This is a genomic window from Nocardia sp. NPDC056952 (genome assembly GCF_042674185.1).
Lineage (GTDB): Bacteria > Actinomycetota > Actinomycetes > Mycobacteriales > Mycobacteriaceae > Nocardia.
The window spans coordinates 1,373,925-1,430,013 of the sequence record NZ_JBHURA010000001.1; the positions used below are offsets into that span (position 1 = coordinate 1,373,925).

Sequence of the window (56,089 nt, forward strand, 5' to 3'; positions counted from 1 at the left end):
GCGGACTGGTTGGCCAAGGTGCCCGGGCGCACGCCACGACGACTCCTGGAACTGGCCGCCCTGACCTCGTGGACCGCCGACCTCGACCGGTTGTCGGTGCAGGCGATGATGACGTTGATCCGCCTGCAGGGCGGACTGCGGACCATGCTGTCGACCACCGGCGGCGCGCAGGAGGATCTGCTGGTCGAAGGTGTCGGCACCCTCATCGATCGCCTTGCCGACGACCTGAGCCCCCGTGTTCGTCTCGGGCACCGGGTCGCCTCGATCGTGGCGGGCGCCGACGGCGTCACCCTCGCCATGACCGAGGGGACGATCCACGCCACCAAAGTCGTGGTGACAGTTCCGCCACCGTTGCTGGACCGCATCAGCTTCCAGCCGTCCCTGCCGCCCGATCGGATCGCCGTTGCTACCCGCACCTACATGGGATCGGTATACAAAGCGATCGCGGTCTTCGACCGGCCGTTCTGGCGAGACCGCGGCACGAATGCGCAGATCATGGTCCTCGGTGCTCCCGGGATCGCGGTGTTCGACACCAGCCCGCCCGATGGTCCCGGCCACCTGTGCATGCTGGTAGCCGGCCCGCCCGCCCGCGCACTCGACCAGCTCGGCGCCGCCTCTCGGCGCGAAACCCTCCTCGGTCCCCTGATTTCCCAGCTCGGCACCGAGGTCCTCGAGCCGGTGAGCTGGCACGAGAAAGCCTGGCATCTCGACGACAACGTCGGCGGCGGCTACACCGCACTTCCCGAACCGGGCACCGATGCGCTCATGCCACTGCCGTTCACGCCGGTGGGCGACATCCATTGGGCCGGTACCGAAACCGCGGTCGATCACCCGGGCTACCTCGACGGTGCCATCGAATCCGGCACCCGCGTAGCCCACGAAGTCCTCGACGCCCTCGCGCAGCGAGACCAGCTCACGACGCGATAGTGAAGCCGACGGCAAGCACCTTCCGTGGCGAGACGACTGAGTGGCGAGTCGGGAACCCCTTCGCGCGCCGGGTCGGCATCACTGGCAGTCTCAGCCGAACGCGAACATCGTGGCGTGAGTGCGACATCGGCTGGCAGGGTGGGGCGCATGGAGAACTTGCGGGACGCTGAGCGGCGGTTGCAGGCCGCGCAACTTGCTGGGGATGTGCAGGCACTGGATCGTCTGCTGGATGACCGATTGATCTTCACCTTCGGCGCGGACGTCTACACCAAGGCCGATGACCTGGAGGTTCACCGCACCCGGACGCAGGTGGTGACAGCCTTGGTCGAGGAAGAGCTGAGCGTACTCACCGACGGGCGTGCCGGGGTGACCTGGTTTCTCGGGACCGTCGAGGGGACCGTCAACGGCGAGCCTTTCGGGGCCAGGATGCGTTACACGCGTTCCTGGTTGCACGACGATGTCTATGGCTGGCGGATCATCGCAGCACATGCCAGCACGACGGATTGATGGTCGGTGCGCTGTTCAGTTGACCAGAATCGGCGCCCCGTCGGACGGCACATTCGTGATATTGCGGACCCGGCCCCGCGTCGTCGCGGCCGCGGGCAGGGACAGGACGTGGCGGCGCAGGATCTCTTGGAGCACCGCCGCGCCCTCCATCAGCGCGAAACCCGCTCCGATGCACCGGCGCACCCCACCGCCGAACGGCAGCCAGGTATTCGGCGCCACGCTGCCGTCGAGGAAGCGGTCGGGCCGGAACACCGCGTCCGGGAAGGCCTCTGGCCGCTTGTGGGCGAGCAGGATCGAGGTCGCGACGACGGTGTCAGCGGGCAGGTCGTAGCCGCCGATCGTCATGTCGCGGGTGAGCTTTCGCACGACCCCTCCGATGACCCAGTGGTAGCGCAGTGCTTCCTTCATCACCGCTTCGAGGTAAACGGTGTCGCCGTCGAGCGCGGCCTGGCGGGCGAGGTCCTGCTGGGCGGGGTTGGCGGCCAGCTCGCGTAGCGCCCATGACAGTGCGGCCGAGGTCGTCTCGTGCCCGGCGGCGAGCAGGGTGACCAACTGATCGCGGAGTTCGTCTGGGGTGAGCGGGGTGTCGTTGCCGCTGCCCGCTGCCATCAGCCGCGACAGCACATCTGCGCCCGTGGCGTTGCTGCCGGTGCGGCGCTGCTCGATCTCGGCGTAGAGGTGGGCGTCCAGACTGGCCCGATCGTCGTGGAACCGCTTCCAGGGTCCGCGTTTTTGCAGGGCCGGGTAGCGGGAACCGAGCAGGGTGAGCGGTGCGATGTCGGTGATCCGGCGCATAGGTGGACCGAGTAGGTCGCGGCGGCGCGGATCGGCGACACCGAGCACTACCTCGCCGATGACATCGAGGGTGATCCCGGTCATCGCGTCCAGGCTGCGGACCGTCGACCCAGCCCGCCAGGTCTCCACGTGGGTGGCGGCGATCTGCTCGATCATCTTGCGATAACCGGTCATAGCGGGCCCGGTGAAGGCGGGCATCAGCAGGCGGCGGGCACGAGCGTGCTCGGCTTCGTCGGTGATGAGCACCGAGTGATCGCCGAGCAGCGGACGCAGGATGCCGTTGCTCTCGCCGGCGTGCAGGTCGGTGGGGGAGGCGGCGAAGATCTCGCGGACGTGTTCGGGGCGGGTGAACACGACCAGATGACGGGCGTAGGGCGGCACCAAGCGCAGAGTGAAGGTGTCGCCGTAACGGCGAGCGGTGGCGGTCATGAACCGCTCCCGCGCTTGCACATACCGGATCGTCTGCGCGATCGCGGGTAGTCGGGGGCCGGGCGGGTACATGGCGACGGTCCTCTCCTGGATACTTCACTCCACGGTAACCCCGGGCGGTGGCGCCGGTGACATGGACGGTGTGACGATCGCCGGAGTTGCAGCGTTGATGGCCGCGCATCCGACTCGGGAACGCCTGTGCGAGCTGCTGATGCCCTCTATCGATCCGGCCGTCAGTCGGATGCGCTGCACCAGTTCCACCGCACTAAAAAGCAGCGATGAATTGGGTGTGGTCCCCGGCGTCCGCTGCTCCGTTTTTACGAGGATATCTTGGCTCATGATTCGTCCCTTGAATCCGCTGAGTCCGCACTGCGCAGAACCGAATCAGGTAATGTGCGCTGATAATGTCCGGCCGGGTTGTGATACGAATTCTCGGCTCACTGATGAGCCATTTGCGGCGGCGAGCATCGGAGAACTTTTTGCAGGGGATTGCTGACGACCGCTGCCGGAATGGGAGATGATGTAGTGGTGAGTACCGAAAGCATGTCGGCGAACGTTCGCCCCAAGCGCCGCAACGGACCCCGACTACCGCCGGACGAGCGTAGAACGCAGCTGCTCGACGCCGCGCTCCGTGTTGTCGGGGATGCCGGGCTCGCGAACTTGACAATGCAGGCAGTCGCCAAGGAAGCCGGCGTGGCAAAACCTGTGCTCTATGCCATGTATCCCACAGCACCGGAGCTGGTGGCGCACCTGCTGCACCGGGAACATTCACGCGGAATGGGGCAGGTCTTCGCGGCTATGCCGCGTGACCTGCACGAATCTGACCCTGATCGCGAGTACGTCGCGGCGGTGATGGCCTTTCTCGAATCCGTCGCCGCGGCTCCGACCCGCTGGCGTCTGATCCTGCTGCACAGCGACGGTGCGCCGTCCGACTATCGCGAATTGCTCGGCGCTGCCCGCGACAAGCTCCTCGATCAGTGTGTCGAGCTGTTGGCCGCCGGTTTCGCTGTACGCGGCGGCCCGCATGAGGCCGACATCGAACTGATCGCGCACGTCATGCTCGGATTCACCGAAGTGCTGGGACGGATGGTGTTGTCGGATCCGCAACGCTTTCCGCCCGAAAGGTTGCGCCCCACCGTCCGATCCATGGTCCGGACCTTGCCCAACGAGCCGGGCGCCGCAACTGCTGGGATGGAGAGAACGGTGTTCGGCCCAGCTGGGCTGCATATCGACAGCTGACGGCACGATCCGCTCACCGCATACGGTGAGCGGATCGTGCCGGTCGTTTACCGGAGATCGATATCGGCAATAATCAACACAGGCCAGGCGATCACCTCGCCGATGGTGGAGAACAACCGGTCGAGCCCGTGCAATTCGCCCAAATGGCTGTCGTGGGTAATCAACCAGATCACACCGATCGCAAAATAGGGGACCCCACCGGCGATTGCCAGATACACCATCTGACGGATGCTGATCTGTCGTTCCATGAGCTTTGTCAACATTCTTGCTCTCTATTCTGTTCAGGCGATGTCGCCGAGGATCTGCTGCGACTCGATGAGCCCCTCGTCCGAAGGGGGTAAACCTTCGCCCAAAACGCGGTTGCGTTGTTTCTGGCGGAGTGCGTGATGGGCTTGCGAAGGGATGTCGTATCCATATTTTTTCTGTGCCTGCCGGGGTGTCGTCGTCACCGGGTCCTTCGGCACTACTCCGAGCAACACAGGCGCCGCTACCGGTACCGTGGTGGGGGAGATCAATTGCAGTAGTAGCAATTGCAGCCGGGTGTTCAAGCTGACCAACGTCATCGCCGCGCTCAGCCAGGGGATCACGAGGAGGTCCAGCGCCCGCCCGGTCGGCAACCCGGCCATTTCCCGCATCCAGCGCGGCATCGTGGCCAAAGTTCCGCGCCGAAGGAACGCCGCGACCAATTTGAACAGTGGTCGAAGCACGAGGGGCATCGGCGGCAGCATCACTTCGGCGTCGAGAAGATGATTCATCGCCTTCTTGGCGATATCGGATCCGATGAGTTGTGGCCGCATGCGTTCGAAGTACTGCGCGATACCCTCGCGGGTACGGGGAACATCGGCAGGGTCGCAGGTTTGGAGCTCGGCGGCGCGGGCGCATTCGTGCCAGTACTGCGATTCTTCGTCCGGGCTGAGTCGCCCGGGTCCGAACTTCTCGTAGGCGACCAGCAAGGAATGCCACGCGGTGAGGTGGATCCACAGCTGTGACTGCGGATCATTTGCGTCGTAGTACCCGCCGGTCACTGGATCGATTCCCACGGCCTTGGAATGGATCTTGACCAGGATGTCGGCCACACTCGCCGTCGACCGACTGTCGGCGAACATCACCATCGCGAAGTATCGCAACGTGCGGTCGTAGCGAGTGCGGGGCCGGCTGTAGATCGCACTCGTGGTGTCCACCGCCGCGATCAACGCGGGGTCGAGTTCCTCGATGACGACCGCACGCTGGAAACCGATGGTCAGCCCGGTCGGATAACTCCATACTCGCCACGCGACGGAATCGGGTCCGAAGAACCCGTAGTCCTCGGCGGGCGCCACCTCCGGTAGCGACAACCAGGTGCGTAATGCTGCCATGCGCTTCTCCCCAAAATATCTGCTGTCGGGTCGCTGTGACGATCCGTGTTGTTGATTACTACGCGTGCGTAGATATTGAGTAAGATATTAGCAGTGCCTATCCGGAACCGCTACGGCTATCGCGGTATTGCGGCCGGAATCCGAACGATAAAGAATGCCCGATGAATTGCGCGACCCACTATTCTCGGGGCGTGCTAGGAACGGACAGTGCGTACCGCGCGGGCGAGCAACCACACGCAGGTCGCGAGCCCTATCGCCGCACAGGTCAGTAAGAGCGCGGCAGTTGCGGCGTAGGCGGCCCAGACGGGCAGCAGCTGTTCGAGCCCGCGGACCAGAGCCGCCAGGGCGAATACTCCACCGAGAGTGGAGGTCACGGCCGCTATGGTCACAGCGAGCCCGGCCGCGACAGCGAGTCGCAGCCGTCCTGCGAGCGCGGTCGCGAGACGGGCGGCCCGGCGTCGGCCTCGGCGCGCGGCGGAGCTGTGCAGCGCGCCGACCAGCAGCGATTCGGAGTTGGTGTGGGGGAACGTAGTCTGGTCGGTCATCGGGCATCCTGCCGATCAGTGGGAAAGTGACGGGGTGCTGACCTCGCTGACCAGCCAGCGGTCGGCGTCCTTGCGCAGCGACATGCTCACCGAGAGTTGTCCGGGCGCCGGGGCGCCCTTGGTGCCGAGGCTGGTAATGGTCTGATTGATGACGGCCACCGCCCGTGCGGTGGTCTCGTCGGCTGACTCGATGGCGCAACTGACATTGCCGACGGTGGAGACCACCTGCCCCTGTGTGAGTACGTCGCGCAGATCCCTGCTGGTGGCGTCGAACTCGGTCTTCCATTCACCGGTGGCGCCCGCCAGCACCGCGGCGAAATAGGTGTCCAGATCCTTGGCGTCGTAGCGAGCCAGAGTCGGGGCGTAGGCGCACGCGGCCTGGTGCGCGGCGTCGCGCGCCTGCTCGCGGGACCGGATCCGGTGGTTGTCCACGGCGAGAAGGCTCGCAGTGACCACGGCGATGATGGTGATCACGACCGCCGCTGGAATCGTGATGCGGCGCAGTGGGAGTCGTGTCACCGCGATCGCAGATTCGACGGTTTCCGTCCTGGCGTCGTCGGAGTCGGCGTGCGGCGGTTCGAGTTCGGTGCTCATCGGTGTCTCCTGGGTGGGTTCGAGTTAGTTGGCGGGCAACGGAACTGAGAGCTCGTCGCCGGTGACGCCGGGCGGCGGACCTGATCCGTTGTCTGGACCCGCTGGGCGTGGTGCGTTGGCGGATCCGCGGATCTGAAGCTCCGGATGGCTGGTGACGCAGTAGTTGTAGAGGCGGTTGCGGCCGTCGGAGACCTGGGCGGGAGAAACCGGGATGGTCTCGTACTCGCAGGTGGGGCGTGGCCAGATGTCGGCCATGGTGTGGAAGGCGTTGTCGTGGGCGGGAATCCCGAGCGCGACCACGCCTGCGCGCAAGGCCGGAAACAGGGCTGACATAGCCGGAGTCCGCAAACGGGCCGCGCGGGTGATGGCGACGAAATTGGTCACCAGGTTCGTGAGCGGATCGCTGGTCTCGGTGAGCACTCCACCGAGGGTGGCCAGCCGACCCGGTCCGAGGTCGAGAAGTTCACGGACCTCGTGATCGGCAGCGTTCATCTGATCGAACAGCGCGCTCGACCCGCGCACGAGGGTGGTGAGGTCGGGTTGGGCGTGCGAGGTGGTGTCGGCGATGACCCGCAGATTGCGAATCAGCTCTGTGGTCTGCGGGAGCAGCCCGGTGAGTCCGGTCATCGCCTGGCTCAGACCGCTGATCACATTCCGCAGCACCTCGGGGCCGCCGGCGAGGGCACGGTCGAGTTCGTCGACGATCACGGTGAGCCGATCCGGGTTCATGCCGGCGATCAGTGCGCCGGTGTTGTCCAAGAACGAGTTGATCGTCACGGGCGTGCTCACCTGATCGGCGGGCACGGTCGCCCCGGCCGCGAGGTAGGGGCCCTCGTGGCCGGTCGGCCGAAAGTCCAGATACTGCTCGCCCGCGGCGGACAGGCGCCCCACCGCGATCGGCGTGCCGAGGGGGATTCTCGTGGAGCTGTCGATCTCGACGTCGGCGAGGATGCCCGTGCTGTCGAGCGTGATGGCGCGAACCTTGCCTACCCGCACGCCGCGCACGGTGACGTTGCTGTGCGGCAGCAACCCGCCGGAGCTGTTCAGCTGGACCTGCACCGTGTAGGTCGTGCGCAGTGGTCGTACTCCGACGACGTCGACGGCGATGTAGCCGGCTCCGATGACCAGCATCCCGACCATGCCGAGCATGGCCCCGAAGGTGCGGTGGCCGTACGCCCAGCGTGCCAGCCGGACGATGAGAGTGGCGGCGCGCCCGATCATCGGTGCCCTCCCTGGAGCCGGCCGAGGACCCTGGCCAGCACCTGGGCCAGACTGCCGATGAACGCGGTGCCATCTGTGCCGTCGGGCAATCTGCTGCCCTGCGCATCGGAGAGTGCACCGATATCCAGATACGAGATCCGCGCCGCGACTGCGAGACTCGAGCCCTCCATGGTCGCCCGAACCGTCGGGCTCAAGGTGTTGAGCCGATCCAGGGTGGTGCCCAGATTGTCGCCCATCCGAGTGAATCCGGTCATCAGGCCCTGCACGCTGTCGAAGAGGCTGAGAAACTCGGGACCGGTGGTCGATGTGAAGTCGCCGAGCGCTGCGGTCACTGTGGACACCTTGGTGGTGAGATCGGTGATGGAACGATTGTTTTCGGCGATCACCGCGATCAGATCAGGGAAGGTGTCGGCGGCCTGTCCGAGTTCGGCCTTGCGGGCGCGCAGCGTCGCGGTGAGTCCGTCGAGCCCGTGCAGGACCGAATCTATCTGCCCTGTCCGCTGATTCAATGCGCTGAGGGCCGCGGTGAGTTCGGTCAGCAGGTGCGACAGCTGCGGTCCTCGTCCGCCGACGATCGCGTTCAATTCCGAGGTGATGCGAGCGACTTGGTTCATCGCACCGCCGTCGAGCAGCATCGACATGGCCGTCATGAGTTCCTCCACCGAGGCACCGGCCGAGGTGTGTTCGCGGTCGATGACATCGCCGTCTGCGAGCAGCGGCGTGCCGGGACGGTGCTCGGGCAGAATGATCGCAACGTGAATGTCGCCCAACGGGGTCGGCTGTCGCAGTTCGGTTCGGGTGCCTCGGGGTAGCGAGATATCGCGGCTCACCTCCAGCTCGACATCGGCGAGGAAGTTCGTCGTATCGATACCGGTGACGACCCCGACATCGGTGCCGCCGATCTTGACTCGGGCTCGCTCGGGCAGGTTGAGCGCGTCGTCGAATACCGCGCGTAACCGGTAGGTCGGCCCGTCGACGCCGGGGCGGGGCAGCGGGACATTGTCGACGGTCACCGCGCACGAACTGATGCTGAGCGCGGTCAGTGCGGTGACGGTGAATTGGGTGGTCCGTTTCATTCGGTGAGTCCCAGCAGTGCGGCGGTCAGACCGAAGTCCGGACCGAAGTCCATCAGTTTTCCCGTCCGGCAGCCGTCGGCGCGCAATGCCAGCCGCGAACACAGCAACGACAGAGTTTCGTTGTCGAGCAACGATTTGTCGGTCAGCAGATGCAGTCGTAGGACCCGCTGGTCGGTGTTGACCGCGCGGGCAAAGTTGTCGCCCAGCAGCGGTGTCACGTCGACGATCTCGGTGAGGCCGCGTGCGTTGTCGCGCATCTGGCCGGTAATGGTGACCAGACGGTTCACCGCGTCGGTGAGTGGTGCACGGTTCTCGTCCAGCACCGTGGAGGTGTTGGCGATGAAGTCGTTCACCTGGGTGAGTACCGCGGCCAAGCCTGGGGCCTGTTCGCCGAGCAGGGTGACGAGCTCGGTCAGTCGCCCGCTGAAATCTCGGACGGTTCGGTCGTTTCCGGCGATCATCGTGGTGAGGTCGTTGAGTTCGATGATGGTGCGCGAGATCTGGTCACGATTGGCCAGCGACACCTCGAGCGTGGTGGAGAGCGCGGCGAGAGTCTCGCGAATTCGGTCGCCGTTGCCGTCGAGCATCGGGAACAGCACCCGGCTGGCCATCGGGCCGTTCGCGTTGTCGCCCTTCAACGCTTCACCGAGTTGTTCGAAATTGCGCAGGATGCGGTCGAGTTCGACAGGGGTTCTGGTGCGGGCCAGCGGAATGTGAGCGCCGTCGGTGAGGGTTGGCCCCTCTCCGGTGTAGGTGGGGGTCAATTCGACGTGGCGGTTGGTGATGAGCTGCGGGGAGACCAGTGCCGCCATCACGTCGGCCGGCAGTTCGATACCCGGCTCGATGGTCATCCTGACCTCGACGAACGCACCCTTGGGTTCGATGGCGTCGACCCGGCCGACCGGGACTCCGAGGACCGCGACGTCGTTGCCGACGAACAGGCCCGCAGCGCCTTCGAAGTCGGCGGAGAGGTGAATGGCATCGGGTCGCAGGGATACCGGGATCGAGGAGCATCCCGCGCCGATGCCGGTGATGATCACCAGTGCGAAACACTGGAGCAATCTGCGCATCATTTGCACCCTTCTACCGCGTTCGCCAGGCACAGCCAGTTGTCCGGGAACAGCCACGGCATATAGATGTCGCCGTAGGGCCCCTGCGCGAACGAGTTGTTGAATTGGCGCACGGCCACCGGCATCACCTGATACAAGGCGTCGAGGTGTTCGCGGTTCTTCTCGAGACCCTGCGACATCGTGTTCAGGTTCTGGATGAGCGGGCCCAGCCTGCCGCCGTCGTCGATGCCCATGTCCTGCAGGATCTTCGAGGCGGCCGCGATATTGTCGAGCAGTTCCCTGATCAAGTCGCGACGCTTGACGACGGCGTCGCCGATCGCTTCGCCCCTGGTCAGCAGGACCAGCACGCTGTTCTGGTTGTCGGAGATCAATCCCGACACCTGATCCATGCTGCCGAGCAGCTGGTCGACCTCGTCACGCCGGGACGCGATCACTCCGGCCAATGCGCCGACGCTGTCGAGCGCCTGGGCGGTGAGCTGCGGTGAATCACCGAGCTGAGTGCTGACCGCGTCCAGGCTCGCGCGCAGCGCGTTCGGATCGAGCCGTTCGAGGTGCTCGAAGGAATTGCGGTACTTCGGATCGTTGACGACCTTGGCGAGGTTGTAGGGAACAGTTGTGGCTGTCAACGGGATTCGGCCACCGGGCGGCTCGCCGTCGCTGCCGGGATCGAGTTCGACGTGCATCTTGCCGAGGATGGTCGACATCTTGATCGCCGCTTTCGCGTCGTGCCCCACGTTGAGGTCGGGCCGCACACTCATCGTGACCAGGACACGGTCCCGTTCGAGCCGCACCGAGGTGACTGTGCCGACTTCGATCCCGGCCACGTCCACACTGTTGCCGGTTCGCAGTCCTGCCGCCTGGGCGAACTCCGCGTGGATGGTGTCCTCGCCGAGATGTACTCGGGAAAGCACCCCCGATCCGACGACCAGCACCAGCACAGTGACACCTGCCGCGATGCCGAGGGCGAAGTTTCGGTTGCGGAACGCATCGCCCAGAGTCGTGCGGACAAGGGAGAACAGGAACTTGATCATCGGCAGACCTCCGAGTGCGCGTTGCCGCCGACCTGTGAGAACACGTCGCGGGGGAAGATCACGCCCCACAACGAGATGTCCAGGCTGCAGACATAGGTGTTGACGTAGGTGCCGTTGCCGCTGATCCTGGCCAGTCCGGAAAGAATCAGGGGCAGTTCGATCGCTGACCGGTCCAGGCGCTCCCCGTTCGACAGCAACAATTCGACCCCTTGGCCGGCCTGCTGTTGTGCCTGGGCCATTCCCGGCGCGACCTCGGCGATCAGGTCGGTGAGTTTCGTTGTGGACTCGGCGATCCCGGTGACGGCGCCCTGCAGCACCGCGCCCTGTTCGTACAGGCCGCTCACCAGGGCGCGGGACTGGGTGATCAGGGTCTCCAGCTCGCCGCTGCGATGAGCCAAGCTCGCGATGACGTCGCTGAGATTGCTGATCACCGCGCCCAGGATCTCGTCGCGTTCGGAGAAGGTCGTGGCCAGTGCGGCGGCCTGGGTGATCAAGGCCGACAGCGACACACCGTCGCCCTGGAGCGCCTGCACCAGGGTTTCCGACAGCGAATTCACCTCGTCGGGTTGGAGCAGGCTGAACAGCGGCTCGAACCCCGACAGCATCGTCGAGACATCGAACGATGATTCGGTGCGCTCGAGGGGAATCGAACCGCCGGCGGGCAGGGGTTCACCCACCGAGTCACCCAGCGCCAGTGCGACGTAGCGCTGACCGATCAGATTCTGATACCGGATCAGTGCTTTCGTGGTGGTGCTCAGGTGCTGCCGGGACTGCACAGACAGGGTCACTTCGGCGTGCCGCCGGTCGACCAGTTCGATCGCGTCGACCCGGCCCACCCGCACCCCGGCGATCCGCACGTCGTCTCCTGTGCGCAAGCCGAGTACATCGGTGAAGGTCGCACTGTAGCGGTGAGTGTCACCGGGAACTGAGCGTTGCAGGGTCGACCAGATCGTGTATGTCGCGATCAGGGCGAGCACGACAAAGACTGTGAGGCCGAAATAGACAGTGCGCGAGCGCATCTCAGTTGGCTCCTGTCCGAGCAGGCTCTGCGGTCACGGTTGCGCCGGTGAGTACGGCGCCGAGCAGCAGCAGCTGGGAGGTGTTCGGGCGGGTGCCCAGGAAGGCCGCCACCGCGGCCGGGCCGGTCAGCGCGGTCGGTCTTGCTGGGGGAACAGTCTGTTGCGGAGTGGAACGCGCGGGGAGGGTGATGCCGGGAATGACCAAGCCTGGTAGGGACAGCCCGGGAATATTCGGCAACGACGGAATACCGGGCAGGGCGGGCAGGCCAGGCAGGGTAGGTACGGGACTCGGGCCCGCGGCGGACAACCAGCCGGGTATCAGCTGCGTCGGATACGACTGTGGTGCGGGCGAATCCGGGACGCTGGCGGTGCCGCAGCGTGGACCGGCCTGGCTGCCGTAGTGCGGGCAGTCGGCCGCTGTGTACTGGCGGAACGGAGTGAACGAGACAGTGACATCCCATTGCATCTGTTTGCTGGACCCCCAATTGAACACGGTGGCAAGGCGACTCAGCGATTCGCCGAGCCCGATAACGGTGTCGCTCAGTGCGGAAGGATCTGCCGCGAGCGCACCGAATGTCTCGTCCAGTCCGACCACCAGCTCCTTTCCCGCATCCGGGTTCCGGGCGAAGAGGGCTTGGGTCGCGTCGGTGGCGGTTCCCGCCGAAGTCAGCAGTTCGATCACCTGGGCCCGGCGCTCGGTAATAGTGCGCGCCGTCTGTACTGATCTGCCCAGGGCGTCGGCCAGTTCGGGCGCCGATTGATTGACTGCCGCGGTAGCCGCGCCGAGATCGCCGAGCAGGTCGCCGACCCCTGGTAGTGCGCGGACCTCGGTGATCCACTGGTCCAGGCGTTCGATCGTCGAACCGGGGAGCCGGGCGTCGCCATCGAGCGCCTCGGCGAGGGTGGCCAGCACGCGAGCGAGTTTGGCGGGCTGGATGCGGTCGAGAACATCGCGCAGGGTGGTCAGCGTTGTCTGCAAGGCAACGGTGGCGCGGCTGTGATCCTGTTCGATCACCGCGTTCGGCCGCAATGATGTCGCGGCCGAACCGTTGTCCACGAGCTCGATCCCGGTGACACCGAAGATGTTGGCCGGGACGACGCGCGCGGTCACCGACGCCGGAATCTCGGCCGCGGCATCGGGTTTGAGCTCGAGTTCCACGCGCTGGCGCAAGCCCTGCTCGGCGATTTCCACCGCCGAGACCGCACCGACCAGCAGTCCGCGAAAGCGCACATCGGCGCGGGCAGGTAGCCCGTCACCCGTGCTCGTCATGAGCGCGGTCACCGGCACGGTGTCTTCGAAATGCCCCGCATAACGCAGCCCGAGCAAGGCGACGACGCCTGACAGGCTCATCGTCATGGCCACCCCGGCCAGATTGAGTCGTCCGCGCGACCAGCCGCGCCCACTGGGATCCGGATACATGCCGGTCCTCCTATCCCGATATCCGGATGCCGGAGTCCACGCCCCAGATCGCAAGTGTGAGAAGCAGATTGAGAAAGACGACGACAATGATCGTCATCTTGATGGCTCTACCGGCGGCGACCCCGACACCCTCCGGGCCGCCCGCGGCGATATAGCCGAAATGACACTGGATAAAGGTGGCGACGAGCACGAACGCGACCGCCTTGACTACCGAATAGACGATGTCGCCCGGGTCGAGAAACTGATGGAAATAGTGGTCGTAGGTACCGATTCCGTTGCCGCTCAGGAAGAGTGCGGTGATCTTGGTGGACAGGTAGGCACTGGCCATGCCGATGCTGTAGAGCGGCAGAATCGCGACGGCCGCGGCGAGCATGCGGGTGGTGATCAGATAGGGGAGTGGCCGGATCGCCATCGACTCGAGTGCGTCGATCTCCTCGGCGATCCGCATCGATCCGATCTGGGCGGTGAACCGGCATCCGGCCTGCGCCGCGAAGGCGATCGTGGTGAGCAGTGGCGCCAGCTCGCGGGTGGTAGCGAAGCCGGAGATCGCGCCGGTGAGCGGGCTCATCGTGAGCAGATCCAGCGCGGTATGTGATTCCATGCCGACGGTGATGCCGCCGAATCCGCACAGGATCAGCACGACGCCGACGGTGCCGCCGCCGACGATCAGCGCGCCGTTGCCCCAGGTGACATCGACGATCAGCCGGGCCAGCTCTTTGCGGTAGTGCCGCAGAACGAACGGGATCGCCAGCAACGCTTCGATGAAGACGACGCCCTGATGTCCCAGTCTCACGTTCGCCTCGGTGAGCGGGTCGGTCGCGGCCTTGACGGCGCGAAACGGGCGCAGCACTGGTGGCAGATAGTTCGACATCTCAGACCACCTTGGACGGGAACAGAGTGTTGTAGATCTGGGTCAGCGCGATATTGGCCGCGAACAGCACGATCGCCGAGCTGACCACCGCGGAGTTCACCGAGTTGGCGACGCCGCCCGGGCCGCCCTTGGTGTTCAGGCCGCAGTCGCACGCGATGATCGCGGTGAGCGCGCCGAATACGGCGGCCTTCACCAGCGCGACCACCAGATCGCTCGCGACCGCGAACGAGGCGAAGGTGCTGATGTACGAGCCCGGTGTGCCGTCCTGGACGAAGATGTTGAACATGTAGCCGGTGGCGAATCCGACGAACACCACGAACCCGCAGAGCAGAATGCTCACCAGCACCGCGGCGAGCAGCCGCGGAGCGACCAGCCTGCGCACCGGATCCACTCCCATCACCCGCATCGCGTCGATCTCCTCGCGGATGGTCCGCGACCCCAGATCGGCACAGATCGACGAGCCGACCGCGCCGGCGATCATCAGGCAGGTGACCAGTGGAGCTCCCTGGCGGATGATGCCGAGGCCGTTGACCGCGCCGATGAAGGTGGTTGCGCCGACCTGGCTGACCAGTGATCCGATCTGGATCGAGACAATGGCGGCGATCGGGATGGCGACAAGCAGCGTAGGAGTGACTGAGACACCTGCCATGAATGAGGCTTGGCGAAGGAATTCCGTCAGTGGAAAGCGGCGTCGGACTACGGAACGCACCAACTCGGCCATGGCCTGCCACGCCATGGTGACCTGTCGACCCGCCGTCTCCACCGACTGTCGCGGATGATCGCGCCACCAGTCGAGGCAGAAGCTGACTACGAGTTCGAAATCGGTTGGTGCAGTTATCTTGTTGTCTATCGACGTCATGGCAATCACCCCGTGTTCAATGCCGGTCGCCGAGTTGCTCGACCGAATCTGACCTCTGATCTACACGGATGGATACCTCATATCTACGCACCCGTAGTCAGCTGTCTGGGACTGTAGCAAGGAGTTACGTCGCACGTCGTCGATTGGTGCATGATCGGTCGATAGGTCCGCCAGATGGTCGCAGGTTGATATTTTGCCGCCTGGTCGGTTTCATCATCTGTCTGGGTCAGTGCTGGGGTCGACCAACATGCTGTACAGCAACGCTCCTGATCGCCACACGTCCGAACCCGGAAGACGTCTTGGTTGCACGTCGCGGCGAAGTGGGCGAACGTCGTCGGCGGCCGAATGGGCGAGGACCTGGGGCCATGGTGATCCTCAATGCGGACACGATCGAAACCGCTGCCCAGCAATACAACTCGTGTGTGCTGGAGAAGATCCCGGTCGATCGGGCACAGGACGACGAGCGGATCCTGCAATTCCTGCCGACGAGCGAACTGACCGCGAGCCCGTTGAGCCCGGGTACGGCTCCCGCCTCTGCCTATCGCCGCCTACGCCACGCTGACCTCGGGATCACCCCGCTGTTGCTCGCGGGTCCCGGTCCCGTGGCTGCGAGTACTACCGCGACGAAGCAGCCGCCGACACCTCAGATCACGCGCAGCCCGAAGAATTGGCGATAGCCTCGGAGTATGACTGATAACGATCGGCCTGCCGAGAGGCATCGGCGGCCCGCCGGCGTCAACTCTTCGACAGTGGCAGCGGTCGGCAAGCTGTCGGAGGCATTGGAGACGACCGAACGTGCTCGCGGGCACCTGTACAGCTTCCACCAGCTCACCGGTGGTGCCGATCTCGCTCTCGGTGAGGCGGTCGACATGTTGCGCGCCGCGGGTCATCATCAGCTCGCCGAGAAGCTGGCCGCCGAGCTGGTCGGCCGCAACGTGCTGCCCGACCGGTGGACGTTCCAGATCGTGGAGGAATACGACGAGGGCTACTACGCGCAGTTCCGCCAGCTCGAGCGCGAGATCCGCGACGAACTGGTCGACGGCCGTACGCATGTGTATGAGGCGGAGATGAAAGAAGCCCGCCGCTCCCATGGTCGTCCTGGGCACGAGGCCGGACCGGGCAGCTAGTCCGGAGGTTCTCCGTGCCAGGTTTGCGCGGCCTGGTCGTAGCTTTTCTGCTTTGGTATTTTGCGCGGGTTTGCGAACCCGTCGAGTACCACCGCCGTCCTCGACGAAGGCACCGCACTCGCCCGGGTCGCCGAGGATGCCTCGCCGAGACGTCAATCGCCGAGAACTGTGCGCCACGCGCGTCCCGCTCGCCGTCGCCGCGAACCGGCCAGAATCGGTCCCGCCGAAGTGGTGGTGCAACGGCGCGCACGACCGAGCCCGAGACGAGCGCTGTCCGCCGCGAAAAGGAGTGGAGCCGTCACACCACAGTGCGGTTGGATGACTACCTGCGGGGCCGCCGTGCGGACCGCGAACATGGATGACAGAGGAGTGGACGATGCCGATCGCCACGCTGCGAGGCGTTACCCTCGACTGCGCCGATCCCAGGGCTCTGGCCCGGTTTTACCAAGAGCTGACGGGCATGCAGCTCGGCTATGCCGCTGACGAGTTCGTCGGCCTGACCGATGGTACGGGCTGCGACCTGGGCTTCCAGCGGGTCGACGGATACCGGGCCCCGCAGTGGCCCGGTCAGGACGTGCCGCAGCAGCTCCACCTGGACCTCAGGGTCGAAGACCTCGACGCGGCGGAGAAGTCGGCGCTGGGATTCGGCGCGGTCAGGCCGGACCATCAGCCCGGCGGCGACCGGTGGCGAGTGCTGCTGGATCCGGCCGGCCACCCGTTCTGCATGGTCGCCGGCTGACCGTTGGAGTCCGTCGCGGACCTGTCCGGCCTGTGGGGGTCCAAGCCTGCGAGATCCGGCGGTGACCCGCGGGGATCCCGGATCATCGGGTGATGACGTACCCGTCGTCTGGTCGGTGGTCACGGGAGCGGCGCAAGTCGGCGACGGCGAATGTGCGTTGTACCCAGCGGTCCGTGCCGTCGAAGCGAGGTCGGAAGGCGGTGCGGCCGTGGACAGTGACCCGATTGTCGATAATGGCCAGGTCGCCCGGGGTGAGCACCGTGGTGCGGGCGACAGCATCGCAAGCTCGGCCGAATTCGGTCAGCGCGGCCTCGGCGCGCGGCGTCAGCGCGGTGGTCGCGATCGTGGCCATCCTGATGTCGGGATCGTCGACCGCACCCGACAACAATGATTGCGGTGGGCGCACGGCGTTGTCGGTCGGGAACGACGGTGGTGGCGCGGTGACGAATTCTGGTGCGAACAGCGTTTCCCGGGCCGCTCGGCTGAGCAAGGGCAGCGCTTGACGCAGACAAGCGGTCCGCAGACCTGCGATCCGGTCGTGGTCGCCGCGGAGGCACAGCAGCAGCACGTAGTCGGGTTCGTGCAGGTGGAAGGCGTTCTCGTTGTGGAAGGTCAGCAACACCGAACCGGCGTTTCCGGAGAAGGATTCCCTGCCCCGCACGGGTACGACGTCCTGGACGAGGGCGCCGGACTTCTCAGCCAGATACGCGGTCGGGTCGCCGAGCCCGCAGGCGATCATGGTGAGGACAGCAGCGGAGACGACTGCCGCGCGCTGCACGGAATCCGCTGTCGACGGAGTGTCGGGCAGTCTCATCTGGTCGACCGGCAGGCCGTGGATGACCAACGATCCGCGCAGTCCGGAGTGCCGCCGGAACTGCCGAATGCCGCGCCGCAGCGACAGCGGTAGCGCATCCCAGGAGTCCCGGGCGCGCGCGACCCAGGTCGGGTCGTCCACCCGGTCCTGCTCGCCCCCGCACAGTGCCTGAGCGAGGTGGTCGATCTCCGTGGTCTCCGTCGGGGGCAACTCCAGGTCTGCGATATCGACGGTCTCCGCGATTTCATGCATCGACGCTCTCCGTTCAGTACGTCAGTAGCAGGGCAATTGTTCGTCTGCTCAGCCATTCCGCAGGGCTGACACGGCGTTGGCGATGTAGTGATCGCCGAACCGGATCAGCGGTGCGTACTGGGCGGCCCGCCGATGGCGCATCAACCGGAGCTCGCCGACGGCGTTGTCGGGGCCGGTGGGCAACTGCGCGATGGAGCGGCGAAGGCGCACCATCGAATAGGCGAGCGTGACGTGACGTTCGCTGTCGACGAGGTCGGCTTCGAGCAGGGCATCACGGGCGGCCGCGAGCTCGGGATCGCGGGCAGCGAGCGCATCGTAGGAATCCGGAACCACGGTGAGTAGATCCTTCATCGCGCTGCGGAAAGTCTTGTAGCCGCGGTGGTGTCGGCCACTCAACGGGGTCGACACCTCCGGGGGCTGCATGCTGGGGCGAACCGCGGCCATGTAGTAGTCCACCGGGATCGTGCTGGCGTGGATCATCGCCGCTGGGAAGCCACGCACATACGTGGTCGCGTGTTCGAGCCGCTCCAGTGCGGCGTCGGCCGCGCCGTGGCGGAGGTGGTGGGCGGCATCGGTCACCGCGACCGCCGCGCAGATATTGAACAGGACGTGGACCTGGTGCCCGACGAGCCACCGCGCCGTCCACTCGCTCTCCGACGAAATGTTCTCAGCCACAGTGGAAACGGGGAACTGCTCGGTCGCCTCGTCGGTCTCCGCGGCGCCGGTCAGGTCGAGCACAGCCTGTCGCATCCCCGCGACTTCCACCGCCAAGTCCGCACCCGAGAGCGGGGCCCTGCACAGGTCCGCCACACCGCGATGGATGACCAGAACACTGTGCAGCGCAGCCTGTTGATCGGACAACTCCACCTCACGGACCCGGAAGAACGACTGGCTCACCGACTCCGCGGGCAGATCCTCACCAACGATCGGCGGGGCCTGCGAGGTCAGAGCCTCGATCAGCTCGCCGACAGCGGCCACCCCTTGCCGCAACGCTGCGGTGCGCTCGACCGGCCCGGAGTGGGTCGGTACCTGTGCCAGCACGGCCGCGGCCCGCGTCGCCGCGGCCCGGACCACAGCGCTCAGGCACGCGACGGTTCCCCCCTCGGGCACCCTCCGGAACACAGCTACTGGCGGGCGCTGGATGACAACCGGGGTATCCATCTGTCGAGAATATCCGCGGTCTTACCCGTTCGGTCATCATTCGAAGAACTGAATCATGTTGACTCTAAGTATGTTTCGGCTCGCACGGTCGCGACTGGCGGCGATCACCCCGGCTTGATCGCCGCCGACGCCGCGCACCCATTACGCCACGACCCCCGACACCACGACCCGCACCTACTCCGAAGCATGGGAGGCTTTTCATACCTTTTGCGGCACAGTGGATCTGGCGTCGCTCCCGGCGGACCCGGTCGCCGTCGAGCGGTATATCGCCCTCGGCGCCGTGCGCAAGGACCTCTCGGCGTCGACGCCGGCGGTGCGGATCGCCGTGATCGCTGGTTCACACCTTGTCGGCGCTACCCACCGGCCTCACACCGAATTCCGCAATATCTCACCCGGGACATGATCGACAACTGTTGCGGCGCAATGTTTGAATCATGAGTGCGGGGTAGTCGACATAGTGGTGCAGCGTTGCGCCTCCCTGACGTCGACATCGAAGGAAGACTTCATGAGCACACGCAACACCGCTACGACCTTGCTCGCGCAACTGCGCGTTATCCGTGAGTTGACGGAGACCGAAATCCGAATCGCCGAGACTCGAATCGCACAGGCTCGCACTGAGGCTGTACGCCGCGAACTGGCTGAGAACGCCCACAACGCCCGCGCCCGCGCGGAAGCCATCGAGGCCGCGATCCGTGAGCTGGGTGGCGCGCCGGAGCGGATCGGCCCGTTCATCGGAAGGGCTGCCGCCGCGGTCAAGGCGATCGGCGAACAGGCCCAACCGTTCGACGAAGCTTTGCTCGGAGACCTCGTCCTCGAACATCAGCTGCTCGACCGTGCCCGTTACGTCAAAGCACTCGCGACCACCGTTCAGAACGCCGATGTAGTAGCAGTGGCGCAGCGGTTGATCACCGCCCATACGGCCACCGTCACATGGTTGACGACCGTACTCGCCGAGGACGCGCTCGGCGGACCTGCGGCTTTGCGCCGAACACCGATTCAGGCGGTTACGGGGACCGCGGTGAAGCTGATCAATATCCCTGTTACGTGGTCTGCTCGCAGCATCGACCGCGCGTTGGACACATTCCGTGCTGCCCCGCCCGCACTGGGCGAGTTGCTCGCCAGGGGTGCGCACGCGGGCGATGTCGCCGTGAAGACGCTCGCGGCCTCGCGCGATGCTGTTCTCGAAACCACTGAGCAGGTCTCGCGGCGTGAAGGCGCGGATTCCACCGCCGAGGCAATGCATTCACTGCGCACCACCACCGGCCTTCTCGATCCCAGCGAGCTGCCCGTCAGTGGCTATGACGACTTGAATGTCGCCCAGGCGGTGGCAGCGATCAAGGAACTCGCCGATCCCGCCGCAGTCCGGACAATCCTCGCCTACGAGGAGGCGCACAAGGCGCGGCAGGGTGTCGTTTCGGCCGCGCAGAGCCGTATCTCGACGATCGCCCGAGAAGTGAGTGGGCTGAACTGAGAAGTCCCCTGACAGCCACCGTCGGTGCCGACGACAACCGTGGCGCCGACGGCCGGTTGAGCCGTCGGACTGCCACGACGGGAGGCATTGGTCCGCAGCGGCCACGTCATCGGCGGCCCCGCCGACGCGGCGCAGTCCGGCTTTCCGCACCCGGCCGCCGTAGCGGCCGGTGAACCCCTGAGGTGCGGCCCTGGCCCACCGACATCGAGCACCGGCGTGAGCCGGGCATCGGTCGTCCGCCCTGGCACCGATCAGGAGGCGGCCTGGTGATTCGCCGGGGCGGACTCGATGACGTGGCGATCGATCGAAGACCAGGTCAGCCGGTATTCGCGGTCCGCGCCACGGCAGATTGCTCCATCGGGTTACATCATCATGGGCATCCCCGGGAACATACGGTTCCACCAGTCGCGCACCATGGTCATGATCTGGTCGCAGGTCATCATCGCGCTCATCTCCTTCGACAGCGGTATCCCCGACCCGTAGAGGCAAATACCCCGACAACGGGTAGCGAATCCGGGTCACCCGCTGAAAACGCCCGGATTCTTGCAGTAAGTACGCAATGCTGAGCTGGTAGGGAAACCGGCAGGTGGTTCGAGCCGGGAGGGTTTGCTCACAACGCAGTCCCGTGGACGGCGCAGCATTTCCTGACCCCCGAGTCTGGGCAACCAGTAGGCGGTTACGCCTCGAGCGCTACCCAATTCGCGGTCTTCCAGTCAGTGGCGCTCTTCGAGCCCGACAGCTTCTCGCAGCCGATCCGCGGCCGCCCGGAGTTCGGGATCCGTGGACGCGGAGGAATCCAGGAGCGCGGCCAATGCCTCGGCGATGACATTGAGTTTCTCTTGCGCGGCCTCGCTCGCGCGGCGGCCGGCGTTTTCGAGCAGCACCACCAACAGCAGCGTGAAAACGCTCGCAACGGTGTGAATGGCAACCTGCCACGTTTTGAGGTCCGTCCACCACGGCAAGCTGATCAGCCACGCCGTGACGATCCCGGCGCAGACGAAGAAGAACGGAGCCTGACTCACGCGTAGTTCGGCCTGTTCGACGAACCGGTCGAAGGGCGAACGGCGGTCACCCCCGCCGCGGCTGCGCGCGGCCTCGCTGCGGCGCTTCATTATCGAATTCTAGTCGCATCCACCCCCTGTCGCAGCCGGACTGATAGCGCGGTCGGACATTCCTTTATCTGTTCACTTGGACAGATAAAGGGCGTAGTGTTCTGATAGGTGAACGGCAGCACCGTGGCAATGCATATGAGCGACGGGATCGTCGATGCGCCGACGTCGCTGATCTTCGCGGGGATCGCGGCGGTGGGGCTCGGGCTCGCGGGCTGGCGGGCGCGAGCTGAACTCGACGAGCGTGCGGCGCCGATGGCCGGGCTGGTGGCCGCGTTCATCTTCGCGGTCCAGATGGTGAATTTTCCGATCCTGCCCGGTGTGAGTGGGCACCTGCTGGGTGGGGCGCTGGCTGCGATTCTGGTCGGGCCCTACCTCGGGGCGTTGTGCGTGGCGGTGGTGCTGGTCGTGCAGGCGCTGCTGTTCGCCGACGGCGGGCTGACCGCACTCGGCACCAACATCACGAACATGGCCCTGATCGGTGTCGGCGCGGGATATCTCGTCGCTCGGGCCGGGACAGCGCTGCTGCGGCGGCGCAGCGACACGGGGGTGGGTGTCGTGGCATTCGCCGCCGCGTTCATCGGAACCCTGTGTGCCGCGATGGGTTTCGTGGTCGAGTACGCAATCGGCGGGGCCGCGGGTTCCACGGTCGGGGCGGTCGCGGGGTACATGTTCTTCACCCACGCGTTGATCGGGATCGGTGAAGGCATCATCACCGCGATCACCGTGGTGGCGGTGGTGAGCGCACGACCGGATCTGGTCTATGTACTGCGTGCCGCTGGGCCGGTGTCCACGTCGGCGTCTCCCGTTCGTCTGCGGGTGTCCTTCACCGGTTTCCTGTGGGTGTTCGCCGCGGCCGCGGTGCTCGTCGCCGGCGGGCTGTCCTATGCCGCGAGTTCACAGCCCGACGGGCTCGACGCCACCACCCGCCGCGGGTGCACCACGGTCGAGGTGAACGGGGCCGCGGAACTGCACGGTGAGTGCATCGCGCGCAACGCCGAGGAACACCGGTTCGCCGGTTCTCCGCTGGCGGACTACGCGATCGACGGCAACGGTGATCTGGCCGGTCCGGCAGGCGTGGTCGGCGTCGGGGTCGCCTTCGCCGTGCTGTTCGCGGTGGTCCGCACGGTCCGGATCGGCCGTAGCGGATCGCGCTCCGGGGGTCGGCGCGATGACGTCGCGGCGCGGTCGGATGCGGAGCCGGAGTAGGTGAGCGCCGCGGTCCACCGGCTGTATCTGGCGGGGAATTCACCGGCGCATCGGTCACCGACCGAGGCCAAGATCGTGTGCGCGGTGGTTGCGGTGTTCGCGGTCGTGGCGACACCACGAGAGTTGTTGTGGCCGTTCGGCTGTTATGCCCTTGGCTTGGTGGCGCTGTGGCGGTGGTGGGGAATCGGGTTGCGCTGGATCGGGCCGCGTCTGCTCATCGAGTTGCCGTTCGTCGTGTTGGCGATCCTGCTGCCTTTCGCCGCCGGGGAACCCCGCACCGACATCTTCGGGCTGTCGCTGTCGGTGACCGGCCTCTACGCGGCGTGGGGCATCATCGCGAAAGGCACTATCGGCGTGGGCATCTCACTGACCTTGGCCGCGACGACGAGCGTGCGCTCCTTGCCCGAAGGGCTGACGCGGCTGCACGTGCCCGGCACGATCGTCATGATCGTGGTCCTGATGCTGCGCTATGTCGACGTGCTGGTCGCCGAGGCGGCGCGGATGCGGCTGGCCCGGATCTCCCGCGGCGACGACCCACGCACACTGCGCCAAGCCGGTGCGACCGCACGCGGCGCGGGCACCCTGTTCCTGAGATCCTACGAACGCGGCGAACGGGTCCACCTGGCCATGCTGTCGCGCGGATTCGACGGCACCGTGCCCGATGTCGGCACCCCGCCCGCCACCCGCCGGCAATGGCTGCTCGGCTGCCTGCCCGCGGCCGCCGCGATCGCTGTGTGCGCGGGTGCTTGGATGGTGCGGTGACCGAACCGACGGCGCCGGCGGTGCGTGTGGTCGAGTTGACCTTCGCCTATCCCGACGGGACCGGCGCACTGAACGGGGTGAATCTGCAGATCGCGCCGGGGGAGCGGGTGGCCGTCCTCGGACCCAACGGAGCGGGCAAATCCACCTTGATGCTGCACCTGAACGGGGTGCTCACCGCCACATCGGGGCAGGTGTACATCGGCGGTATGCGGCTGGACCGCAACAGTGTTCGCGCCATCCGGCAGCGGGTCGGGGTCGTGTTCCAGGACCCCGACGACCAACTGTTCATGCCGACCGTGGAACAGGATGTCGCGTTCGGTCCCGCCAACTTCGGTGTCCGCGGCGAAGCCCTCGCCGACCACGTCCGCGAGGCGCTCGCCGCGGTAGGGATGACCGACAGGGCCGGGCGTTCACCGGCGCACCTGTCGCTCGGGGAACGCCGCCGCGCCGCGCTGGCCACGGTGCTGTCGTGCCGACCGGAGGTCCTCGTTCTCGACGAACCGGCCGCCAACCTCGATCCGGTGGCACGCCGCGAACTGGCCGAGATCTTGCTGTCGCTGCCCACCACCATGCTCGTGGTCACCCACGATCTGCTCTACGCGCAACGGATCTGCGAGCGGGTCGTCATCCTCGACGCCGGTGAAGTCGTCGCCGACGGCCCCACCGCCGACATCCTCGACGATGCCGCGCTGCTCGCCGAACACCGACTCAGCTGAGCGTTCATCCGTCGGCCGGCCATCGCGTCGGAGGGTTGCCCAGGAGTAACCTGAGCGGTGGGTTCCTCCCTCGACGAACCGAGACTGCGATGCACGAAATGGCGATCACCCAGAGTGTCATCGACGCCGTGTGCGAACACGCGGCGGGAGCACGGGTGCACAGCGTGCAGCTGGAAGTCGGCGTGCTGTGCGCGGTCGTTCCGGAGGCGATGCAGTTCTGCTTCGAACTCGCCGCCGAGGAAACCTTGGCCGAGGGCGCGAGCCTCGAGATCGACGTGGTACCCGGCCGGGCGGGCTGTCGAAGCTGTGGCGCCGAGTTCACGGTGCTCGAGCCGATCGCCCTGTGCGATTGCGGCAGCGCCGATGTCGAGATCAGAGCCGGGCACGAACTCCGAATCCGCTCGATGGAAGTGAGCCGAGAATGTGCGCAACCTGTGGATGTGGCGACGACGACGCCGCGGTGATCACCCTCCCGCACGAGCACGAGCACGGCCATGAGCACGAGCCGCACCGGCACAGCCATGGTCACGACGGCGATCACGTGCATCTGCCGGTCACCGAGACCATCACCCTCGAGCAAAAGGTGCTGGCGAAGAACGACCTGTTGGCCCAGCGAAACCGGGACTGGCTCGCCGCCCGCGACATCCTGGCGCTGAACATGACCAGCTCACCCGGCGCGGGCAAGACCACCCTGCTCGAGCGCACGATCCGCGAGTTCGCCGAGATACCGATCTCGGTGATCGAGGGTGACCAGGCGACCCTGCTCGATGCCGAGCGGATCGGGGCGACGGGCTGTCGGGTTGTGCAGATCAACACCGGCGCGGGCTGTCATCTCGACTCCGAGATGACCTACCGCGCGCTCGAGTCCCTCGATCCCGCCCCCGGCACCCTGCTGTTCATCGAGAACGTCGGCAACCTGGTGTGCCCGGCCCTGTTCGACCTCGGTGAACACGGCAAAGTCGTGGTGATCTCGGTGACCGAGGGCACCGATAAGCCGCTCAAGTATCCACACATGTTCGCCGCTGCGTCTCTGGTCCTCGTCAACAAGATCGATCTGCTGCCCTATGTGGACTTCGACCTGGACAAATGCCGGGAATACGCGGCGTCGATCAACCCGCACGCGCAGATCCTGCCCCTCTCGGTGACCAGTGGTTCCGGCATGACGCAGTGGTACGACTGGCTCCGGCTGCAGCGGTCAGCAACTATTGAGGATCACTCACCAGCGACATAGACTTGCGTGATCAGGATCACACCGCAGGTTCCCGCGAGCCCGCGATGCCCCGCTTCAGAAAGTGGCGCAGCCCATGCCTACCCAGGAAGCAATCAAAGCAGAACAGGCCCTGATTCACGTGCTGTGGATCAACGCCGGCCTCAGTTGTGACGGTGATTCGGTCGCGCTGACCGCCGCGACGCAGCCCAGTATCGAGGAGATCGCGCTCGGCGCTCTTCCCGGGCTCCCGCAGATCGCGGTGCACTGGCCGCTGATCGATTTCGAATGCGGTCCCACCGGCGGCGCCGACGATTTCCTCGAATGGTTCTTCAAAGCCGACCGGGGTGAACTCGAACCGTTCGTGCTCGTGGTGGAAGGCTCCATCCCGAACGAGCAGCTCCACGAGGAGGGCTACTGGTGCGGCTTCGGCAACGATCCCGCCACGGGTCAGCCGATGACGACCAGCGAGTGGCTCGATCGGCTGGCGCCGAAGGCCACCGCGGTGGTCGCGGTCGGCACCTGTGCCACCTACGGCGGCATCCACGCCATGGCGGGTAACCCCACCGGCGCGATGGGTGTGCCCGACTACCTCGGCTGGGACTGGAAATCCAAGGCCGGGATCCCGATCGTGTGCGTGCCCGGTTGCCCGGTCCATCCGGACAACATGTCCGAAACGCTGACCTACCTGCTCTACATGGCCACCGGACAGGCCCCGATGATTCCCCTCGACGAGGCGCTGCGCCCGAAATGGTTGTTCGGCGCCACCGTCCACGAAGGCTGTGATCGAGCGGGTTACTACGAGGAAGGCGATTTCGCCGACGAGTACGGCTCCCCGAAATGCATTGTGAAACTGGGATGTTGGGGCCCGGTGGTCAAATGCAACGTCCCCAAGCGGGGCTGGATCAACGGCGTCGGTGGCTGCCCGAACGTGGGCGGCATCTGCATCGGCTGCACCATGCCGGGATTCCCGGACAAATTCATGCCGTTCATGGACGAGCCGCCCGGCGGCAAGATCTCCTCGACGGCATCAGGGCTGTACGGGTCGGTGATCCGCAGTCTGCGCCATATCACCGGACGCACGGTGGACAAGGAGCCGCGGTGGCGGCACAAGGGCGAGAAGCTGGAATCCGGCGCCACCCGCACCTGGTAGGAGGCGATTGGAATGACTGCCATCATCCCCGAGCCGTCACACAAGCGGATCGATCCCGACAGCCTGGTCGAAATGGCCTGGGACCCGATCACCCGCATCGTCGGCAGCCTGGGAATCTATACCAAGATCGATTTCGAGAACCGTGAAGTGGTCGAGTGCCACAGCACCTCGTCCATCTTCCGCGGCTACTCGATCTTCATGCGGGGCAAGGATCCCCGCGACGCGCATTTCATCACCAGCCGCATCTGCGGGATCTGCGGCGACAATCACGCCACCTGCTCGTGCTACACCCAGAACATGGCCTACGGGGTGAAACCGCCGCACCTGGGCGAGTGGATCGTCAATCTCGGTGAAGCCGCCGAATACATGTTCGACCACAACATCTTCCAGGAGAATCTGGTCGGCGTGGATTTCTGCGAGAAGATGGTCGCCGAGACCAATCCCGGCGTCCTCGCGCAGGCCGAGACCACGCTCGCGCCGCATTCAGACGCGCACGGCTATCGCACCATCGCCGACATCATGCGCGCGCTCAATCCGTTCACCGGCGAGTTCTACCGGGAGGCGCTACACGTCAGCCGCTACACCCGTGAGATGTTCTGCCTGATGGAGGGCAGGCACGTGCACCCGTCGACGCTGTATCCCGGCGGTGTGGGAACCGTCGCGACGATCCAGCTGATGACCGATTACATGACGCGCCTGATGCGCTACGTCGAATTCATGAAGAAGGTCGTGCCGATGCACGACGATCTCTTCGACTTCTTCTACGAGGCGCTGCCGGGCTACGAACAGGTCGGACTGCGGCGCACCCTGCTGGGTTGCTGGGGCTCGTTCCAGGACCCCGAGGTGTGCAATTTCGCGTACAAGGACATGGAGGAGTGGGGTCGGCGGATGTTCGTCACCCCCGGCGTGGTCGTCGACGGGAAACTGGTCACGACGTCCCTGGTCGACATCAATCTCGGCATCCGAATCCTTTTGGGCAGTTCGTATTACGACGACTGGAACGACCAGGAGATGTTCGTGAAGACCGACCCGCTCGGCAATCCGGTCGACCGGCGTCACCCCTGGAACCAGCACACCAACCCCAAGCCGCAGAAGCGCGACATGGACGACAAGTACAGCTGGGTGATGTCGCCGCGCTGGTTCGACGGCACCGACTATCTGGCCCTCGACACCGGCGGCGGCCCGCTGGCCCGGCTGTGGTCGACGGCGCTGGCCGGGCTCGTCGACATCGGCTACGTGAAATCGACCGGACACAGTGTGCAGATCAACCTGCCCAAGACCGCGTTGAAGGGCCCGGTCAGCTTCGAATGGAAGATCCCCGCGTTCGGCAGCAACACCATCGAACGCAACCGCGCCCGCACCTACTTCCAGGCCTATGCCGCGGCCAGTGCGCTGCACTTCGCGGAGCAGGCGCTCGTGGAGATCAGGGCGGGACGGACCAAGACGTGGGAGCACTTCGAGGTACCGGACGAGGGCATCGGCTGCGGGTTCACCGAGGCAGTGCGCGGAGTGCTGTCCCATCACATGGTGATCAGGGACGGCAAGATCGCGAACTACCACCCGTATCCGCCCACGCCGTGGAATGCCAACCCCCGCGACAGTTTCGGCACGCCGGGACCGTACGAGGACGCGGTGCAGGGCCAGCCGATCTTCGAGGAGAACGACCGCGAGCATTTCAAGGGCATCGACATCATGCGCACCGTGCGCAGCTTCGACCCCTGCCTGCCGTGTGGTGTGCACATGTACCTCGGCAACGGCAAGTCGCTGGAGAAACTCCACTCGCCGACCCAGACACTCACCGGGGAGTAACGGTGATGCCGGATCGTCCGGGGGAGCACGACGAGGCGGCGTTCGACCCAGACCGGTGGCGCGGCGCAGGCGACCGGATCGAGACCCTGCTGGACGCGAGTTCGGCCGGTGGCGTGGTCGCTCGCGAGCGCGCCGAGCAACTGGTGCGCGAGGTCGCCGACCTCTACGGTGCCGGGCTGGCGCGCGTCCTGGAACTGGTCGATGGTGGCGTCCGTGAACGGCTCGTCGCCGACGATCTGATAGCGAGTCTGTTGCTGGTGCACGGACTGCATCCGCACGACGTGCACACCCGGGTCCGCGCGGCACTCGACAGCGTGCGCCCCTACCTGGGATCCCACGGTGGTGACGTGGAACTGCTCGGCGTGGCCGACGGCATCGTGCGGCTCGAACTGTCGGGCAGCTGTCGCACCTGCCCCTCGTCGTCGGTGACCCTGGAACTGGCGGTGGAGGACGCGGTGCGCGCCGCCGCGCCGGAGATCGAGTCGATCGAAGTGGCTGCCGCGCAACCGGAATCGACGGACGCCTTGATCTCCGCCGATTCGTTGTTCGCCCGGGTACACGGCGATACCCATCCGGTCGAGGCGCAGCACGGGAGCTGGATAGCGGTCCCGCAACTGGGGGAACTCGGTGCGGGCGAGGTCGGCGGCTTCGTCATCGGTGGGCAAACCGTGCTCGCCTGCCGGGTCGGTGACGACCTGTTCGTCTACCGCGATCACTGTCCCGCCTGCGACAACTCGCTCGCCGGAGCGGCACTGCATCGTCGGATGGGGTACCCGGTCGGTGACGCCGTACTGCGCTGCCCGACCTGCCGGGCGCACTACGACGCCGTCCATGCCGGCGCCAGAGTCGACGGCGAAGGGCATCTGGAACCACTGCCGGTGCTGGTACGCGCCGGGGAGATCTCGGTGGCCGTGCCCGTGGGGGTGGCCGGGTGAGTTCTGGACTGGGGGTGCTGCGCCGCCTCACCGTCGACCGCAAACCCGCCGTCCCGGCGGGCGAGCGATGTGAGATGTGCGCCGAGGCCATCGCCGAAGAGCATCAGCATGTGGTGAATGTCGAAGGGCGCCAACTGTTGTGCGTGTGCCGGGGCTGCTATCTGCTGTTCACCGACCAGAACGCGGTCCTGCGGTACCGCGCGGTGCCCGACCGCTACCTGCGCTTTCCGACCTTCACCATCGGCCACGGCGAATGGGACGCACTCGAGATCCCGGTGGGCCTGGCATTCTTCTTCGACAACTCGGCTCTGGGGCGCACCGTCGCGTTCTATCCGGGACCGGCGGGCGCCACCGAATCCGAACTGCCCCTCGACCAGTGGCGCACACTGCTCGACCGGCACCCCGAGATCGCTGTCGCGGCCCCCGACGTCGAAGCACTGATGATCAGGGTCCCCGAGCGGGGCACCGCCGAGGCGGCTTGCCTGCTGTTACCCATCGACACCTGCTACGAATTCGTCGGCCGGATGCGGATGCTGTGGCGCGGGTTCGACGGTGGTCAGGATGTGCACCGGTATCTCGACGAGTTCTTCGCCACGGTTTCGGCGCGTGCGCGACCGGGCGGTGTGTGATGTGCCCGGCCTACTCGACGACCTTCGCGGTGCTCGACATCGCGCCGGAGCCCTATGCCGCGACACCGACGCTGTCGGCCCGCATCGGCATCGCGGTGCTCGGTGAGGAACCGGTGCACGCCATCGCCCTGCGCGCGCAGGTGCGCATCGAACCGCACCGCCGCAGCTACACCGACGAGGAGAGCGCGGGCCTGATCGACCTGTTCGGTCCCCGCGAACGCTGGCGCGACACCCAGCGCTCCTTCCTCTGGATGCACTGCGCCACCATGGTTCCCGGCTTCCACGGCGGCGCCCAAGTGGACCTGCCGATGCCGTGCACCTACGACTTCGAGGTGAGCGGCGCCAAATACCTGCACGCCCTGCGCGAGGGGACAGTGCCGCTGATCTTCCTGTTCAGCGGCACTGTCTTCATCCGGGGCGCCACGGGTTTCGCGGTGCAGCAGATTCCCTGGGACCGGGAGGACAAGTTCGAGATGCCGGTCTCGGTCTGGGAGGACCTGATGGCCACGAACTTCCCGAACTCGGGGTGGGTGCGGTTGCACCGCGAGACTCTCGACGCGCTCGCCGCGTACAAGTCCAGCCACGGGATGCTCGGCTTCGACGACGCGGTACTGCGCCTGCTCGATACCGCAGAGGGGGATCCATGAGCATCGGGCTGACCAGGTCGCAGGCCAGGGCTCGCGCGGTCGCCGACGCGGTGCTCTACGAGGGCTATTTGCTGTACCCCTACCGGGCGAATTCGCGAAAGAACCAGTCGCGCTGGCAGTTCGGTGTCCTCGGCCCCACCGGGGCGGCCGCGACCGGACTCGGCGAGGACCCGCGACTTTCGGCGCAGTGTCTGCTCGACGCGGGGGAGTCCGCCTCGGTCACACTGACCGTACGGTTCCTGCAGTTGCAGCGCCGGACCGTCGAGGATGCCGCGCACACTCCGGTCGCCGAGCTCGTCGCCGACGGCCGATCGTGGATCAGCTGGGACGAGGCGGTCGAGTGCGAACAGGTGATCGGACCGCTACCGCTGACCGATTCGACTGCGCGGCTGACGATTCCGGCCGGCACCGACCACGAGGCGATCCCCGGCCCCGACGGTGCACCGGCCGGACGACTGGTCCGACAACGCGCGCACCTCGACGGGGAAGTGGAGTTGGCCGTGGACCGTGACGAGCGACTTCTGCGCCTGAGCATCACCCTGCGCAACACCGGCACCCCCGCGACCGACCAGCACGACGCCATCGCCCGCTCCCTGATCGGCGCGCACGTCATCGCCGAAACCGAAGGCGCCCGGTTCGTTTCCCTGCTCGAACCGCCGCCCGATGCCGAGGCGGCCGTGGCCCGCTGCTTCCACCACCGGTGTTTCCCGGTGCTGGCCGGGCCACCCGGTGACCACAGCATCGTGCTGATCTCGCCCATCATTCTCTACGACCACCCCGAGGTTGCCGAGCAGAGCGAGGGACCGCTGTTCGACTCCACCGAGATCGACGAGATCCTCACCTTGCGCGTGATGACCATGACAGACGAGGAGAAAGCCCAGGCCCGCGCGACCGACGAGCGCGCGGCGCAGATCATCGACCGTTGCGACGCGATGACACCGGAGGCCTTGCAGCAGCTGCACGGTGTCCTGCGGAACCCGCACGCCGAGCAGGCCACACTGATCCCCGAGGTACCCGACGGTGTCGACTGGTGGGACCCGTTGGCCGACAACGCTGTTCGCCCCGATGCCGACGCGATCATGGTCGGCGCGGTCCGGGTCCGCAACGGGACAAGGGTGCGTTTGCATCCGTCTCGGCGCGCCGATGCCCACGACCTGTTCTACGACGGGCGCACCGCCAAGGTCGTCTCGGTGCACGCCGATGTCGACGGGCAATCCCACGTCGGCGTGGTCATCGAGGACGACCCCGCCGCCGACCTGCACGAATGGTATGGCCGGTACCTGTATTTCGCCCCGGAGGAGATCGAACCACTCGACAGCCCAGGAGAATGAGAGAAGAGGTCGATCATGACGACGATAGGAATGTTCGCGGTGGCGTTGGCCGCTGTGGTGGCTGTGGCCGCCGCGGTGCTCGGCGTGCGTTCGATACCGGATGTCCAGCGCTATCTGAAGATACGCCGGATGTGAGATGACGGCGCGAGTGCTCGTGGCGGGGATCGGCAACATCTTCCTCGGCGACGACGGTTTCGGGCCCGAAGTGGTGCGGCGACTACCGCCGCACGGCGAGACCGTGCGCGTGGTCGACTACGGCATCCGTGGCATGCACCTGGCCTACGACCTGCTCGATCCGTGGGACGCGCTGGTGCTGGTCGACGCCGTCCCCGACCGCGGCGAACCCGGTACTCTCGCGGTCTTCCACGCCGAACCCGACCCAGCGGGCGCGGCGCAGCTCGACGCGCACGCCATGAACCCCGACGCGGTGTTCGCGAGCGTTCGCGCGCTGGGCGGAACCCTGCCACCGACCGTCGTCGTCGGCTGCCAGGTGGACTCGGTGCAGGAGGGCATCGGCCTGTCCGATCCGGTAGGTGCCGCGGTCGATCCCGCCGTCGAGGCGGTCGTCGCGGTCCTCGCGCGACTGGTCGCAGATCCGCGCGAGTCGATCGCGGACCCGCCTCGGCCGGTCGCCGACTCGCACGGGCTCGTCGTGCCGTCGAACCGATCGGAGGGGTGAATCATGTGCCTCGGCATCCCCGGACAGGTCGTGGAGATCCTCGACGGCTACCACGGTCAACTCGCCCTGGTGACGGTCTCCGGCGAGAACCGCAAGGTGAACATCGGTCTGCTGGAAGAAGATCCGGTGCATCCCGGAGACTGGGTGATCATCCACATGGGTCTGGCGGTCGAGAAGACCGACCAGGCCGGCGCCGCCACGGCCCTGGCCGGGCTGAATCTGCTCGGACGAGGCGAACAGTCATGACCGCCGACCGGCAACGCCGGCGCCTCGTGGTTCGCGGCGTGGTCCAGGGCGTCGGCTTCCGGCCCTTTGTCTACACCACCGCCGCCGAACTGTCCCTGTCCGGTTCGGTGGCCAACGACAGCCGCGGGGTCGTCATCGAGATCGAAGGCGCACCGGCCGATCTCGACCGGTTCACCCGCCGGCTACACGAGGCACCACCACCGCTGGCCGTCGTCGAATCGGTCGAGCAGACCACCGTCGCGCTGCACGGTGGCACCGGATTCCGCATCGCCGACACGACCCGCGACGGCGGCGGCCGCACCCTGGCCTCACCCGATGTGGCGATCTGCGCCGACTGTGCTGGCGAGCTCGCCGATCCCACCGACCGCCGCTACCGCCACCCTTTCATCAACTGCACCAACTGTGGCCCCCGGTTCACCATCATCGCCGAGCTGCCCTATGACCGATCCCGCACGTCGATGGCCGACTTCCCGATGTGCGCCCACTGCGCCGCCGAGTACACCGACCCCACCAATCGCCGCTTCCACGCCCAGCCCATCGCCTGCCCGGACTGCGGCCCGCGTCTGTCCTACCTCGGCCCTTCCTGCTCATCGGCCGGGGGTCCACTGGACTCGGCGCGAAACCTGTTGCGCGAGGGCGGGATTCTCGCGGTCAAAGGCATCGGCGGCTACCACCTCGCCTGCGATGCCACGAACGAGCGCGCCGTGGCCACCTTGCGGGGCCGAAAGCGGCGCGGCGACAAGCCTTTCGCCGTCATGGTTCCAGACCTCGGCACCGCGCAAACGATCGCGGAGGTAGACGACACCGCCGCGGTACTGCTCACGGGGCCCCAACGCCCGATCGTCCTGCTCGCCCGCAGGGCTCCCGTCCGCCTCCCCACTGAAGCGGCATCCGATGCCGACCCGCACGACGTGCTCGATCGCGAGGCCATCAAACTGGCAGATTCGGTCGCGCCCCGCAATCCCGACCTGGGCGTCATGCTCGCCTATACCCCGCTGCACCTGCTGCTGTTCGGCTTGTCGGGCGACCGGCCCGCCCCGCGGGTGCTCGTGATGACCTCCGGCAATCTCGGTGGCGAACCGATCTGCTTCGACGACGCCGATGCCCGCACCCGGCTCGCCGAACTCGCTGACGGCTGGCTGTCGCACGACCGCCGCATTCTGACGCCCTGTGACGACTCGGTGGTGCGTGTAGTCGACGGTATCGAATTGCCCCTGCGCCGCTCGCGCGGCTACGCGCCCCTCCCGCTGACCCTGCCCGTCCCGGTACCGCCGATGCTCGCTGTCGGCGCGGACATGAAGAACACCTGCGCGGTCGGCGAGGGTCGCTACGCCTGGCTCAGCCAGCACATCGGCGACATGGACGACCTGGCCACCCTGCGCGCCTTCGATTCCGCCGCCGAGCACCTCGCGGAACTGACCGGGGTCCGGCCCACCCAGCTCGTCGCCGACGCGCACCCGCGCTACCGATCCACCGCCTGGGCGCGCGCCCACGCCGCAGGCCGTCCGGTGCACACGGTGCAGCATCACCACGCTCACATCGCCGCGGTCATGGGAGAACACGGACTCGGCGCCTCGGACACCGTCACCGGGATCGCGTTCGACGGCACCGGATTCGGACCCGACGGCGCCATCTGGGGTGGTGAAGTCCTGTCCGCCGGCTACAAGGGCTACCGGCGGCTCGCGCACTTGAAATACGTGCCGCTCGCGGGTGGGGACGTCAGCGTGCACCGTCCCTACCGGATGGCGCTGGCGCACCTGTGGTCCGCTCGGCTCGACTGGTCGGACACGATCGCCTCGGTCGCCGCCTGCCCCGCCGACGAACGAGCGGTGCTGGCACACCAATTCGGCTCCGGCTTCGGGTGCACCCCGACGTCGAGCATGGGAAGGCTCTTCGACGCCGTGTCCTCGCTGGCCGGGGTCCGCCACACCGTCGACTACGAAGCCCAGGCCGCGATAGAACTGGAGGCCCTCGCGCGCGCCGCCGACCCCGGCTCGCGCACCTACCGGTTCGGCCTCGACCACACCGCCGACCCGGCCGTGATCGACCCGGCCCCGGTCGTGGCCGCCGTGGTCATCGACGCCGATCACGGCGTCCCGGCCGCCGTGATCGCCGCGCGCTTCCACCACGCCGTGGCGGCGCTGGTCCTGGACCTGGCTCTGGATTTCGCACCGCGCCCGACGACCGTCGCGCTCTCGGGTGGGGTGTTCCAGAACGCGTTGCTGCTCTCGGCAGCGCGCACTGTGCTGCGCGACAACGGATTCCCTGTCATCACCCATCGCCGACTGCCGCCCAACGACGGTGGTCTCGCGTTCGGGCAACTACTCGCCGCCGGTGCGGGTTGAGCGAAAGGAGAGCAGCGATGTGCCTGGCAGTCCCGGGAAAGGTGCTCAGCCTGCACGAACGCGACGGCACCATGATGTCGGTCGTCGACTTCGGCGGCGTGCACAAAGACGTGTGCCTGGAATACATTCCGGACGCGGCGATCGGCGACTACGTAGTGGTCCACGTCGGTTTCGCCATCCAGCGCCTCGACGAGGAATCGGCGTTGCGCACACTGGCCGAATTCGAGCACCTCGGTGTGCTCAACGAGGAGTTCGGCGACGGGTTCGCCCTCGCCGCCAAACAATCCGGGCTCCCCGATCCCACGGCAGAACCGGCAGCGACCGACTCCGGCGCCGGCGACGACACGGAGGTGACGTCATGAAGTATCTCGACGAATTCAGCGATCCCGACCTGGCGAAGAAGTTGCTCGATCAGATCCGCGGGGCCACCTCCCAGCGGTGGTCCATCATGGAAGTCTGCGGCGGACAGACTCATTCGATCATCCGCCACGGCATCGACCAACTGCTGCCCGACGAGATCGAGATGATCCACGGCCCCGGCTGCCCCGTGTGCGTTACCCCGCTCGAGGTGATCGACAAGGCGCTCGAGATCGCCGCGCAGCCCGGGGTGATCTTCTGCTCCTTCGGCGACATGCTCCGGGTACCGGGTAGCGAACGCGATCTGTTCCGGGTCAAGAGCGAAGGCGGTGATGTGCGAGTGGTGTACTCGCCACTGGACGCGCTCACCATCGCCAGGCAGAACCCCGATCGGCAGGTGGTGTTCTTCGGCATCGGCTTCGAAACCACCGCACCGGCCAACGCGATGACCGTCTATCAGGCCAAACGGCTGGGCATCGAAAACTTCTCGCTGTTGGTCTCGCACGTGCTCGTTCCGCCCGCCATCGCCGCGATCATGGAATCGCCGAAGTGCCGGGTCCAGGGCTTCCTGGCCGCCGGACATGTCTGCAGTGTCATGGGCACCGAGGAGTACCCGCCGCTGGCCGACAAATACGGAGTGCCGATGGTGGTCACCGGCTTCGAGCCCCTCGACATCCTGGAAGGTATCCGGCGCACCGTGACCCAGCTCGAGGACGGCAGACACCAGCTCGAGAACGCCTATCCCCGTGCGGTCCGCGCCGAAGGCAACCCGGCCGCGAAGACGATGCTCACCGACGTCTTCGAAGTCACCGACCGCGCCTGGCGCGGCATCGGCGTGATCCCCGACAGCGGCTGGCGGCTCTCGGAACGCTACCGCGCCTACGACGCCGAGCACCGGTTCGCAGTCACCGACCTGCACACCGCGGAGTCCTCGATCTGCCGCTCCGGCGAGGTCCTCCAGGGACTGATCAAGCCGCACGAATGCGCCGCTTTCGGCAAACAGTGCACCCCACGAAACCCCTTGGGAGCCACGATGGTCTCCTCCGAAGGCGCCTGCGCGGCCTACTACCTGTACCGACGCCTCGACCTGCCCGCGGAGGTGGCTCATGCGTGAGGACAACGCGGCGACCGGCCTCGACATGGACAGCTGGGTGTGCCCGATGCCGCTGCGCGACTCACCGACCATCGTGATGGGCCACGGTGGCGGGGGAGCGATGTCGGGCGAGCTGATCGAGCACCTGTTCCTGCCCGCGTTCGGCTCCGCCGCCGAAGCGGGCATGGGTGATTCGGCGGTGCTCACCCTCGACGGCGTGCGGTTGGCGTTCTCGACCGACTCCTTCGTCGTCAAACCGCTGGCTTTCCCCGGTGGGTCGATCGGGGACCTGGCCGTCAACGGCACCGTCAACGACCTGTCGATGGCAGGCGCGCGGCCGATGGTGCTGTCCACGGCGTTCATCCTCGAAGAAGGCACCGCACTCGCCGAGATCGCCCGGGTCGCCGAGGCTGTCGGTACTGCCGCGCTCGCGGCCGGGGTCAAGCTGGTCACCGGCGACACCAAGGTCGTCGACTCCGGTCACGGCGACGGCATCTTCATCAACACCGCGGGCATCGGCATCATCGACGCCGGCATCGACATCCGCCCGCAGCGCGCTCGTCCCGGTGACGTCGTGATCGTCAGCGGTGACATCGGGGTGCACGGCGTCGCGGTGATGAGCTGCCGTGAGGGCCTCGAATTCGGCACCACCGTCTGCAGCGACACCGCCCCGCTCAACGGCCTGGTCGCCGCGATGCTGGCCACCGGCGCCGATGTGCACGTGCTGCGTGACCCGACCCGCGGCGGGGTCGCGGCGACGCTCAACGAGATCGCGGGTGTCGCGAAAGTCGGTGTGGCACTGGACGAACGGAAGCTGCCCGTGCCGGACGCGGTCCGGGATGCGTGTGGGCTGCTCGGGCTCGATCCGATGTATGTCGCCAACGAGGGCAAGCTGGTCGCCTTCGTCGCCTCCGAGGACGCCGACCGGGTGCTCGCGGCGATGCGGGCGCATCCGCTGGGCGCTCGTGCCGAAGCCATCGGCGTGTGCGTCGAGGACCATCCGGGCATGGTGGTCGCCCGCACCGCCCTCGGCGGTACCCGGGTGGTGGATCTGCCTGCCGGAGAACAACTGCCACGGATCTGCTGACAGGAGGCGCGATCATCGACGGGACCGAGATGTTCGCCCGCTACGCCTACGCGCCCAACCGGCTCGGTTACTGCGGTCCCGCCGACGCGCGGGCGCTGCACAACGGCTCGGCCGCCGATATCCGCGCGCTGGCCCGCCAGTTCTCCGGAGCCTGGCCCTATCTGCGGGCGATGTCGAGACTGACCGGCATCGCCGATCCGCTCGACGCGCGCCTCGTCGAGTCCTATTGGCTCGGTGGCGGGATCGGCGCCGACCTCGACGCCGGCGCGTTCACCACCGAACTGCTCGCGATCATCGCTCCGATGGCCGGACACTACTGGTCGTATCTGAATGCCGATCTTGCCGAGGAAGCCGCCGCCAACCACGGATTCCACGTGTTCGGCGTGTATCCGTGGACCCGGCTGCTGGGACGTGGCGCCGACGAGCACCCCCTCCGCATCCTGGACAGCTGCCGCATCACCTGGGGCACCGTGGTGGCCCGCGAAGACGGCGCTGCCTCCGTCCGCTGTCGGCGGTTGGTCTTGGACGGTCCACTGCTGCGGTCGTCCGGTCCAGCGCTGCAGCGCGTCGAGGTGGACGACGATCACCTCGCGACGGAGGTGGCCGTCGGTGACCGAGTCGCCGTGCATTGGGGCCGCGTGTGTGGCCGCCTCGATTCCGATCAGACGCGGGCACTGGCCACCAGTACCGCACGGCAACTGCGGGTGACCAATCGTCGGTTGGCCGACGCCGCGCGTACCGCTCTGCGATAGAGAGCATCGACGGGTCGAATTGCATGCGGCGGCTACCGAGCTCGGGATCGGCCGAACGACCGTCTACCGCCGATTCGGCACCAGAGAAGAGCTGCTCGGTCTCACTCTCGCCCGCCAGTTCGAGCAGGTGATCACCGCGATCGACAGCCGCGGCGTCCATCGCATCTGTGAAGTGTTCGATCAGGCGATACGCCAGTTGTCGGCTGATCGTGCACCGCGCACCTACCTCCAGAACGAATCACAGGCGGCCCTTCGGCTGGTTACCCAGGCGGCCGGGCCGGTTCACCGAGGCAGCGTCGCCCTGGTCGAAACGCTCATCCAGCGCGCGCAAGAACAAGACGGCACCGGTCGCGGGCAGTCGATCGTTCCGGGAGCATGTCGGAACTCCTTCGTGCTCGTGGAGTCGGTCCGGCGGCCGCTGTCTGCCTTGTGCTGAGCGCGAGCGGGATCGCCGCTCGAAGTGGTGCGGCCGGTTCGGTCATTCCTCGAGGCAGTTCGCGGCGGGGGAGCAGTCAGTTCGGTTGCGCTCTGGATTTCCGATATCGCCTCAGTTACGTTGCCGCATCGTTGCGACGACGGCGTTCGTCCAGGACAGATTGTGGGGCGCCGGACCCGTAGGGTCGGTCTCGCCGAGATCGTCTGGATCAGAGGAGGCTGGTGGGTATGCCCAAGTACTTGTGGCGAGTCAGCTATCTCCAAGAGGGGGCACAAGGTCTATTGGCACAGGGCGGTAGTGCGCGCCGTGCGGCCATCACGGAGATGGTGGAGAGCGTCGGTGGTCGGGTAGAAGCCTGTTATTTCGCGTTCGGCGAGGACGACTTGTTCGTCATCGGTGATGTCCCGGACGATGTCTCAGCCGCAGCGCTCGCGATTCGAACTGCGGCCGCTGGTGCCGCGGTGTCGCACACAGTGGGTCTGCTCAGCCCCGAGCAGATCGACGAAGCGATAGCTAGGGACGTTACCTACCGGCCGCCGACCTGAGTTCCGCCGCGTGGCGATCACGTTCTGTTCAGCACGACCACGATGCTCCGGGTGGTAGCGGGACAAGCCGACTATGCGAGCAGGCGTATTCGGGGTCGCTCGTCCGTCAGCCCGACATTTACCGAGGACCGTGCGGGAACTAGATCAAGGCCGGGTGCAGGCGTAGTCGCGATTGAACGAGCCGGCGCTTCCGGTGCCGGTGGGGAGGTTGCGGGTGGCGTCTGCGTAGGCCTCCCCTGGGGTCGCCCCTTTACCGAAGCCCACGATCGGGAACCCTGCGACGATCGCGAGCGGACTCGTCACGACTGCACCGCAGCCGTTCGCGAATGTCACCATCATCCGGCAGTCGATGATGCCTTGACCCTTGCACGCTCGGTCGGCGGCTTGAATGGCGTCGGCTTCCGTCGGGTGGTTGACCGAAAACGCGTAGACATTGCCCCACACGCTGAGGGAAACGGCGCCCCAGGTGACCGGGTCGGCGGCTGCGGGCGGTGCCGCGAGGACGGCAGCGGCGCTCACCGAGAGCGCGGCGACCGCAATGGACTTGTTGAACATGTGGTGTGTGCTTCCTCTGCGCGCCGACCAGGTGCGGCGATCGCATGGAAGATACCGCAGCGCATGGACGCGAGGTCGCCCCAAAAGTCTTGGGGTCACGGCAAAGACCGTCACGAACTACGCCGTTCGTGACGGATCTGCCGAAACCGATCTAGTCGTCCTCGGCTGCGCGAGCGGCCGCGTCGGAGGCCATCGCATGGCCCGACGAACGGCTCCCACGCCTGGGCCACATCGATCAGTCCTTGTTCCTCGGGGGGCATGGCCTTTCTGCCGGGTCGACCTGCCAATGGCACAAAGTGGAGAGGATGGGTTGTTGCCTGCCGCCGCGCAGCGATCTGCCAGGGGAGAGAACGCGATGCTCGGGGTCGGCGAGCTCAGGTGATGGTGACGCCGCCGTCGACAGCGATGGTCTGCCCCGTGACGTAGCCGCCGGCGGCAGAGGCGAGCCATACCGCGGTTGCCGCGATTTCCTCGCCGTGGCCGTACCGCCCGAGAACGACCCGGGGCATCAGGGACGCGGCATAGCCCTCGTCGTAGGTGTCGGTCATCTCGCTACGGAAGAACCCGGGGGCCAGCGCATTGACGCGAATTCCCTTGCGGGATCCCCATTGCTGGGCCAGATCCCGTGTCAGTCCGATGATGGCGGCCTTGCTGGCGCTGTAGGCGGCCTGTGGCAAGCCCGCGGTGGTGAGTCCGAGAATGCTCGAGATGTTGATGATCGAGCCGCCGGCCGGCATGACGCGGCCGCAGGCTTGCGCCATCCAGTAGGAGCCGTGGAGGTTGACGTCGATGACCGCGCGGAACTGGTCGGGGGTCTCCCGGGTCGCCGGGTGGGCGGAGGCGACGCCGGCGTTGTTGATCAGGACATCGACGCGACCGAACTCCGAGATGGCCGCGTCGACGACAGCCTGGCACTGTTCGGGTGCCGAGACGTCGGCGGGAACGACGACAGCTCGTCGACCGGCTGCACGCACGGATTCCGCTGTCTCGGTGAGCTTGTCGGCACGGCGGGCCGCGAGAACGAGGTCGGCGCCTGCCTCGGCGAACCCCTGAGCGAACGACACTCCGAGTCCGGACGATGCGCCCGTGACGATGACGACCTTGCCGGTCATGTCGAACATTTCGAGTAGGGACATCGAATTCTCCTGGGACGTAGTCGAGGTGGTGCGGTGAACGAGGCTCACAGCCAGGTCGGGTCGGTATCGAGGGTGGTTCGGTCGAGCTGCGCCAGCAGTGTCAGCTGCGCGGCGACCTTGGGCAGTTCATACCGGAAGAAGTACTGCGTCGCGACGCGTTTGCCGTCGTAGAAGGCCCCGTCCAGGTCGCCGACAGCGAGCAGCTGGTCGAGCCATATCCAGGCGATCACGATGTGCCCGGCGGCTTCGAGGTAGATGCTCGCGTTGGCCAGCGAGGCGGCACGGTCGTCGACAGACCAGATCCGTGCGGTGACCGCGACCAATTGATTCAGCGCCTTGCCCAGATCATCGGCATAGGTGGACAGCGCCGGCGCGGTGGAGGCGCGGTCGATGGTGTCGCTGATGGTGTCGGCGAGCAGGGCCAGGCCCGCACCGTCGTGCATCGTGACCTTGCGGCCCAGCAGATCCAAGCCCTGGATACCGTGCGTCCCTTCGTGAATGGGATTCAGCCGGTTGTCGCGGTAGTACTGCTCGACATCGAACTCTGTGGTGTAGCCATAACCGCCGTGGACCTGGATCGCGAGACTGTTCGCTTCCAGACACCACTGTGACGGCCAGCTCTTCGCGATGGGAGTGAGGACATCGAGGAGAAGGTTCGCTCGATCGCGCTCGGGCCCGGTCGTTGTAGCGGCTTCGTCGACGAGTTTGCTGCAGTAGAGCCCGAGAGCCAGCGCGCCTTCGACGTAGGACTTCTGGGCCAAGAGCATCCGTTTGACGTCGGCGTGTTCGATGATGGCGACGGGCTTGCTGTCCGCGGCCGAGGCAGCGTCATCGATCGCTCGGCCCTGGACGCGAGTGCGCGCGTACTCCAGGGAGGCGAGGTAGCCGGCGTACCCCAGCGCGGTGGCCAGTAGGCCCACACCGATGCGGGCTTCGTTCATCATGTGGAACATGTAGGACAACCCGCGGTGCTCGGTGCCGACGAGGTAGCCGACCGCGCCGGATTCCGGAGTGGGGTCGAAGGTTCCGTCTCCGAAGTTGAGCAGTGCGTTCGTGGTGGCGCGGTTGCCCATCTTGTGGTTGAGGCCGACCAGTGCGACGTCGTTGCGCGTTCCGTCGGCGAGATACTTGGGCACGATGAACAGCGAAATGCCCTTCACCCCTGTTCCGCCACCGGGAACTTTGGCCAGCACCAGGTGAACGATGTTGTCGGTCAGCTCGTGGTCACCCCCGGAGATCCACATCTTGGTGCCGGTGATCCGGTAGGTGCCGTCCGGCACCGCGACGGCTTTGGTGGTGATGTCGGCCAGTGACGACCCGGCCTGGGGCTCGGACAGGCACATCGTGCCGGTGAAACGACCGTCGAGCATCGGCCGGACCCAGGTATCGATTTGCTCGGCGGTGCCGTACTCCGCCAACAGACTTGCATTGGCGGCAGTGAGGAAATAGTAGGAGGACATCGCCGCGTTGGCGGCTTGGAACCAGGTCATCGACGCGCGGTTGACGACAGTCGGCAACTGCATGCCACCCAAAGCTTCGTCGAACGACCCGGCAATGAGCCCTGCGCTGCGGAACTGGTCGAGGCCGTCGCTGATCTCGCTCGGCAGTACCACCTGGCCCGCTGCACCGATGTACGGCGCGTTCCTGTCGCCCTTTTTGTTGACCGGCGCGAAGCACTTCTGGGCGATGTTCGCGCTCAAATCCAGTACCGCGTCGAACGTCTCACGTGAGTGGTCGGCGAAGCGTTCGCGAGTAGTCAGTGAGTCGACCTCGAGCCACTCGTAGAGCAGGAACTCCAGATCGCGGCGGGACATGGGTGTGGACATGACATTTCCTCAGGGTGTGTGCCGGACGGGACAGGGTGAGGTCACTTGGTCGCGGTGCTGTGCGATGAAGCAAACGAATGGCTATGCGATTGCATAGTTTCTATACGATCGCATATCCTGCGTGGAGGAGGGCGACATGTCAACCCCATGGACCGAGAGGCGGAGTCCTGTGGACGTATCACGATCAGCGGTGCGCGATGAACTAGGTACCTCCAAGGCGTCCGCGCGGATACGCGCCGCGGCCATCGAGGTCTTCGCTGCCAAGGGATACGGTGCGGCCGGTACGCGCGAGATCGCCGCCAGTATCGGCTTGAGTCCCGGAGCGGTGTACCCGCACTACAAGACCAAAGAAGCGCTTCTCTACGCCATCAGTCTGGAAGGGCACAGTTCTGTTCTGGACGTGGTCACCGCCGCCGCACACGCCGGGGCTTCGGCAACTGAGCGGCTGATATCGACGGTGAACGCTTACGTCATGTGGCACGCCGACAACCACACCGGCGCGCGCGTTGCACAATACGAACTACGCTCGCTGTCGCCCGAGCACTTCACCGTCATCGCTGAAATCCGCCGGTCGACGTCTCGCGTATTCTCCGAGATCATCGAAACCGGCGCTGCGGCAGGTGAGTTCGATCCCGTCGATGTTGGGGTTGCAACGCTGGCAATCACCTCACTCGGAGTCGATGTCAGCCGATGGTTTCCTTCCAAGACCTACTCCGACGCGGATGTCATCGCTGCGGGATATGTCGAACTCGCTCTCCGCATGGTCGGAGCGCGGAGGTCTTGACTCCGCTCCAGGCGTTTGCCCGAGCGGGTCCATCCCGGTAGCGGTCCGGGAGATGCCGGATGCCAGGGCACTCGTTGAAGTAGGTTTGGATCGTCTCGCGCCGCGGGTCAGCACCTCGCGCGCGTAGCAGGCGAATCGCCCCTACTGGGTCGCCGCTGGTGGCCGTAGCTGCCCAGTAGGTCGCTGGCATCCCTTTCTCGGTCACCGCGTCGATGTCGGCTCCGGCGTCGAGCAGACGCTCGATCGTCGCGACCCCTTCTATCCCTCGCGCGGCCGTACTCGCTTGGCGCGAAATCCGCAGGTCCGCTGGTGAACCGGGACCAGTAAATTCGCTGGTGGGGGGCGTTAGCCTTGTCGGTATGGCACGGGATGAGCGCGGAGTTACCGCCCAGAGCGAAGATTTCTCCATCTGGTACAACGACGTTGTCTTGAAGGCTGCCCTTGTCGACCGCGGACCGGCCAAAGGCACCATGGTCATTCGACCGTACGGGTACAGGATCTGGGAACTGCTACAGGCCGAGCTCGATCGGCGTATCAAACAGACCGGTCACGAGAACGCCTACTTTCCGCTCTTGATTCCCCAGTCCTACCTCGAACGTGAAGCCGACCACGTCGAGGGATTCTCGCCTGAACTCGCGGTGGTCACGCACGCGGGCGGCAAGGAGCTCGAAGAACCACTTGTCGTGCGACCTACTAGCGAGACGATCATCGGCGAGATGATGGCGAAGTGGATCAGCTCCCATCGCGATCTGCCGTTGTTGCTCAATCAGTGGGCCAATGTTGTTCGATGGGAGATGCGCCCGCGAATGTTTCTGCGCACGACGGAATTCCTGTGGCAGGAAGGCCATACCGCGCACGCTGACGAGGCGCAGGCTCGTGTCGAGATGGAGTTGGCGCTCGGGATCTACGAGACCGTTGCCCGGGAGCTGGCGGCGATGCCGGTCGTGCCGGGTGAGAAGACCCCCGGTGAACGCTTCGCGGGCGCTGTCGAGACGATCACGATCGAGTCGATGATGCGGGACGGCAAGGCGTTGCAGGCCGGGACCTCGCACTACATGGGCACCAACTTCGCGCAAGCATTCGGAATCCGGTACGCCGCCTCCGATGGGCGAGACACATTCTGCCACACGACATCCTGGGGAATGAGCACCCGGATGCTCGGCGGCGTCGTGATGACCCACGGCGATGACCGCGGCCTGGTGCTGCCGCCGCGCCTGGCGCCGCACCAGGTCGTCATCGTGCCGATCATGCGCGGTGATACCGCGGCCGCTGTCGTCGCGGCCGCCGATGAACTGGCAGGCAAGCTTCGGTCCGCTGGGGTCCGCGTGTACGTCGATGATCGGGACCAGACGCCGGGCTGGAAGTTCAACGAGTGGGAGATGCGCGGTGTCCCTGTGCGCGTCGAGCTCGGCCCGCGCGATCTCGCTGCCGGGACAGCGGTGATGGTTCGGCGCTTGGGGGAGGAGGGAAAGCAGTCGGTCGACTTGGTGACCCTGCCCGACCTCATGCCTGGGATCCTCGACGATTTCCAGGCGTATCTACTCGCTCGCGCGACCGCGTTCCGCGAGGAAAACACCATCGCTGTCGACGATTGGGCGGCGTTCGAGGCGGCCGTCGCGACGGGTTGGGCGTTGGCCCTGCACTGCGGTAAACCACAGTGTGAGATTGACATCAAGGCCCTCACGGCGGCGACGCCGCGGTGTGTGCCGCTGGCCGGAGACGCCGAAAGCGGCCAGTGCGTTCGTTGTGACGCACCGGCGTCCTACGGCAAACGGGTGATCTTCTCCCGGGCCTACTGAACCCACTAGGGCGGCCACCCCCCGACTTACGCGGCCAGCGCGTGTGACGAGAGCGGTTCGATATACATGGGCATACGGCCTCGGCCTGGCACGAATCATCTCTCGGGCACAGTGACCTGCGACGGCGTAGTCCCCACGACAGGCCGCGGCATCGCCATCGCCCTCAACCAAGCCCTGATGGACGACCGCTACCACGCAGGCTCCCGCGCCTTGGATGCTGCCGCCTGCTCGGCACCCTAGGCCTGTGTCGAAGTCCCATCCGGTGCCTCCGACCCGATGATCGGAGCGTCCGCTGGGCTGATCGGAGAAGATCCACTGGTCCTAGGCGTGAGTGTCGCGAGTTCACATGTCAGCGGCAACGTTGATCACACTGTGCCGCAGGCAAGTTAGTTCATAGCAACAAATCGGTCTCGACCTCTATCCATCAGTCGAACTTGGGTGGATGATGGCCGAGAGGCTAGCTCTCGATCTCCGCCCAACTTTTCTGGTCCCTCCCCTTAGGTGCGGACTGCCCTTACAGAGGGCGTGCCGGTCACATTCCTTCGTTCGATTTCGTGAGTTCTGCGCGTGAGCCGATCAGGTTCCCGAGTCGGCCTCCTTGCGACATCAGGTTGGAAAGGTCTCCGATCGTGGCGATCAAGCGATGGCGAAAGGTCGTGACCGGACCGCTGCGCACACAGGAAATGTGCTGCGTCGACAAGTTCTCCGGAGATCTGCACGATCTGATCCGGCTGTGTGGGGCGTGCGCCATGATGAAGGAGATCAGGGTGACAGGTCTCGAGCGCAACAACGGCGGGGTGTTGCCATTGAGAGTCGGCGGGCTGGTCCGATGACCGTGGCACTCAGGCCCGGAGATCGTGGAGACCTCGTCGGGGTGCTCCAGGCGACGCTGAACCGTGACTACCCCCTCTACTCCAGATTGGTCGTAGACGGGGAATACGGCCCAGCCACGGCCACGGTCGTTGCGGAGTTTCAGCGCCGGGCGGGACTCGATGTGGCCGAACCCGGCACGGCCGACACAACGACATTGCGCAGGCTCGGACTGAACTTCGACCGGCTTCCACCAGCCGGGACCCTGCCGTTGTACTACAGTTTCGCCGGCACGTGGGGCCATTGGAGTCAGGGACCACCGTTCGACGTCGGCTCGGCGCTCGAAGGCGAGCGCCGGGTCCGCAATCAACCGGTCGCGTACCCCGCCAGTGGATTTCTCAATCCGGACCCGCACACCAGCTACCGGGAGTCGGTCGCGCTCGGCGTCGGGGAGGGGATCAGGCTGATCCTGCTGAATCCCGGCCCTTTCATCCTCGCGGGATACAGCCAAGGCGCGGAAGTCGTGGTGCGGCTGATGATGCTCATGACGGACGGCGGGCCGCTCGCGCACCGAGCGGACGATCTGCGGCGCGTGATCACCTTCGGGTCGCCGTGCCGTCCGCCGGGACGCACGCTGCTGGGTAACAACCCGCCGGGGGCCGGAATCTCCGGCGACTACACGCCCCAGGAATTCCGCGACCGCACCTTCGATTTCGTGCTCGACGGTGACATGTATGCGACGACGACTAACGACACGCTGCTCGAGCAGTTCTACGACCTACTCGTCCACGCGGAGCTGACGGTGCCGTTTGCGGTTGCGGTGTTGCAGTTCCTGCAATCGAACATCCTCGGTGGTGGTCTCGGTGGCCCGCTCGGCAATGTCGGCCGAATGACCGTGCCGACGGGACTCGGTGGCGTAGACTTCGTCAAGGCCGTCCGAACCATGCAGGTCGTCTCCGAGTTCCTGATCCGTAATCCGCATGTTCACTATCACGATTGGCCGGACTTCGACGGCCACACCGGAATCGAGCGCGCCAAGCAAGTCCTCCGCGACATCACGTCGCCCGACTAGCTGAAGTCGGACCTGCTCATAACCTGGCGGAAATACTCGCCGATCCCGCCAGCTATCGCACGGGAATCTTGAAGTGCATTGCGCGGTAAGGCCATCCTTCGGTGGTCTTCCACTGCGACACCAACAGGTGTAGGCCGGCGTCGAGGGTGGATCCGGGGATGATGCACGGGCCGTAGAGTTGCGCGACCCTGTCATTGCCCTCTTCTCCCCATGCCGACCCGCGAATGGGTGTCGTCTTCGGCACCAGGTAGAGGTTGTCGGTGGGAGTGTCGAGCAGACGCAGGTCGATATCGTAGCCACCGGTGGTGGAGGCGTCGAAGTTGACCAGAGCCCATTTGTTCTGAATTTTGCGCAGGCACATCTCGCCGAACTTTTCCGCGGAGGGCTGGCTTTCGAGTACCGGTGTCGGTGGGTTTCCCCAGTTCCAGCTGCCGTCGCGCCAACCCCAGCCGATGTATGCGCCGGGGTCGGTGATCCGGTCCTGGCGGACGCGGCGCAGGATGACCCCCTTGTCGCGTTGGAATCCGGTGGAGAAGACGTACACCCACCCGTCGTCGTCGCGTTCCCAGGTCCACAGCTGCGCGAACCCGTTGTGCAGGCCGGCGTCGAACTGGGCACCGGTGTGCCGCCAGGACTTTCCGTTGTCGCTCGACGTCCAGATCTCGGTGCGCACCACGTTGCCGAGGCCCTGGTTGATCATCACGTGCAGGTAGATGTCCTGGCCGATGGTGATGACGTCGGAGGGCAGCGCCGTCGTCCCTCCCGCGTGGTCGTAGGGCCACAGTTGCTGGGCATAGTTCGGGACCGGTCCCGCGGCTTCGTGCCACACGATTCCGTTGTCCAAATTCGTTGTGTCGGAGTACAACGCGACCGGCGAGCGCCAGTCGTCACTGCCGACCATCGGGTCGCGGAAGGTATCGCCGAAGACGGCGAGAATCCGGCCCGAGGGTGTACGGGTCATCACCCCGAGATCGGTTGCGGCCATACCGAACTGGTCGGTGTGGCCGGGGCCGGTCGCGTTGGTGATCTTGCGTGTGCCGGTGGGGACGGCAGCGGGGGCAGGCAACCGCCAGCCGTCCTTGATGACGCCGTACCACTCACCGGCGTAGACATGGCCGGTGACCGGCCAGCCCTTTGCCTTCTGCATCGCGGTCGCGGCGTCGCGGGTGGCGTCGTCGTACACGCTGGTCTGTGCGATTCCGAGGGCGGCCTGCCAGCGACGCAAGCCGTCCTTCGACGCTTGCGGCTCGTTGCCGAACCTGTTCGACCACGACTCCTGCGGCCCGGACAAGGGACCCCAGTAGTGCCCGTTCGGAAGTGGGAAACGGTCCGGGTCGTCGGGGATGCCCGCGTATTGCTTTGCCGCGGCGAGGACGACATCGTAGGGAAAGGTGTCGGGGACGTCCCAGTGGGTGCCGTCCTTGAAGCCCCTCAGTTTCACGGAACCGTAGGTGTAGTTGTTGTGGCTGGAGACGCCGTGCATGTCGTTTCCGACACCGGCGATGTCGACCCGCTCGATCGGGATGTGGTGTTCCTCGGATATTTTGGCGATGGTGAAGGCCACCATGTCGAGCATCTTGTCGTGCTCGAGCCACACGGAGCGCTGCTTCGGGTTCGATTCGACATTGGGGCTTGGACTGGTGGTCCACCGTGGAATCGCCCCGGAGGTCCCGACGAGGGCGATATGCACCGAATCCTGGTTCTCGTCGTTGACGCCGCGCACCGGAACGCTCCAGGAGGCGTTCTTCGTGGAGACTGTCTGGATGATGTGGTTGTCGTCGACGATGTAGTGATACGACCCGTCCTGCCTGGCCGCTTGACCGTCGGCGACGTTTTCGGCGCGGCTGATCCAGTCCTGATTCTCTGTGGTGTGCAGGTAGATCCGCTTGTATGGGCCATGCCCGGAGCGGGAGCCCGGTCCGGCGTGCCAGGCGATGTCGTAGCCGTCGGGTTCGCGCACCGAAATCGGGCCGGGAACGACGATCGGTTCTGGGGTAACGGGCTGGGCGGCGTATTGCCATTGCCCGAAGTCGGCGGTGAGGGTGTCGTTGACGTCGACGTTGATCCCAGCGACCTTGACGTTGTCGCGCGGGTGAATGAGCCGCTGGAACAGGCAGGCGTGATCGGAGATCGTGCCAAGCGGCCTACCGCCCAGCCAGGTGTTGGGTTGCCACAGGAACCGTTTTCCGCTGCCGTCGCGGCACGTGCCGACGACGTCGTCCTCGACTGCCCAATCGCACGCCAGGTATTTGCAATACGCGCCGACGCGCTCCTTGCCCAGCACCGACGCCGCACCGCGCAGATAGTGGGTGGCCATGCTGTTCCACTCGGACAGCGACAGATCGTCGTCGATGGAGAAGAAGATCGGAGCCTCGGCCGGGCCGCCGCAGTGCCGGTGCCACGCGTCGGCGGCCTCTGCGTCGGCTACACCGCCGTCGAACCCGCGGCGCCAATCGGCAGTGGCGTTCTTTCCCTTTTGCCAATTGCTGACAAGGGGCATCTTCAGATCGAGATACCCTGCGGCTTCCTCGGGAGTGAGTTTCTTGTTGATCAGGCCGCGTTCAGGTGAGTCCACCAGGTAGCGAACAGCCCCGTGGTATCCGTCGGCCTTCACTGCCTGCGCCCCGGGGCGCGCCGCGGCGTGATCGACCAGCTGCATCCTCGATGGACGCTCCCCGGGCGAGGTGCTGGTGAATCCCGCCCGCCAGGTCGCCGGGCCGATCAGTCCATCAGGGGTGAACCCATTCGCGAACTGAACCGTACGCGCCGCGTCGGCGGTTGTCTGGTCGTAAACACCGGTCTGTGGCAGGCCCCGCGCCTGCTGCCAGCGCTTCAAGCCCGCAATCCACTCGGGCCGTTCGCTGCCGTGACGCCCGGAGATCGACGAGGCGGGGCCCTCCAGCGGTCCGTAGAAGAACCCTCGCGGCAGTGGGAAGGCCTCCGGGCTCGACCCGTCGATACCGGGGTCGGGTTGCGTGCCGGGGTCGACTGCACCCTCGAGGAAACGCTGCGGATTCCTCGGTTCACCGCCGATGCGCCCGGGCGGGCCCCACACCTCGAAATGCAGATGCGGACCGGTCGATTGGCCCTCCGACCCCACACTCGCGATCTGTTCGCCCTCCCGGACCCGGTCGCCTTGCTTCACCAGGATGCTCGCATGACGCATGTGTCCGAAGATCAGATCAACACCGCGGCTGTCCTGTGCATCCAGCCACACCCAGTTCCCGAACCCCGACACCGACCCCGGTGGGCGTTCCGCACCCTCGACGACCACACCGTCCACCGGTGCGAAGATCGGTGTGCCTGCCGGTGCGGCGATATCGATACCGTCATGGTCTGGTCGGTCCGGCGTTCGAAAACCCGACGAAATCCGGAATGTGCTGTGCACTGGCCTGGTGGTCATGGAAGCCTCCTCGCTTCGTCGGTACAACGGGCTGGCCACTGTTCGAGACTCTGATTGTCGTAACCAGCGGCGATGATCACGCGCGTAATCCACTACTCGACTTCTTCGACGGTGGTGTCATGGCGCCAGGCGACCAAGCGGGGTGACAATCACGTCGTGACCATTCCCGATTCCGGCGGTGACGCAGTCATCGACCGCCTTTCGCTGGGCGATCACATGGGCTTTGTTCTGTATCCCACGACCGGTCGAGTACGGGCCGATCAGGAGAAGTCGATGCGCTGCGGGTCTGCGATCTGTTTCCGCTTGCGTGTGATCCAACCCGGGACGCGCTCCGGCGAACGCGCGACCAGCGGGATCCAGCCGTCGCGTTCGACCTGGACGATCCGCTCGTCGACCCCGAGGGCCCGGAGTTGGTCGAGAAAACCGACCAACTCCTGAGGCAGCGCCAGGCTGTCCCCGGCCGCGAGGCGGGCGATCCGATATGCCCGTGTTCCGGCGGCGCGGTTAATGCTGTCACCCCTACTTTCAATAACGTCTATTTGAGGTCGGTGGATTGGACGCGGCCTCAAGATATTGATGGGATAATAATTTGGATCAGCTCTCGTCAACGCACCCTTTGTATCGCGGATACGCACCAAGAGTTGTCGCCCGATCTACTGCGGAGCAGATAATTGCAGTACCAGGAGGAGGCGAGGTCATGGCATCTAGCGGTTCCGAGGCTGCTCGCTGGGACAATGCGGACGACGCGGCGCGCCGGTTCGAAGAGAGTGGGCCGTTCCGTGACGAGATCGAACGGTCGCGATCCGACAGTGAGACGGGCATCATAGGCGATCCGGATGACATCGAAGCCCGGGCAGACCGGCTCCTGGCCAGTGGCGCTGTCCCTGCCAGTGTGGTCATCCAACTTGCCGCGTCGAGTGCCACCTCGACGTTGCCATCACTCGAGCGAGTAATCGCAGCCTCGGACAACACCTCCGCTGCGTGGGTGTCGCGCGCTGCTCGGGCCGCGCAATGCGTCGCCCGTATTTCGCTTCGTCGTATGGGCCAGGAAGTGCCGATAGGGACGGGGATTCTGGTCACCCGTAAGCTGCTGATGACAAATTGGCATGTCCTTCCCGACACGGACACAGCTCGCGATGTGGTCGTCGAGTTCGATGCCGAGGTAGGCCCCGACGGCGTGCCGAAACCGACGAGGCGATTCCTGTTGAATCCTGACTCGTTCATGGTGGGTGACCGCCGCAGATCTCGACGTGCGGGAAGCGGGAGACCTAGCTGGACTGCCGGCGCTGTGCCCGCAGTCGGGCACAGCTTCTCCGCATACTCGGTTCGCCACCCGATCGGCCGGCTGGGTGCTTCGCACGCCAGACGTGATTGGAGTCGGTGCGCGACCGATCAGGTCTTCGAATCAGGCCTCACTCGCGACGAGTTGAGCTCTTCGTGGCCAGCCGGCCCAAACGCAAGGAGGTCGGTCCGGCTGCAGCCTCGCCCCGATGTGCTTTCGGGTCCAGTCGTCCGGTTCTACGGATGCGGCAGCTCGGCCAGTCAGGACGCGGCCACTCACACAGCGCCTTGACCGCCTCGTTCCGTGCCCATGCCAGGGTCCAACGTCGACATTGCGCCGGTTGCCATCGTGTCAGTGGTAGTAAGTGCTCAGCTAGGGCCAAGATGCTGTCGATTCGTAGTCCATCGGCTACCTCCATCACTGTGGCCCAGTTCCAGTCGAGACCGCGTGGGCGGGCCGCGGGTCGCTTTCCGGCCGTGTGCAGACCTCGAATCGCGACGCATGCGACACCAGCCGCGGATCGGTACTTGGTCACCCAGGCGAGCGATCGTCGCCGCGGCGTTCGCAGTGTTCGAATCAGGCATGGTGACAGCAGCGGTAGAGGGCGGCTGGGCTCGCACACCGCAGCGTTTCTCGGGGCGGGGTTCGACGTCGTAGAGATCGGGCGGCTCAGCGAGCGGCAGTGGGACTTGCCGCCTCGACCCGTGGGTGGCGTGCGAGGAGATCGAAACTGGGTCGGCGGTGCCAACGTGTTGACGTGGTGATTGTTCAGGGTGAGACCAGGGTCAGATCCGGCCTCATCGAGATCCGTGCTGGTCAGGTCCGTGCCCGAGACTGCCAAGTCGGCGGTGAGGTGGGGGAGTACGGAGGTGGTGAAGAACGAGGCCACTGCGACCTTGCCGGTGTAGAAGGCGGTGTCCTGCCCGGTTTCGATTGCGGTGTAGGCGGGTTTCAGCGGCGACAATGAGGCGCCACGGCGTCGACGTGCCCGGCCAGGTCCGTGTGCTCGTGATCCGGCACGACACCGCAGACATCAACGTCGGCACGGCGGGCTGTCGCGGTGTCGTCCACTACCAGCGCCGCTACGTGGGCTGCGTCAGCACACGCTTGAATCGAGCGGTGCAGCATCGATCCCGAAAATCGTGGACGTGTCCCTACCCGCGGTGGGAAGCTCGAAGGAGCCGGATCCCGACCCGAGGGAGCGTGCGACATGGTGGACCGGACGAACGGTGCGCAGCGACCGGAGAGCATCCGGAACGTGGCGTTGGTCGGCAGCAGTGGTGCGGGCAAGACGACGCTGGTGGAGGCGCTGGCGTTGGCGACCGGGACGGTGAACCGCGCAGGCCGTGTGGAGGACGGAACATCACTGTCGGACTACGACGAGGTCGAACGGCGACAGCACAGATCTGTGCAGGTGTCGGTGGTCCCCGTGAAGTGGGGCGAGGTGAAGGTCAATCTGATCGACACTCCGGGATGCCCGGATTTTGTCGGCGAACTGCGGGCCGGGTTGCGGGCGGCGGACGCGGCCCTGTTCCTGGTGTCGGCGGCCGACGGAGTGGAGGGTGTGGCGGGGCCTACGCGGGAACTGTGGGCCGAATGCGCGCGGGTGGGGATGCCGCGGGCGATCGTGATGACACATCTGGACACGGCGCGGGCGGAGTACGCGGAACTGGTGCAGGCCTGTCAGGCACTGCTGACCGGGGGAGCGAGCGACACAGTCCTTCCCCTGCACCTGCCGGTCTACGGGCAGAAGACCCCCGATGGGCACCGGCCCGCGATCGGACTGCTGGAACTGCTCGAGCGACGTGTCGCCGACTATCGCAGCGGGAAACGGGTGCGCACCGAACCTTCCGCGGAACAGCTCGCGGTGATCGACCCGGCCCGCGATCGGTTGATCGAGGCGATCATCGCCGAGAGCGAAGACGAAACGCTGATGGACCGCTACCTCGACGGCGAACCCGTCGAAGTCGACACCCTGGTTGACGACCTGGAACGAGCTGTGGCGCGCGGAAGCTTCCATCCGGTGCTGTTCGCGGCACCGGCAGCTGAGGAAGCGGAGCAGGGCTTGGGCGCGCTCGAACTGCTGGAACTGATCACGGCAGGGTTCCCGACACCGATCGAACACCCGCTGTCGGCCGCGCCGCGCGGCGACGGCACCGCGCCCATCGCATTGGACTGCGATCCGGCGGCCGAACTCGCCGCGGAGGTCATCCGGACCTCGTCTGACCCGTACGTGGGACGGGTATCGCTGGTGCGGGTGTTTTCCGGCACGCTGCACAGCGAGGACACCGTCCGCGTCTGCGGACCCGAGCACGAAGCCGACGACCGGGTCGGCGGGGTCACCGCGCCGTTGGGGAAGCAACAGCAGACACTGACCGAGGCAGTCGCCGGCGATATCGCGTTCGTGAGCAAACTCGGCCACGCCGAAACCGGCGACACCCTCTCCGCCACTGGGAAACCCCTGCTGATCGAGCCGTGGCAGCTGCCGGAACCGTTACTGCCTGTGGCTGTTCGGGCGCAGGGCAGGGCCGATGAGGACAAGCTCTCGCAGGGGCTGACCCGGCTCGTTGCCGAGGATCCGACCCTGCGGCTGGAAAACAACGACCACACCCATCAGCTGGTGCTGTGGTGTCTGGGGGAATCCCACCGGGACGTCGCTCTGGAACGGTTCCGCGGGCGGTTCGGGGTGCGAGTGGAAGTGGAACCGTATCGGGTGGCGTTACGGGAGACGCTCGCCGCGGAAGCCGAGGGGCACGGCAAGTTGGTCAAGCAGTCCGGCGGGCACGGGCAGTATGCGGTGTGCCGCATCCAGGTGGAACCGCTGCCTGCGGGGGCCGGATTCGAGTTCGTCGACCGGGTGGTCGGTGGGGTAGTGCCGCGGCAGTTCATCGGGTCGGTGGAGAAAGGGGCACGGGCGCAGGCCGCGCGCGGGGTCACTCCCGGATATCCGCTGGTGGATGTGCGAGTGACACTCGTGGACGGGAAAGCGCACTCGGTGGACTCCTCCGACGCCGCCTTCCAGACCTCGGGTGCGCTCGCCCTTCGTGACGCGGCGGACGCGTCCGGGACCCTGCTGCTCGAACCGGTTGCCGCGGTGCGGGTCACGGTCCCCGACGACCAGCTGGGCGCCGTCCTCGGCGACCTGTCCACCCGGCGCGGACGCATTCTCGGCACCGAACAGGCCGATACCGGCTTCACCCATATCCGGGCCGAGGTACCCGAACTCGAACTGAGCCGGTATGTCATCGACCTGCGATCGCTCACCCACGGGGCGGGGTCGTTCGCCCGCGGGTATTTGCGGCACGAGCCGATGCCGACCGGGGTCGCCGAAAGGGCACGCAAGGAAATCGCCGAGGCGTCGGCCTGAATCGCCGGGGCGATCGTGCAGAGCGGGTTTCCTCGACGGGCGCCGCCGATTGCTGGATGCTCTCGAGTTCGGGCGATTTCGCTGGAGCCCTGAGCGCATGGGTCGGTTGGGTTGATCGACCACGATCAACAACCGGCCCCGCGTGGCGAGCCAGTCGAACACCGCCCGCAATCGGGCTTCGTCGTTGGGCAGCGCCTTGTCGAAGAGCCGTTTGCCGTTCGGATCGAGGCCGACTGAGTGGTGCTCGCCCTTGCCGACGTCGATGCCGCAGAACACGGCGTATACCCGTGTCACTTGATGTTTCCTCATCAGGTTCGAAAACGCTGGTGGAAACGGTCGCCCGATCGAAGCGTCAACGCCCCGCACCCACGTGACGAACAGACCTCGATTGCGGCCCCTGTCCCCATTAGCGGTCCGTCGACGCCACCAGTGCCCGGTGACACCACCCCCCCGGATCATGCATTCATCCGTCACAACCCCCCGAAA

At 66.0% G+C, this 56,089-nt stretch carries 54 protein-coding genes and 2 pseudogenes (1 of these 56 running past the window's edge); 34 read left to right on the forward strand and 22 right to left on the reverse strand.

What is annotated here, in order from left to right:
* A protein-coding gene (locus ACFTS5_RS06230) for a flavin monoamine oxidase family protein (RefSeq protein ID WP_378628357.1) crosses the window boundary here: on the forward strand, positions 1–927 show its 3' portion. 432 nt of this gene lie to the left of the window's left edge; the window shows 927 of its 1,359 coding nt (coding positions 433–1,359); the start codon falls outside the window, past its left edge; the stop codon is at positions 925–927.
* Positions 928–1,074: 147 nt separating this feature from the next.
* Positions 1,075–1,434 carry a nuclear transport factor 2 family protein gene (locus tag ACFTS5_RS06235; RefSeq protein ID WP_378627916.1) on the forward strand — a complete coding sequence of 120 codons (360 nt, stop codon included), beginning with the start codon at positions 1,075–1,077 and terminating at the stop codon, positions 1,432–1,434.
* 15 nt (positions 1,435–1,449) lie between these two features.
* Here ACFTS5_RS06235 and ACFTS5_RS06240 read toward each other — a convergent pair whose 3' ends face one another.
* A complete protein-coding gene (locus ACFTS5_RS06240; protein ID WP_378627918.1) occupies positions 1,450–2,730 on the reverse strand; it encodes a cytochrome P450 in 1,281 nt (426 codons plus the stop codon).
* A 471-nt stretch (positions 2,731–3,201) separates the two neighbouring features.
* On the opposite strand from ACFTS5_RS06240, the gene ACFTS5_RS06245 reads away from it, so the two are divergent.
* The gene (locus ACFTS5_RS06245) at positions 3,202–3,897 is read left to right on the forward strand and encodes a TetR/AcrR family transcriptional regulator (protein WP_378628359.1); all 696 of its coding nucleotides are present in this window, start codon (positions 3,202–3,204) and stop codon (positions 3,895–3,897) included.
* Positions 3,898–3,944: 47 nt separating this feature from the next.
* On the opposite strand, the gene ACFTS5_RS06250 is transcribed toward ACFTS5_RS06245, so the two are convergent.
* The 12 genes from ACFTS5_RS06250 to ACFTS5_RS06305 form a co-directional block, all read right to left on the reverse strand.
* Positions 3,945–4,145: a hypothetical protein gene (locus ACFTS5_RS06250; RefSeq protein ID WP_378627919.1), complete on the reverse strand. Its 201-nt coding sequence runs from the start codon at positions 4,143–4,145 to the stop codon at positions 3,945–3,947.
* Positions 4,146–4,178: 33 nt separating this feature from the next.
* A complete protein-coding gene (locus ACFTS5_RS06255) occupies positions 4,179–5,252 on the reverse strand; it encodes an oxygenase MpaB family protein (protein WP_378627921.1) in 1,074 nt (357 codons plus the stop codon).
* Between the two features lie 194 nt (positions 5,253–5,446).
* Entirely contained in the window at positions 5,447–5,797 is a 351-nt protein-coding gene (locus tag ACFTS5_RS06260) for a hypothetical protein (protein ID WP_378627922.1), read from the reverse strand.
* 15 nt (positions 5,798–5,812) lie between these two features.
* The gene (locus ACFTS5_RS06265; protein WP_378627923.1) at positions 5,813–6,391 is read right to left on the reverse strand and encodes a hypothetical protein; all 579 of its coding nucleotides are present in this window, start codon (positions 6,389–6,391) and stop codon (positions 5,813–5,815) included.
* 24 nt (positions 6,392–6,415) lie between these two features.
* Positions 6,416–7,612: an MCE family protein gene (locus tag ACFTS5_RS06270; protein ID WP_378627924.1), complete on the reverse strand. Its 1,197-nt coding sequence runs from the start codon at positions 7,610–7,612 to the stop codon at positions 6,416–6,418.
* Positions 7,609–8,688: an MCE family protein gene (locus ACFTS5_RS06275; RefSeq protein ID WP_378627925.1), complete on the reverse strand. Its 1,080-nt coding sequence runs from the start codon at positions 8,686–8,688 to the stop codon at positions 7,609–7,611. The genes ACFTS5_RS06270 and ACFTS5_RS06275 overlap by 4 nt, the downstream gene beginning before the upstream one ends.
* Positions 8,685–9,758 (reverse strand): MCE family protein, encoded by a 1,074-nt coding sequence (locus ACFTS5_RS06280; RefSeq protein ID WP_378627926.1) that lies wholly within the window; start codon positions 9,756–9,758, stop codon positions 8,685–8,687. The genes ACFTS5_RS06275 and ACFTS5_RS06280 overlap by 4 nt, the downstream gene beginning before the upstream one ends.
* Positions 9,758–10,789 carry an MlaD family protein gene (locus tag ACFTS5_RS06285; RefSeq protein ID WP_378627927.1) on the reverse strand — a complete coding sequence of 344 codons (1,032 nt, stop codon included), beginning with the start codon at positions 10,787–10,789 and terminating at the stop codon, positions 9,758–9,760. The genes ACFTS5_RS06280 and ACFTS5_RS06285 overlap by 1 nt, the downstream gene beginning before the upstream one ends.
* Entirely contained in the window at positions 10,786–11,808 is a 1,023-nt protein-coding gene (locus ACFTS5_RS06290) for an MlaD family protein (RefSeq protein ID WP_378627929.1), read from the reverse strand. The genes ACFTS5_RS06285 and ACFTS5_RS06290 overlap by 4 nt, the downstream gene beginning before the upstream one ends.
* Before the next feature lies 1 nt (position 11,809).
* Positions 11,810–13,228, reverse strand: a complete 1,419-nt coding sequence (locus tag ACFTS5_RS06295) for an MCE family protein (RefSeq protein WP_378627930.1) — start codon at positions 13,226–13,228, stop codon at positions 11,810–11,812.
* 10 nt (positions 13,229–13,238) lie between these two features.
* The gene (locus ACFTS5_RS06300) at positions 13,239–14,099 is read right to left on the reverse strand and encodes an ABC transporter permease (protein ID WP_378627931.1); all 861 of its coding nucleotides are present in this window, start codon (positions 14,097–14,099) and stop codon (positions 13,239–13,241) included.
* A 1-nt stretch (position 14,100) separates the two neighbouring features.
* Positions 14,101–14,958 (reverse strand): MlaE family ABC transporter permease, encoded by an 858-nt coding sequence (locus ACFTS5_RS06305; RefSeq protein ID WP_378627933.1) that lies wholly within the window; start codon positions 14,956–14,958, stop codon positions 14,101–14,103.
* A 365-nt stretch (positions 14,959–15,323) separates the two neighbouring features.
* Here ACFTS5_RS06305 and ACFTS5_RS06310 point away from each other — a divergent pair, with 365 nt between their 5' ends.
* From ACFTS5_RS06310 to ACFTS5_RS06320, 3 genes are all read left to right on the forward strand, one after another.
* Positions 15,324–15,635 carry a hypothetical protein gene (locus ACFTS5_RS06310; RefSeq protein WP_378627934.1) on the forward strand — a complete coding sequence of 104 codons (312 nt, stop codon included), beginning with the start codon at positions 15,324–15,326 and terminating at the stop codon, positions 15,633–15,635.
* Between the two features lie 9 nt (positions 15,636–15,644).
* The gene (locus ACFTS5_RS06315) at positions 15,645–16,085 is read left to right on the forward strand and encodes a hypothetical protein (RefSeq protein WP_378627936.1); all 441 of its coding nucleotides are present in this window, start codon (positions 15,645–15,647) and stop codon (positions 16,083–16,085) included.
* 376 nt (positions 16,086–16,461) lie between these two features.
* Positions 16,462–16,824: a VOC family protein gene (locus ACFTS5_RS06320; RefSeq protein ID WP_378627938.1), complete on the forward strand. Its 363-nt coding sequence runs from the start codon at positions 16,462–16,464 to the stop codon at positions 16,822–16,824.
* Between the two features lie 82 nt (positions 16,825–16,906).
* Here the strand turns inward: ACFTS5_RS06320 and ACFTS5_RS06325 are convergent, their stop codons facing one another.
* Both ACFTS5_RS06325 and ACFTS5_RS06330 read right to left on the reverse strand, forming a co-directional pair.
* A complete protein-coding gene (locus ACFTS5_RS06325; RefSeq protein WP_378627939.1) occupies positions 16,907–17,890 on the reverse strand; it encodes a TauD/TfdA family dioxygenase in 984 nt (327 codons plus the stop codon).
* A 48-nt stretch (positions 17,891–17,938) separates the two neighbouring features.
* Positions 17,939–19,051 (reverse strand): hypothetical protein, encoded by a 1,113-nt coding sequence (locus tag ACFTS5_RS06330; RefSeq protein WP_378627941.1) that lies wholly within the window; start codon positions 19,049–19,051, stop codon positions 17,939–17,941.
* A 505-nt stretch (positions 19,052–19,556) separates the two neighbouring features.
* Between ACFTS5_RS06330 and ACFTS5_RS06335 the strand changes: the two genes are divergently transcribed.
* Complete coding sequence (locus ACFTS5_RS06335) at positions 19,557–20,522, forward strand: ferritin-like domain-containing protein (protein ID WP_378627942.1); 966 nt, start codon at positions 19,557–19,559, stop codon at positions 20,520–20,522.
* Positions 20,523–20,810: 288 nt separating this feature from the next.
* Positions 20,811–21,005, forward strand: a complete 195-nt coding sequence (locus ACFTS5_RS06340) for a hypothetical protein (RefSeq protein WP_378627945.1) — start codon at positions 20,811–20,813, stop codon at positions 21,003–21,005.
* A gap of 230 nt (positions 21,006–21,235) precedes the next feature.
* Here the strand turns inward: ACFTS5_RS06340 and ACFTS5_RS06345 are convergent, their stop codons facing one another.
* The gene (locus ACFTS5_RS06345; protein ID WP_378627947.1) at positions 21,236–21,634 is read right to left on the reverse strand and encodes a low affinity iron permease family protein; all 399 of its coding nucleotides are present in this window, start codon (positions 21,632–21,634) and stop codon (positions 21,236–21,238) included.
* Positions 21,635–21,763: 129 nt separating this feature from the next.
* Here ACFTS5_RS06345 and ACFTS5_RS06350 point away from each other — a divergent pair.
* The 22 genes and pseudogenes from ACFTS5_RS06350 to ACFTS5_RS06455 form a co-directional block, all read left to right on the forward strand.
* Positions 21,764–22,408, forward strand: a pseudogene (locus ACFTS5_RS06350) (energy-coupling factor ABC transporter permease); the annotation flags it as partial.
* Between the two features lie 66 nt (positions 22,409–22,474).
* The gene (locus tag ACFTS5_RS06355) at positions 22,475–22,840 is read left to right on the forward strand and encodes a PDGLE domain-containing protein (RefSeq protein WP_378628361.1); all 366 of its coding nucleotides are present in this window, start codon (positions 22,475–22,477) and stop codon (positions 22,838–22,840) included.
* Positions 22,841–23,602, forward strand: a complete 762-nt coding sequence (gene cbiQ, locus ACFTS5_RS06360) for a cobalt ECF transporter T component CbiQ (protein WP_378627949.1) — start codon at positions 22,841–22,843, stop codon at positions 23,600–23,602.
* Positions 23,599–24,318, forward strand: coding sequence for an energy-coupling factor ABC transporter ATP-binding protein (locus ACFTS5_RS06365; protein ID WP_378627950.1), 720 nt, complete (start codon positions 23,599–23,601; stop codon positions 24,316–24,318). Before cbiQ ends, ACFTS5_RS06365 begins: the two co-directional genes overlap by 4 nt.
* Positions 24,319–24,407: 89 nt before the next feature.
* On the forward strand, positions 24,408–24,782 hold the full coding sequence (locus ACFTS5_RS06370; protein WP_378627952.1) for a hydrogenase maturation nickel metallochaperone HypA: 375 nt from the start codon (positions 24,408–24,410) through the stop codon (positions 24,780–24,782).
* A complete protein-coding gene (hypB, locus tag ACFTS5_RS06375; protein WP_378627953.1) occupies positions 24,740–25,549 on the forward strand; it encodes a hydrogenase nickel incorporation protein HypB in 810 nt (269 codons plus the stop codon). The genes ACFTS5_RS06370 and hypB overlap by 43 nt, the downstream gene beginning before the upstream one ends.
* Positions 25,550–25,622: 73 nt before the next feature.
* Positions 25,623–26,678 (forward strand): hydrogenase expression protein HypE, encoded by a 1,056-nt coding sequence (locus ACFTS5_RS06380; protein ID WP_301907654.1) that lies wholly within the window; start codon positions 25,623–25,625, stop codon positions 26,676–26,678.
* Between the two features lie 12 nt (positions 26,679–26,690).
* Positions 26,691–28,487, forward strand: coding sequence for a nickel-dependent hydrogenase large subunit (locus tag ACFTS5_RS06385; RefSeq protein ID WP_378627956.1), 1,797 nt, complete (start codon positions 26,691–26,693; stop codon positions 28,485–28,487).
* A 5-nt stretch (positions 28,488–28,492) separates the two neighbouring features.
* A complete protein-coding gene (locus ACFTS5_RS06390) occupies positions 28,493–29,422 on the forward strand; it encodes a NifU family protein (RefSeq protein WP_378627959.1) in 930 nt (309 codons plus the stop codon).
* Positions 29,419–30,051, forward strand: a complete 633-nt coding sequence (locus ACFTS5_RS06395; protein ID WP_378627960.1) for a DUF5947 family protein — start codon at positions 29,419–29,421, stop codon at positions 30,049–30,051. Before ACFTS5_RS06390 ends, ACFTS5_RS06395 begins: the two co-directional genes overlap by 4 nt.
* Complete coding sequence (locus ACFTS5_RS06400; protein WP_378627963.1) at positions 30,051–30,698, forward strand: DUF6084 family protein; 648 nt, start codon at positions 30,051–30,053, stop codon at positions 30,696–30,698. Before ACFTS5_RS06395 ends, ACFTS5_RS06400 begins: the two co-directional genes overlap by 1 nt.
* Positions 30,695–32,029, forward strand: a complete 1,335-nt coding sequence (locus tag ACFTS5_RS06405; RefSeq protein WP_378627965.1) for a hypothetical protein — start codon at positions 30,695–30,697, stop codon at positions 32,027–32,029. Before ACFTS5_RS06400 ends, ACFTS5_RS06405 begins: the two co-directional genes overlap by 4 nt.
* Positions 32,030–32,044: 15 nt before the next feature.
* Positions 32,045–32,164, forward strand: coding sequence for a DUF6893 family small protein (locus ACFTS5_RS06410; protein ID WP_378627967.1), 120 nt, complete (start codon positions 32,045–32,047; stop codon positions 32,162–32,164).
* Between the two features lies 1 nt (position 32,165).
* Positions 32,166–32,708: a hydrogenase maturation protease gene (locus tag ACFTS5_RS06415; protein ID WP_378627970.1), complete on the forward strand. Its 543-nt coding sequence runs from the start codon at positions 32,166–32,168 to the stop codon at positions 32,706–32,708.
* A 3-nt stretch (positions 32,709–32,711) separates the two neighbouring features.
* Positions 32,712–32,954, forward strand: coding sequence for a HypC/HybG/HupF family hydrogenase formation chaperone (locus ACFTS5_RS06420; protein WP_378627973.1), 243 nt, complete (start codon positions 32,712–32,714; stop codon positions 32,952–32,954).
* The gene (hypF, locus tag ACFTS5_RS06425) at positions 32,951–35,299 is read left to right on the forward strand and encodes a carbamoyltransferase HypF (protein ID WP_378627974.1); all 2,349 of its coding nucleotides are present in this window, start codon (positions 32,951–32,953) and stop codon (positions 35,297–35,299) included. Before ACFTS5_RS06420 ends, hypF begins: the two co-directional genes overlap by 4 nt.
* A gap of 17 nt (positions 35,300–35,316) precedes the next feature.
* On the forward strand, positions 35,317–35,661 hold the full coding sequence (locus ACFTS5_RS06430) for a HypC/HybG/HupF family hydrogenase formation chaperone (RefSeq protein WP_063002942.1): 345 nt from the start codon (positions 35,317–35,319) through the stop codon (positions 35,659–35,661).
* Entirely contained in the window at positions 35,658–36,770 is a 1,113-nt protein-coding gene (gene hypD, locus ACFTS5_RS06435) for a hydrogenase formation protein HypD (protein WP_378627977.1), read from the forward strand. The genes ACFTS5_RS06430 and hypD overlap by 4 nt, the downstream gene beginning before the upstream one ends.
* Complete coding sequence (gene hypE, locus ACFTS5_RS06440) at positions 36,763–37,836, forward strand: hydrogenase expression/formation protein HypE (protein ID WP_378627979.1); 1,074 nt, start codon at positions 36,763–36,765, stop codon at positions 37,834–37,836. Before hypD ends, hypE begins: the two co-directional genes overlap by 8 nt.
* A gap of 29 nt (positions 37,837–37,865) precedes the next feature.
* On the forward strand, positions 37,866–38,588 hold the full coding sequence (locus ACFTS5_RS06445; protein WP_378627981.1) for a DUF6390 family protein: 723 nt from the start codon (positions 37,866–37,868) through the stop codon (positions 38,586–38,588).
* 127 nt (positions 38,589–38,715) lie between these two features.
* Positions 38,716–39,024 carry a QsdR family transcriptional regulator gene (locus ACFTS5_RS06450; RefSeq protein ID WP_378627983.1) on the forward strand — a complete coding sequence of 103 codons (309 nt, stop codon included), beginning with the start codon at positions 38,716–38,718 and terminating at the stop codon, positions 39,022–39,024.
* A gap of 227 nt (positions 39,025–39,251) precedes the next feature.
* Entirely contained in the window at positions 39,252–39,569 is a 318-nt protein-coding gene (locus ACFTS5_RS06455; protein ID WP_378627985.1) for a GYD domain-containing protein, read from the forward strand.
* A 144-nt stretch (positions 39,570–39,713) separates the two neighbouring features.
* Here ACFTS5_RS06455 and ACFTS5_RS06460 read toward each other — a convergent pair whose 3' ends face one another.
* From ACFTS5_RS06460 to ACFTS5_RS06470, 3 genes are all read right to left on the reverse strand, one after another.
* On the reverse strand, positions 39,714–40,124 hold the full coding sequence (locus tag ACFTS5_RS06460; protein WP_378627988.1) for a DUF4189 domain-containing protein: 411 nt from the start codon (positions 40,122–40,124) through the stop codon (positions 39,714–39,716).
* Positions 40,125–40,498: 374 nt separating this feature from the next.
* Positions 40,499–41,260 (reverse strand): SDR family NAD(P)-dependent oxidoreductase, encoded by a 762-nt coding sequence (locus ACFTS5_RS06465; protein ID WP_378627990.1) that lies wholly within the window; start codon positions 41,258–41,260, stop codon positions 40,499–40,501.
* A gap of 44 nt (positions 41,261–41,304) precedes the next feature.
* Positions 41,305–43,086, reverse strand: coding sequence for an acyl-CoA dehydrogenase (locus ACFTS5_RS06470; protein ID WP_378627991.1), 1,782 nt, complete (start codon positions 43,084–43,086; stop codon positions 41,305–41,307).
* Positions 43,087–43,255: 169 nt separating this feature from the next.
* On the opposite strand from ACFTS5_RS06470, the gene ACFTS5_RS06475 reads away from it, so the two are divergent.
* The 3 genes from ACFTS5_RS06475 to ACFTS5_RS06485 all read left to right on the forward strand — a co-directional run bounded on the left by ACFTS5_RS06475 (position 43,256) and on the right by ACFTS5_RS06485 (position 47,551).
* Entirely contained in the window at positions 43,256–43,870 is a 615-nt protein-coding gene (locus tag ACFTS5_RS06475; RefSeq protein WP_378627994.1) for a TetR/AcrR family transcriptional regulator, read from the forward strand.
* 359 nt (positions 43,871–44,229) lie between these two features.
* Positions 44,230–45,669, forward strand: coding sequence for a proline--tRNA ligase (proS, locus tag ACFTS5_RS06480; RefSeq protein ID WP_378628363.1), 1,440 nt, complete (start codon positions 44,230–44,232; stop codon positions 45,667–45,669).
* A gap of 742 nt (positions 45,670–46,411) precedes the next feature.
* Positions 46,412–47,551 carry a peptidoglycan-binding protein gene (locus ACFTS5_RS06485; protein WP_378627996.1) on the forward strand — a complete coding sequence of 380 codons (1,140 nt, stop codon included), beginning with the start codon at positions 46,412–46,414 and terminating at the stop codon, positions 47,549–47,551.
* 52 nt (positions 47,552–47,603) lie between these two features.
* Here the strand turns inward: ACFTS5_RS06485 and ACFTS5_RS06490 are convergent, their stop codons facing one another.
* A complete protein-coding gene (locus tag ACFTS5_RS06490; protein WP_378627997.1) occupies positions 47,604–50,954 on the reverse strand; it encodes a DUF4185 domain-containing protein in 3,351 nt (1,116 codons plus the stop codon).
* A 260-nt stretch (positions 50,955–51,214) separates the two neighbouring features.
* A complete protein-coding gene (locus ACFTS5_RS06495) occupies positions 51,215–51,562 on the reverse strand; it encodes a hypothetical protein (protein ID WP_378628000.1) in 348 nt (115 codons plus the stop codon).
* Between the two features lie 1,884 nt (positions 51,563–53,446).
* Between ACFTS5_RS06495 and ACFTS5_RS06500 the strand changes: the two genes are divergently transcribed.
* Positions 53,447–55,603, forward strand: a complete 2,157-nt coding sequence (locus ACFTS5_RS06500) for an elongation factor G-like protein EF-G2 (protein ID WP_378628002.1) — start codon at positions 53,447–53,449, stop codon at positions 55,601–55,603.
* Between the two features lie 105 nt (positions 55,604–55,708).
* On the opposite strand, the pseudogene ACFTS5_RS06505 reads toward ACFTS5_RS06500, so the two are convergent.
* Positions 55,709–55,912, reverse strand: a pseudogene (locus tag ACFTS5_RS06505) (transposase); the annotation flags it as partial.
* Between the last annotated feature and the right edge of the window lie 177 nt (positions 55,913–56,089).

Coding starts and splice junctions, on each gene's coding strand:
- ACFTS5_RS06235 (WP_378627916.1), top strand. CDS start 1,075: ATGGAGAACTTGCGGGACGCTGAGCGGCGGTTGCAGGCCGCGCAACTT.
- ACFTS5_RS06240 (WP_378627918.1), bottom strand. CDS start 2,730: ATGTACCCGCCCGGCCCCCGACTACCCGCGATCGCGCAGACGATCCGG.
- ACFTS5_RS06245 (WP_378628359.1), top strand. CDS start 3,202: ATGTCGGCGAACGTTCGCCCCAAGCGCCGCAACGGACCCCGACTACCG.
- ACFTS5_RS06250 (WP_378627919.1), bottom strand. CDS start 4,145: ATGGAACGACAGATCAGCATCCGTCAGATGGTGTATCTGGCAATCGCC.
- ACFTS5_RS06255 (WP_378627921.1), bottom strand. CDS start 5,252: ATGGCAGCATTACGCACCTGGTTGTCGCTACCGGAGGTGGCGCCCGCC.
- ACFTS5_RS06260 (WP_378627922.1), bottom strand. CDS start 5,797: ATGACCGACCAGACTACGTTCCCCCACACCAACTCCGAATCGCTGCTG.
- ACFTS5_RS06265 (WP_378627923.1), bottom strand. CDS start 6,391: ATGAGCACCGAACTCGAACCGCCGCACGCCGACTCCGACGACGCCAGG.
- ACFTS5_RS06270 (WP_378627924.1), bottom strand. CDS start 7,612: ATGATCGGGCGCGCCGCCACTCTCATCGTCCGGCTGGCACGCTGGGCG.
- ACFTS5_RS06275 (WP_378627925.1), bottom strand. CDS start 8,688: ATGAAACGGACCACCCAATTCACCGTCACCGCACTGACCGCGCTCAGC.
- ACFTS5_RS06280 (WP_378627926.1), bottom strand. CDS start 9,758: ATGCGCAGATTGCTCCAGTGTTTCGCACTGGTGATCATCACCGGCATC.
- ACFTS5_RS06285 (WP_378627927.1), bottom strand. CDS start 10,789: ATGATCAAGTTCCTGTTCTCCCTTGTCCGCACGACTCTGGGCGATGCG.
- ACFTS5_RS06290 (WP_378627929.1), bottom strand. CDS start 11,808: ATGCGCTCGCGCACTGTCTATTTCGGCCTCACAGTCTTTGTCGTGCTC.
- ACFTS5_RS06295 (WP_378627930.1), bottom strand. CDS start 13,228: ATGTATCCGGATCCCAGTGGGCGCGGCTGGTCGCGCGGACGACTCAAT.
- ACFTS5_RS06300 (WP_378627931.1), bottom strand. CDS start 14,099: ATGTCGAACTATCTGCCACCAGTGCTGCGCCCGTTTCGCGCCGTCAAG.
- ACFTS5_RS06305 (WP_378627933.1), bottom strand. CDS start 14,958: ATGACGTCGATAGACAACAAGATAACTGCACCAACCGATTTCGAACTC.
- ACFTS5_RS06310 (WP_378627934.1), top strand. CDS start 15,324: ATGGTGATCCTCAATGCGGACACGATCGAAACCGCTGCCCAGCAATAC.
- ACFTS5_RS06315 (WP_378627936.1), top strand. CDS start 15,645: ATGACTGATAACGATCGGCCTGCCGAGAGGCATCGGCGGCCCGCCGGC.
- ACFTS5_RS06320 (WP_378627938.1), top strand. CDS start 16,462: ATGCCGATCGCCACGCTGCGAGGCGTTACCCTCGACTGCGCCGATCCC.
- ACFTS5_RS06325 (WP_378627939.1), bottom strand. CDS start 17,890: ATGCATGAAATCGCGGAGACCGTCGATATCGCAGACCTGGAGTTGCCC.
- ACFTS5_RS06330 (WP_378627941.1), bottom strand. CDS start 19,051: ATGGATACCCCGGTTGTCATCCAGCGCCCGCCAGTAGCTGTGTTCCGG.
- ACFTS5_RS06335 (WP_378627942.1), top strand. CDS start 19,557: ATGAGCACACGCAACACCGCTACGACCTTGCTCGCGCAACTGCGCGTT.
- ACFTS5_RS06340 (WP_378627945.1), top strand. CDS start 20,811: ATGACGTGGCGATCGATCGAAGACCAGGTCAGCCGGTATTCGCGGTCC.
- ACFTS5_RS06345 (WP_378627947.1), bottom strand. CDS start 21,634: ATGAAGCGCCGCAGCGAGGCCGCGCGCAGCCGCGGCGGGGGTGACCGC.
- ACFTS5_RS06370 (WP_378627952.1), top strand. CDS start 24,408: ATGCACGAAATGGCGATCACCCAGAGTGTCATCGACGCCGTGTGCGAA.
- hypB (WP_378627953.1), top strand. CDS start 24,740: ATGTGCGCAACCTGTGGATGTGGCGACGACGACGCCGCGGTGATCACC.
- ACFTS5_RS06380 (WP_301907654.1), top strand. CDS start 25,623: ATGCCTACCCAGGAAGCAATCAAAGCAGAACAGGCCCTGATTCACGTG.
- ACFTS5_RS06385 (WP_378627956.1), top strand. CDS start 26,691: ATGACTGCCATCATCCCCGAGCCGTCACACAAGCGGATCGATCCCGAC.
- ACFTS5_RS06390 (WP_378627959.1), top strand. CDS start 28,493: ATGCCGGATCGTCCGGGGGAGCACGACGAGGCGGCGTTCGACCCAGAC.
- ACFTS5_RS06400 (WP_378627963.1), top strand. CDS start 30,051: ATGTGCCCGGCCTACTCGACGACCTTCGCGGTGCTCGACATCGCGCCG.
- ACFTS5_RS06405 (WP_378627965.1), top strand. CDS start 30,695: ATGAGCATCGGGCTGACCAGGTCGCAGGCCAGGGCTCGCGCGGTCGCC.
- ACFTS5_RS06410 (WP_378627967.1), top strand. CDS start 32,045: ATGACGACGATAGGAATGTTCGCGGTGGCGTTGGCCGCTGTGGTGGCT.
- ACFTS5_RS06415 (WP_378627970.1), top strand. CDS start 32,166: ATGACGGCGCGAGTGCTCGTGGCGGGGATCGGCAACATCTTCCTCGGC.
- ACFTS5_RS06420 (WP_378627973.1), top strand. CDS start 32,712: ATGTGCCTCGGCATCCCCGGACAGGTCGTGGAGATCCTCGACGGCTAC.
- hypF (WP_378627974.1), top strand. CDS start 32,951: ATGACCGCCGACCGGCAACGCCGGCGCCTCGTGGTTCGCGGCGTGGTC.
- ACFTS5_RS06430 (WP_063002942.1), top strand. CDS start 35,317: ATGTGCCTGGCAGTCCCGGGAAAGGTGCTCAGCCTGCACGAACGCGAC.
- hypD (WP_378627977.1), top strand. CDS start 35,658: ATGAAGTATCTCGACGAATTCAGCGATCCCGACCTGGCGAAGAAGTTG.
- hypE (WP_378627979.1), top strand. CDS start 36,763: ATGCGTGAGGACAACGCGGCGACCGGCCTCGACATGGACAGCTGGGTG.
- ACFTS5_RS06445 (WP_378627981.1), top strand. CDS start 37,866: ATGTTCGCCCGCTACGCCTACGCGCCCAACCGGCTCGGTTACTGCGGT.
- ACFTS5_RS06455 (WP_378627985.1), top strand. CDS start 39,252: ATGCCCAAGTACTTGTGGCGAGTCAGCTATCTCCAAGAGGGGGCACAA.
- ACFTS5_RS06460 (WP_378627988.1), bottom strand. CDS start 40,124: ATGTTCAACAAGTCCATTGCGGTCGCCGCGCTCTCGGTGAGCGCCGCT.
- ACFTS5_RS06465 (WP_378627990.1), bottom strand. CDS start 41,260: ATGTCCCTACTCGAAATGTTCGACATGACCGGCAAGGTCGTCATCGTC.
- ACFTS5_RS06470 (WP_378627991.1), bottom strand. CDS start 43,086: ATGTCCACACCCATGTCCCGCCGCGATCTGGAGTTCCTGCTCTACGAG.
- proS (WP_378628363.1), top strand. CDS start 44,230: ATGGCACGGGATGAGCGCGGAGTTACCGCCCAGAGCGAAGATTTCTCC.
- ACFTS5_RS06490 (WP_378627997.1), bottom strand. CDS start 50,954: ATGACCACCAGGCCAGTGCACAGCACATTCCGGATTTCGTCGGGTTTT.
- ACFTS5_RS06500 (WP_378628002.1), top strand. CDS start 53,447: ATGGTGGACCGGACGAACGGTGCGCAGCGACCGGAGAGCATCCGGAAC.